Origin of the sequence: Pseudomonas sp. GZD-209, assembly GCF_049310485.1 — a bacterium.
Taxonomy (GTDB): Bacteria; Pseudomonadota; Gammaproteobacteria; order Pseudomonadales; family Pseudomonadaceae; genus Aquipseudomonas; species Aquipseudomonas sichuanensis.
Genome location: NZ_JBMOWQ010000125.1, coordinates 1 through 48,348 on the forward strand (window position 1 = coordinate 1; position 48,348 = coordinate 48,348).

Here is a 48,348-nt window from a genome sequence, read left to right on the forward strand (position 1 = left end):
GCTTGCCCCGCGATCTCGCAATCGCGGGGCAAGCCCGCTCCCACGTGCCCCCCGACCATGAGGATTCTCCCATGATCCTGCAACGCCTCTTCGCCCTGCTTTTGCTGGCGGTGTGCACCGCCCTGGCCGTGATGGCCTGGCCCTACCAGGCCGCGTTTTCCTATGAACCGGTGGGCCCGCGCGCCTACCCGCTGCTGATGCTCGGCCTGATGGGCCTGGGCCTGCTGTACCTGGCCATCCGCCCCACGCCCATCGTACGCAAGGACGACGAGCCTGAACTGGACCGCGAAACCCTGATCAAGATCGCCGCCTGTGTCGGCCTGCTGATCGTCTTCGCCAGCACCTTCGAGGCCCTGGGCTTCATCCTCAGCGCCGTGCTGGTGGGCATCCCCATGGCCCGCCTGTACGGCGGCCGCTGGCTGCACAGCGCCCTCGTGGTGGTGGGCATGAGCCTGCTGCTGTACTGGCTGTTCGACCGCGTGATGGACGTGCCCCTGCCCCTTGGCCTGCTGAGCGTACTGGAGAACTGACACATGGATACCTTGAGCTATCTCGGCCAGGGCTTCGGCGTCGCGCTGAGCCCGTACAACCTGGTCACCGCCCTCACCGGCACCCTGATCGGCACCGTGGTCGGCCTGCTGCCGGGCCTGGGCCCGATCAACGGCGTGGCCCTGCTGATCCCCATCGCCTTCGCCCTCGGCCTGCCGCCGGAGTCGGCGTTGATCCTGCTGGCCGCCGTTTATCTGGGCTGCGAATACGGCGGACGCATCAGCTCGATCCTGCTGAACATCCCCGGTGAAGCCTCCACCGTGATGACCACCCTCGACGGCTACCCCATGGCCCGCCAGGGCCTGGCCGGCGTGGCGCTGTCGCTGTCGGCCTGGAGTTCATTCATCGGCGCCTTCATCGCCACCTGCGGCATGGTGCTGTTCGCCCCGTTGCTGGCGAAATGGGCGATCGCCTTCGGCCCGGCGGAGTACTTCGTGCTGATGGTGTTCGCCATCGTCGCCCTCGGCGGCATGGCCGGCGACAAACCGTTGAAGACCTTCATCGCCGCGTTGATCGGCCTGTTCCTGTCGGCGGTAGGTATCGATGCCAACAGCGGCGTGTACCGCTTCACCGGCGACAGCGTGCACCTGGCCGACGGCATCCAGTTCGTGGTGCTGGTGCTGGGGCTGTTCTCGATCAGCGAGATCCTCCTGCTGCTGGAGAAGACCCACCATGGCCACGTGGCGGTCAAGGCCACCGGGCGCATGCTGTTCAACTTCAAGGAAGCGGCGTCGGTGTTCGCCGTGAACATCCGCTGCGGCCTGCTGGGCTTCTTCATGGGCGTACTGCCGGGTGCCGGCGCGACCCTGGCCAGTGCCGTGGCGTACATGACCGAAAAACGCATGGCGGGTGAAAAAGGCAAGTTCGGCAAGGGTGACGCCCGTGGCCTGGCCGCCCCGGAAACCGCCATCGGCGCCTCCTGCTGTGGCGCCCTGGTGCCGATGCTGACCCTGGGCGTACCGGGTTCGGGCACCACTGCCGTGATGATCGGCGCGCTGACCCTGTACAACATCACCCCGGGCCCGCTGCTGTTCGAACAGCAGCCGGACATCGTCTGGGGCCTGATCGCCTCGCTGTTCATCGCCAACATCATGCTGGTGATCCTGAACATCCCGATGATCCGCATCTTTACCCGCATCCTCGCCGTACCGAACTGGGCACTGGTACCGGTGATCGCGATCATCACCGCGATCGGCGTGTACGCCGTGCATGCCACCACCTTCGACCTGTTCCTGATGGTCGGCATCGGCATCATGGGCTACATCCTGCGCAAGCTGGACTTCCCGCTGTCGCCGATCCTGCTGGGCTTCATACTCGGTGGGCTGATGGAGCAGAACCTGCGCCGCGCGCTGTCGATCTCCAACGGCGAACTGGGCATCCTCTGGTCGAGCCCGATCAGCATGTCGGTCTGGGTGCTGACGGTGCTGATGCTGACCCTGCCGCTGCTGCGCATCTGGCGCAAACGCGCGCAACAGCGCCGGGCGATGGCGGATGCCTGACCGCGGTCTCCCTCTGTTCTGGGCCACCGGGCTGGTCGGTCTTGCTGGCGGTTTTGCCGCCAGCAAGGTCGGCTGGCCTTTGCCGTGGATGGTCGGCGCGTTGCTGGCGATCATCCTGGTGCGCTGCCTGACCCCCTGGCAACTGAGCGAAATCCCCAATGGCCGCAAGTGCGGGCAGTGGATCATCGGTATCGGCATCGGCCTGCACTTCACCCCGGCGGTGATCGAGCAGGTCGCCGAGCACTTCACGCTGATCTTCTTCGGCGCGCTGTTCACCACGCTGTCCAGCGTGATCAGCGTGTGGCTGCTGCGGCGTACCGGCGAAGACCGCGCCACGGCGTTTTTTGCCAGCATGCCTGGCGGCTCTGGAGAAATGGTCAACCTCGGCGCGCGCAATGGCGCGGTGCTCAGCCAGGTGGCAGCCGCTCAGAGTTTGCGGGTGCTGGCGGTGGTGCTGTGCGTGCCGGCGCTGTTCAAGCTGTTGCTCGGTGATGGGGTGCCGCTGAACCACGCCGGTAGCGTCAGCTGGGGCTGGCTGGCCCTGATCGCACCGCTGGCCGTGGTGGTCGCGCTGATCTGGCAACGGCTGCGCCAGCCCAACCCGTGGTTGTTCGGGCCGTTGCTGGTGGCGGCGAGCGTGAGCCTGGCCGGTAACCTGCAGATCGGTTTGCCCAATGGCGCCAGCCAGATCGGCCAGTGGCTGATCGGCAGCGGCCTGGCCTGCCACTTCAACCGCGCGTTTTTCCGCCGGGCGCCGTCGTTCCTCGGCCGGACCTTGCTGGCCACGGCACTGTGCATGCTGATTGCCGCAGGCGCGGCCTGGGGGTTGAGCCTGCTCACTCACCTGGACCTGCGCTCGCTGACCCTGGGGATGATGCCCGGGGGGATTGCCGAGATGAGCCTGACAGCCGAGACCCTGCAACTGTCGGTGCCGCTGGTGACGGCGTTGCAGGTAATGCGGTTGTTGTTCGTGCTGTTTCTGGCCGAGCCGTTGTTCAGGCGCTGGGTGAAGGCCTAGGCCCCATCGCGGGGCAAGCCCGCTCCCACGATCTGGACTGCCCCCCAAGGGTTGGATTGATGTCCAACTTCTTGGGGGCAGTCCAATCTGATTGCTTCGGCTTGCGTGGGAGCGGGCTTGCCCCGCGATGAGGTCCTGCTCAGAGCGGCGGCAACGCCCAGTTGATCGGCGCCATCCCGCGCTGCTCGAGGAAGCCATTGGCCCGGCTGAAATGCCCGCAGCCGAAGAATCCGCGATAGGCCGACAACGGCGACGGGTGCACCGACTTGAGCACCAGGTGCTTACTGGCGTCGATCAGCTTCTGCTTGCTCTGGGCATGCGCGCCCCACAGCAGGAACACCACGTTCGGGCACTGCTCGCTGACCACCTGGATGACCCGGTCGGTAAAGAACTCCCAGCCCTTCTTGGCATGCGAGGCGGCATTGGCGCGCTCAACGGTCATGGTGGTGTTGAGCAACAGCACCCCCTGCTCGGCCCAGCTCTGCAAGTAACCGTGGTTGGGGATCGGCAGGTTGAGGTCGCGTTGCAGCTCTTTGTAGATGTTGACCAGCGACGGCGGCGTAGGCACGCCCGGCTGCACCGAGAAGCACAGGCCGTGGGCCTGGCCGGGGCCGTGGTACGGGTCCTGGCCGAGGATCACCACTTTCACCTGCTCCAGCGGCGTGGAGTTCAACGCATTGAAGATCAGCGGCCCCGGCGGGTAGATCTCTTTGCCGGCGGCGTATTCACCCTGCAGGAACTCACGCAGCTGATGCATGTAGGGCTGGTCGAACTCGGCGCGCAACGCGGCCTTCCAGCTGGGTTCGAGTTTGATGCGGTCGTCGTCGGTCATGGGGCCATCCAGAAGCAAAGTGGCGCGACACTAGGAAAGCCGCGCCGGCTTGTCAATCGATCCGACCGACGACCGGCAGCTTCAGCAGCGCGGGCCATACTGGTGGGATGACTTGCGCGAGGTAGTCCATGTCCATTCAATGCGAGGTACTCACCGGCGCCGATGGCGCCCGCATCGGCATCGCCACCCTGGATGCACCCAAGGCGCTCAATGCGCTGACCCTGCCGATGATCGAGGTGCTCGACGAGCGCCTGCACGCCTGGGCTCACGACCCCGGCATCGTCTGCGTACTGCTGCGCGGCAACGGGCCTAAAGCCTTCTGCGCCGGGGGCGACGTACGTGCACTGGTACAAGCCTGCCGCGAGCATCCCGGCAGCATACCGCCGCTGGCCGCCACCTTCTTCGCCAGCGAATACCGCCTCGACCACCGCCTGCACACCTACCCCAAACCCCTGCTGTGCTGGGGCCATGGCCATGTGCTCGGGGGTGGCATGGGGCTGTTGCAGGGCGCGGCGGTGCGCATCGTCACCCCCAGCAGCCGCCTGGCCATGCCCGAGATCAGCATCGGCCTGTATCCGGACGTGGGCGCCAGCTGGTTCCTGTCCCGCCTGCCCGGCAAGCTCGGCCTGTTCCTCGGCCTCACCGGCGCGCCGATCAATGCCCGTGACGCCCTGGACCTGGGCCTGGCCGACCGTTTCTTCGGCGAGCATCAACAAGAAGCGCTGGTGGAGGAGCTGCTGCAACTGAACTGGCAGGAACAGACCGACCTGCAGCTCAACAGCCTGCTCAAGGCCGAACAGCACCGGGCGTGTGCCGAACTGCCCGAGGGCCAATGGCTGGCACGCCGGGCAGTGATCGACGAAGTACTCGATGTGGCCGACCCGGTAGCAGCCTGGCGTGCGCTGGCCGGCCTGGCCCGGCATGCCGACCCATTGCTGGCCGCGGCAGGTCAGCGCCTGCACGAGGGCTGCCCGCTGACCGCGCACCTGGTATGGGAGCAGATCCGCCGGGCCCGCTACCTGTCGCTGGCGCAGGTGTTCCAGATGGAATACACCCTGAGCCTCAACTGTTGCCGTCACCCCGAGTTCAGCGAAGGGGTGCGGGCCAGATTGCTGGACAAGGACAACACGCCGCACTGGCACTGGCCGGACGTGGCGCAGGTGCCCGCAGCGGTGGTGGCGGCGCATTTCAGCAAGGCCTGGGAGGGTCGGCATCCGCTGGCTGATCTGGCGTAGAAACAGCACAGGGCAAGTCGGTACGGCACGCCGACTTGCCCTGTAATGGCTCATTTGCCCTCAACGCTGCCAGTTGCGATCCCCTCCCCGCCCGCCGTCCTGGCCGCGGTCACCATGGCCCTGCCCATTGGAATGCCAGCGATCCCCGCGCCCGCCACGGTTGTCGTTGCGGTAGTCCTGCCGATCCCGGTCGCGCCCGTAGTCATAACGCTGGCGGTTGCCATAGTCGTTGCGCGGGTTGCCGTGCCAGCTGGGCTGCATGCCGGGTGCCGGATAAGGCCGGTACTGCGGCGCCGGTGCCGGCCGGTAGTAGCGCGGTGCAGGCTGGTAGTAACGCGGCGCGCTCTGGTAGTAGTAGCGCGGTTGCGGGGCTACATAGTAGCGGTCCTGGCGGTAATAGCCGGGGTACACGTAGCGGTCGCTGGTGTAGTAGTCACTGCGGTAATAGCCGTCGCTCTCGTAGTAGGGGGCGCAGGCAGAAGTCAGCAGTCCGAGCAGGACAATGATCAGGATTCGTGGGTACATGGCGGCCTCCTGGACCGCAGGGGTGCCCGACACAGCGGCGCTGGCGAGCGTCGACGACGATGCGTTGATCGACACTGCATAAGACAGTCCGGCCAGGGTTCAGTGCCATTTCTGCAACAAATTGAAACATCCCCTATAACCCTGAAAAACATGCAGTCATTTTTCGGTCATCTCACTAGAATGTCGCCACTGGCACACATCATGGGACGATCATGCCCTCGCCTTCCGCCCTGTTTTCGCAACGCTCGCTGATCTTCACCCTGCTGCTGTTGCTGGGCTGCGGCTTCCTCGCCACCTCGCTGCTGAGCTACTACGCCTCGCGCGGGGCAATCCGCGACGGCATCGTCAACACCGAGCTGCCGCTGACCTCCGACACCGTCTATTCGGAAATCCAGAAAGACCTGATCCGCCCGGTGCTGATCTCGTCGATGATGGCTCAGGACACTTTCCTGCGGGACTGGCTGCTGGGCGGCGAACAGGACCCCACGCGCATAACCCGCTACCTGGGCGAAGTGATGGGCGGCCAGGGCACCTTCACCAGTTTCCTGGTCTCCGAGCGCAGCCGCACCTATTACCAGGCCAAAGGTGTACTCAAGCAGGTCAAGGCCGATGCCTGGCGCGATGCCTGGTATTTCCGCCTGCGCGAGGCCAGCGTGCCCTACGAGATCAATGTCGACGTGGACATGGCCAACCAGGACAAGCTCACGGTTTTCATCAACTACCGCGTGCTCGACTACCAGCAGCGCTTCATCGGTGCCGTGGGGGTGGGCTTGAGCGTCGAGTCGGTGGTGCGCCTGATCGATGACTACCAGCGCCGCTACCATCGCTCGGTGCTGTTCACCGATGCCCAGGGCAAGGTGCTGCTGACCGGTTCTGACGGCGGCCCCCACGGCCTTCGCGCAGGGCAGCAGTTGAGTGACAGCAGCCAGTGGAAAGACCTGCTGGCGCGCATGCCGACCCCTGCCGCTGGCAGCCACGAGTATTACGACAACGACGGCCACAGCCACTTCCTCAACGTGCGCCCGCTGCCCGAACTGGACTGGTACCTGCTGGTGGACAAGCGCGAGACCAGTGCCCTGGACCGCATCCGCCAGTCGCTGTACCTGAACCTGGCGATCTGCGCCATGATCACCCTGGTGGTGCTGTCGCTGCTCAACGCCATGATCAAGCGCCATCAGGACAACGCCGAGGCCCTGGCCACCCTCGACAGCCTTACCGGCCTGCCCAACCGGCGCAGCTTCGACCTGCTGGCCGGCCAGGCGCTGGTCGAGGCGCAGCGCATCAGTGCACCGCTGGTCGCCCTGTTGATCGACCTCGACCACTTCAAGGCACTCAACGACACCCACGGCCACCTGGCCGGCGACGAAGTGCTGCGCCAGTTCGCCAACGTGCTGCACGGCAGCCTGCGACAGTCCGATATACTCTGCCGCTGGGGCGGCGAGGAGTTCATCGTGCTGCTGCGCGAAACCGAAGGGCGCCAGGCCGTCGAAGTGGCCGAAAAGATCCGCCGGCGCACCGAGCAACTGATCTTCAGTTATGCCGACCAGCCGCTGCGCCTGACCGTCAGCATCGGCCTCGCCGGCCTGCAGCGCGACGACACCCTGCACAGCCTGCTGAGCCGCGCCGACCTCGCGCTTTATCGTGCCAAACAAGGCGGACGCAACCGCGTCTGCAGCCAGATGCCCGGACCCGAACATGACCAGTAACCAGCACTGCCCTGCCTGCGGCGCCGCCAACCAGTGCGGCCTGGCCAACCCGGCCAGTGCCACCCAAGGGTGCTGGTGCTTCGCGGTGAGCATCGACCCGGCCATCATCGAAGCCCTGCCTGCCGAACTGCGCAACCAGGCCTGCCTGTGCCCGCAGTGCGCCAAAGTGGACGAGCAACTCAAGGCAGCGCAGTCCCCCGCGATCCGCTAGACTGCGCGCCGATCTGCCACGACCTGCCGCCATGCGCCTCGACCGTTTCCTCGCCAACCTGCCCTGTTTCAACCGCCAGCAAGTACGCCTGCTGCTGGTGCAGCGGCGTGTGCGCGTGGATGGCGTGATCACCGCCGACCCGCTGCACGAGGTACGCGAGTTCAGCCGTGTCGAAGTGGACGAGCAACTGCTGCAGGCCGGCCGCCCGGCGCGCTACCTGATGCTGCACAAGCCCATGGGCTGCGTCAGCGCCACCAGCGACCCGCAGCACCGCACCGTGCTCGACCTGTTGCCGCCCGCATGGCGCGACGACCTGCACATTGCCGGGCGCCTGGACTACAACACCACCGGCCTGCTGATCCTGACCAACGACGGCCAGTGGTCGCGCCGCCTGACCCAGCCACAGACCAAGCTGGCCAAGGTTTACCTCGTACAGACCGAGGACAAGATCGGCGCCCACTACGTCGAGAAGTTTCGCCAAGGCTTCTATTTCGCCTTCGAAGACCTCACCACCCAGCCTGCGCAGCTGGATATTCTCGGCCCCCGCGAAGCGCGGCTGGCGATCGTCGAAGGCCGCTATCACCAGGTCAAGCGCATGTTCGGCCACTTTCAGAACAAGGTGCTGCAACTGCACCGGGAAAGCATGGGGATGATCGAGCTGGATCCGGCCTTGTTGCCCGGTCAGTACAGGGACCTTTCGGCCGCAGAGATCGCCTGTTTCTGAGCGGCTGCGAAGGCTCTGCGCAGGCGTTTTTCGCGCAAACGATTGGGTAGCCCTGGCACTTTTCCACTACACCGACCGCCCAGCGGTTTCCTGCAAAATATCCCCAGAAACTCACTTGCGCGATCGGCCCTGCGCTGCTTGACTGCCAACTTGTCGGTCTGCCTGTGACTTGCCGGTCACAAACGCAGTCCAAGACACCTTTTTGCCGGCCACCCAGGGTCTCGACACCTTGGGGCACGGTAAATCGCCCGCTACAACAATACCGTCGACACGCGCGTCAGGGATCGACACAAGGGCCCACCGGTTTTCTTCCAGGCAAATGCCTACCTGTCATAAAGCACGTGCACCCTAACGGCCTGCGCGGTTGATTCGAACGCGAGTTCACGAACCAGCCACGCAGACCAACAGGTGACGCGAATACCCTTTTTTGCGCCAGGAGTCGATGACATGAGGCCAGAAATTGCTGTACTTGATATCCAAGGTCAGTACCGGGTTTACACGGAGTTCCATCGCGCGGAAGGCGCCGAAAAGACCATCATCCTGATCAATGGATCATTGGCCACGACGGCGTCCTTTGCACAGACAGTGCGCAGCCTGCACCCGCAATTCAACGTGGTGCTGTACGACCAGCCCTATGCCGGCAAGTCCAAGCCCCACAACCGCCAGGAACGGCTGATCACCAAGGAGACCGAGTCGCACATCCTCCTTGAGCTGATCGAGCACTTCCACGCCGACCACGTGATGTCGTTCTCCTGGGGCGGCGCCTGCGCCCTGCTGGCGCTGGCGCACCAGCCACGGTTGGTGAAGAAGGCCATCGTCAGTTCGTTCTCGCCGGTGATCAACGAACCGATGCGCGACTACCTGGAGCGTGGTTGCCAGTTCCTGGCCGCCTGCGATCGTTACCAGGTGGGCAACCTGGTCAACGACACCATCGGTAAATACCTGCCGTCGTTGTTCAAGCGCTTCAACTACCGGCATGTCAGCAGCCTGGACAGCCACGAGTACGCGCAGATGCATTTCCACATCAACCAGGTGCTCGATCACGACCTGGAGCGAGCGCTGAAGGCCGCGCGCAACATCGACATCCCGGTGCTGTTCATCAACGGCGACCGTGACGAATACACCACCGTCGAAGATGCGCGGCAGTTCAGCAAACATGTGGGGCAAAGCCACTTCAGCGTGATCCGCGGAGCCGGCCACTTCCTCGACATGGAGCACAAGAGCGCCAGTGAGGCTACCCGCTCGGTCATGCTCGGCTTCCTCAAGCCGACCGTGCGCGAGCCCCGTCAACGCTACACCCACACGCAGGGGCAGCATGCACTGGCCATCTAAGCGCAACGGCACCTGCATGCCTGGCTTATCCGCAGGCAGCAGAGTGCCGACAGCCTTTTATGACATTGGGCTATTAATTGGCAGGGGGTTATGGTAAAAAGTCGGGCGCCGACGCGGGTATAGTTTAGTGGCAAAACGAAAGCTTCCCAAGCTTTAGTTGAGGGTTCGATTCCCTCTACCCGCTCCAAATCGCATTCCCCGCATGGCGTTCCAGTGACGTCATCGCTGTAAAAAGGAGCCTTGGCTCCTTTTTTCGTTTCTGTCGCCTGCATTTGCGCACCCTTCATTGATCTGGCCCATGGCCATGCCGTGCCCGATTGGCTTAAATGCCCGGTGCTGCCCAGCACGCAAAAGCACCTAAGCTTTCTGAAACATTTCCAAAGGACTGCGCATGTTTCTCTCCCGCTGGCTTCCGGGCCTGGCCAACCTGCTGCACTACCGTCGCGAGTGGTTCCACGCCGACCTGCAGGCGGGCCTGTCGGTGGCCGCGATCCAGATCCCCATCGCCATCGCCTATGCCCAGATCGTCGGCTTGCCGCCGCAGTACGGCTTGTACGCCTGCGTGTTGCCGATGATGGTCTACGCCTTGATCGGTAGTTCGCGGCAACTGATGGTCGGTCCCGATGCCGCCACCTGCGCGATGATCGGCGGCGCTGTGGCCCCCTTGGCCATGGGCGACCCGCAGCGCATTGCCGAGCTGTCGGTGATCGTCACCGTGCTGGTGGGTGTGATGCTGATCGGCGCCGGGGTGGCGCGCGCCGGCTTCATCGCCAGCTTTTTCTCGCGGCCGATCCTGATCGGCTACCTCAACGGCATCGGCCTCAGCCTGCTCGCCGGGCAACTCTCAAAAGTCGTGGGTTTCAAGATCGAGGGCGACGGTTTCATCCTCAGCTTGATCAACTTCCTGCAGCGGCTGGGCGAGATCCATTGGCTGACGCTGTCGATCGGCCTGGCCGGGCTGGCATTGCTGATCTGGTTGCCGCGGCGCTACCCGCGCCTGCCGGCGGCGCTGGTGACTGTGGTGGTGTTCACCGCCCTGGCCGGGCTGCTCGGCCTGGACCGTTATGGTGTGGCGATCCTTGGCCCGGTACCGGCGGGCATTCCGGAGCTGGCCTGGCCACAAAGCAACCTGGCGGAAACCAAGAGCCTCCTGCGTGACGCCCTGGGTATCGCCACCATCAGCTTCTGCAGCGCCATGCTCACCGCCCGCAGCTTTGCCGCCCGGCATGGCTACGCGATCAACGCCAACCATGAATTCGTCGCCCTCGGGGTGAGCAACCTGGCCGCCGGTATTTCCCAGGGCTTCGCCATCAGCGGCGCCGACTCGCGCACCGCGGTCAACGACATGGTCGGCGGCAAGAGCCAGCTGGTGGGCATCATCGCCGCGCTGGTGATTGCCCTGATCCTGCTGTTCTTCACCGCCCCCATGGCCTGGATCCCGCAGGCGGCGCTGGGCGCGGTACTGCTGATGGCCGGCTGGGGGCTGATCGACATCAAGTCGCTGAAGACCATCCGCAAGCTCAGCCGCTTCGAATTCTGGCTGTGCCTGCTGACCACGGTCGGCGTGCTGGGGCTGGGCGTGCTGCCGGGCATCGTGTTTGCCGTGACCCTGGCCATCCTGCGCCTGCTCTACAGCATCTACCAGCCTACCGACGCGGTACTCGGCTGGCTGCCGGGTGTCGAGGGGCAGGTGGACGTGCGCCAGCACAAGGACGCCCGCACCGTGCCAGGCCTGGTGGTGTATCGCTTCGACGACGCGATCCTGTTCTTCAACGCCGACTACTTCAAGATGCGCCTGCTCGACGCCGTGCAGGGGGTGGACAAGCCCCAGGCGGTGCTGTTCGACGCCGAAGCCGTGACCAGTATCGACGTCAGCGGCATCGCCGCCCTGCGCGAGGTGCGCGACACGCTCACCGCCCAGGGCATCCACTTCGCCATCGCCCGCGCCCGCGGCACCTTCCTGCGCATGCTGGTGCGCTCGGGGATGGCGCGGGAGATGGAGGACAAATTGCTGTTTGGCTCGGTGCGAGCGGGGATCAGGGCGTATCGGGTATGGCGGAACAGGACGAGCAGGGAATCCGCCGACAAGTAGAGGAAGGCGCCTACATCGTTGTCAGAGGGGAGCGATGCAGTACCGTGTCGGCGAGAAGGTAGCCTTTCGGGCATTCCACTCTCCGCGCATCGCTGGTGAAAAGTGACTACGCCAATGGCGTATACCCTGCTATGCTTTTTACCGAAACCGCTGTCTTTACCAAGCGCGCAAAAGAGCTGCTCGACGACGAAACCTACAGGTTGTTGCAGGTTCGTCTTTTGATATCCCCCGATGCAGGGGATGTCATCGAAGGTACCGGCGGCCTGCGCAAAATCCGCGCCCCAGCGAACGGCCACGGCAAGCGAGGCGGCGCCAGAGTCATCTACTACCACTTCACGGCAAGGTCACATATCACCTTGCTCTACATCTTTGCGAAGAACGAACAATCGGAGCTATCCGCCGAACAGCGCAAGGCTTTGAAGTCCGTCATCGAAAACTGGAGATACCCATGAGCCGCCTCTTCGACGAACTGATGGAAAGCGTTGTAGAAATGGATGAAATCATCCAGGGCAAACGCCAACCCTCGCGCCAGTTCGAAATCGACGCCCTTCAAATCCGGGAAATCCGAAAGGCCACCGGTTTGTCACAGGTACGTTTCGCCGAGATGATCGATGTGCAAGTCGCTACGCTGCGTAACTGGGAACAGGGGCGCCGGGAGCCCACGGGGCCTGCCAAGGCGCTGCTGCGGGCCATCCACAACGACCCTGATCACGTGCTCAAGGCCTTGTCGCATTGAAAATTGCTGCAGAGCTGCTGCGCCGGTCTCTGCGCGCGACATGCCTCGCATACATTGCATGACATGCTAAAGTCGCCGCGTTTTGAGCCACGCCCAACGGAATGCCCATGCCCGCACTCGACGCCCACTTGCCCGCCTGGGCCGACCTCAACCAGCGCCACCCTTGCACCGCCCTGTTGCTGGGCAACGGTGCCAGCCGGGCGTTGTGGAAACCGTTCGGCTACTTCTCGCTGTACGAAGAAGCCCAGCGTGCTGGACGCAAGAAAGGCCTGGCGATCAGTGACCAGGCGCTGTTCAAGTCGCTCGGCACAGAGCTGTTCGAACCGCTGCTGAGCACCCTCAACCACACCGTCCGCGCCAACGCCGCGCTGGCCATCAACTCCACCGCGCCGCTGAACCGCTACTACTCGATCAAGGAAGCGCTGATTCACGCCGTGCGCACCGTGCACCTGCCATGGCCATTGATGCCGGCGGCTACCCTGGCCTCGATCAACCAGGCCTTGCGTGGCTTTCGCAGCGTCTACACCAGCAACTACGACCTGATCCTGCCGTGGGCCGTGCAGCATGCTCCACAGGGCTTTGCCGCGCTGTTCGACGAGCAGGGCTTCTTCGACGTGCGCCGCACCCGCAGCGAAGGCACCCGGGTGATGCACCTGCATGGCGGCCTGCACCTGCTCAAACTGCCGGACGGCTCCAGCCGCCAGCGCAGCGCCGAATGCGCCGAATTGCTGGACGGTTTTGCCGTGAACATCCCCGGCGAGGTGCCGTTGTTCGTCAACGAGTTCCGTAGCGAGGAGAAACTGCGCGCGATCCGCAACTCGGATTACCTGTCATGGTGCCTGGGCCAACTGGCCAATGAGCACGAAGGGCTGTGCCTGTTCGGCCAGCATCTGGACAGCAGCGACCAGCACCTGCTCGACGCCATTCACCAGGCGCGGCCAGGGCAACTTCTGATTGCCATCCGGCCATTGAGCGAGGCATCGGTGCTGAACCAGAAGCAGCATTTCGTCGAGCGGTTCGGTGATCTGCCGGGGACAGCGCTGCACTTCTTCGATGCCAGTACCCATCCCCTGGGGCTGGCGGAGTTGGCGATCGAAGTACCGACAGGGCGCCGTTGAAGCGGCCCCCAGCGGCACAGCTTCAATCGGCCAAAGCCATCGTCCCTTTGAAAACCCGTGCATGGGCGCTTGATACATTGACGGTCATCGCGACCCGAGCCAGATCCAGCATCTGCTGGCCGATGTCATAACTCCCCCTCGCCTGCAGCCAGGCCAATACATCGGCGAGATGCCAGAGCGAGGTACTGCCTTCATGCATGGGGGCCGGGAAGCTGTGCATGTGCGCCAGCATCAACCTGCGCATGTTCTGGCGCGACACACCCACGATCTGGGCCACATCGGTCAGCCCGACGAGGTCGGGCGTCGCCTCTATCAGTCGTGCGCCAGGCACTGCGCTGCGAACATCCCTGAGCGCACTCTCGATCGCCTCCTCGGCACTGGACGACTCCCGTACAAACTCCAGCGACAGGCGACCGGGCTGACCAATACCGACCAGGGCGTCGTCACAACCCGCTTCGGCCAGGCGCTCGAGGAGCGCATCCATTTCTTCGTCATCGACCAGTTGGTAGTTGAGGGTGAACTCGTATTCCATCGTCACTGCTCCTTACCCGCCTTCACATGGATGGCCAGCACACTACAGAGCTCTTGACACCAATATCGGCCGCCAAACGCGCTTGGGAGGGGTCCTACACACTTTCGGGAATGGCACCCAACAGTTTGTGCTTACCCGGCGATCAAACCATCCGCCTGCAACAACGTCTCCAGGCAATGCTCCTGCACCCCATAAAACGCCTTGAGCTGCGCAATCTTCTCCAACAGCGCCCCCGCCGCCACTGGCTGTTTGCGCTTCACCGCAAGAATCATCTTGTTCTTGTTGGTGTGCTCCAGCGAGATGAACTCGAAGACCTTGGTCTCGTAGCCGCAGGCCTCGAGGTACAGCGCGCGCAGGCTGTCGGTGAGCATCTCGGCCTGCTGCCCAAGGTGCAGGCCGTACTGCAGCATCGGCTGCAGCAGCCCTGGGCTGTGCAGTTGCGGGCGGATCTGCTTGTGGCAGCACGGCGAGCACATGATGATCGCCGCGTTGCAGCGGATGCCCGTGTGGATGGCGTAGTCGGTGGCGATGTCGCAGGCATGCAGGGCGATCATCACCTCGATGGCCTCCGGCACCACGCTGCGCACGTCACCGCACTCGAACACCAGCCCCGGGTGCTCCAGGCGCGCAGCCGCGGCATTGCACAGCTCGACCATGTCCGGGCGCAGCTCGACGCCGGTGACCTGTGCCTCACGCCCGAGGGTGTTGCGCAGGTAGTCGTGCATGGCGAACGTCAGGTAGCCCTTGCCCGAGCCGAAGTCGGCCACCCGCAAGGCCTGATCGGCCGCCACCGGCGCGCCGGCCAGGGCGTGGTCGAAGACCTCGATGAACTTGTTGATCTGCTTCCACTTGCGCGACATCGACGGGATCAACGCGCCTTGCGCGTCGGTCACCCCAAGATCGCGCAGGAAGGGCCGCGACAGTTCCAGGTAACGCTTCTTCTCGCGGTCATGCCCAGCTGCCGCCGCTTCCCGGGGTGCCTGCTGGGCCAGGTGACGGCGCAGCATCGGCTTGCCCTTCTTGCTGAACTCCAGTTGCACTTCACCAGCACCGGTGAACAGGTGAGCGTTGCGAAAGCTCTCCGGCAGCAGCTCGGCCACCAGTGCCTGCGCCTGGCCCAATGGCAGGTTGCGGGTGATGTCGCGGGTCTGGTGGCGGTAGACCAGTTGCAGGCAGGCCTCGCCCTTGAGCTGCACCGGCTTGGCGATGATCCGCTGCAGGGTCTGGTCGGCCCCCACGTGGCGGGCCAGCACCAGTTTGGCCAGGCTGCCATCGGCCAGGGCGTCGGCCAGCAGGCTCAGGAACTGGGCGCGCGCATCCGGCGCGGTGGGGGCGGAAGTAGTGGACGACATGGGGAGCGGGTGCCTCGGAATGCGGGGAGCGCGTTGCGCAATGCCGCGCATTCTACGTCGCTGGCCGCCCATCGCGAAGGTTTTCGCGATGGGCGCGGCTCAATCGAGGATCACCAGGCGGTTGGGCAACTCGTTGCGCGCGTGGGTCGGCGGCACATGCTCGCTGAGCAGTTCGCCGCACGCCTCGATGCAGTCGACGAAACCTTGCAGGGTATGGCCCTGGCAGACCTGCTCGGTGAACCGCGCAACGATCGCTTCGCGGGCCTGGGCCGGCAGGTGCCGGGCGATCCCCTCATCGACCAGGATCTCGACATGCCGCTCGGCCTCGCTGACAAAGATCAGCACCCCGGTAGCCCCGGCGGTGCGCTGCAGGTTGAGTTCGAGAAACTGCTGCCGGGCAAGCCCGGAAGCCCGTCGCCGGCGCAGGATCGCCGGTACCAGCCAGGCCGCCAGGCGTGGATGGCGCAGCAACAGGCACAAGGCGACAAAGGTGAGCATCTGCGCCAGCAACAGGCCGTTGAGGCCGATCCCGCCCTGCCAGCGGTGCAGCAGCAGCGGGATGACCAGCGCCAGCAGCGCCGCCCAGAGCAGGGGCAGATAGGGGTATTCGTCGGCGCGGCGCGCCAGCACGGTCACCAGCTCCGCGTCGGTGCGCCGCTCGACGCGTGCGATCGCCTCGGCGATCTGGCGCTGTTCGTATTCGGTCATGCCATCGTCTCTTGAGCGTTCTTATCATTGTTATCCCGGCATCGGGGTGGCGAGAGTGTATCTCAACAAGCGCTTCATATAAGGCATAATCCGCGGCTGCGTCGGATCATGGACGAATGATCCAAAAAATCGCCAGCGGACCTCATAACAACAGGCGTACGAAAGTTCTCGGCCAACCGCCCTACTCAACAACGGAATTGATGATGAAACTGTCTTTGCTGGGCCTGGCCATGGGCCTTGCCAGTCAGGCGGCCCTTGCCGCCCCCTCCGCCCCGCCCCTGCAAGACAAGCAGGCATTCATCGACCATCTGGTCAGCCAGATGACCGAGGCCGAAAAGATCGGCCAGCTGCGCCTGATCAGCATCGGCCCCGAAATGCCCCACGAGAAGATCCGCGAAGAGATTGCCGCCGGGCGCATCGGCGGCACCTTCAACTCGCGCACCGCCCCCGAGAACCGGCCGATGCAGGACGCCGCCATGCGCAGCCGCCTGAAGATCCCGATGTTCTTCGCCTACGACACCATCCATGGCGAGCGCACCATCTTCCCGATCGGCCTGGGCCTGGCCGCGTCCTGGGACATGGACGCCATCGCCAAGGTCGGCCGCACCTCGGCCATCGAGGCCGCCGCCGACTCGCTGGACATGACCTTCGCGCCGATGGTCGACATCGCCCGCGACCCGCGCTGGGGCCGCACCAGTGAAGGCTTCGGCGAAGACACCTACCTCACCTCGCGGATCGGCCAGGTGATGGTCAAGTCGTTCCAGGGCAAGAGCCCGGCCGAGCCCGACAGCATCATGGCCATCGTCAAGCACTTCGCCCTGTATGGCGCGGTGGAAGGCGGGCGCGATTACAACACGGTCGATATGAGCCTGCCGAAGATGTACAACGAATACCTGCCGCCCTACCGCGCCGCGCTGGACGCCGGTGCGGGGGGTGTGATGGTGGCGCTGAACTCGATCAACGGCGTGCCGGCCACCTCCAACACCTGGCTGATGAACGACCTGCTGCGCAAGGAGTGGGGCTTCAAGGGCGTGACCATCAGCGACCACGGCGCCATCCAGGAACTGATCCGCCATGGCGTGGCCCGCGACGGTCGCGAAGCGGCCAAGCTGGCGATCAAGGCCGGCATCGACATGAGCATGAACGACACCCTGTACGGCGAAGAGCTGCCAGGCCTGCTCAAGTCCGGCGAAGTGACCCAGGGCGAGCTGAACCAGGCGGTGCGCGAAGTGCTGGGCGCCAAGTACGACATGGGCCTGTTCAAGGACCCTTATGTGCGCATCGGCAAGCCTGAGACCGACCTTACCGACTACTACGCCGAGAGCCGCCTGCACCGCGACGCCGCCCGCGACGTGGCACGCCGCAGCCTGGTGCTGCTGGAGAACCGCGAGCAGACCCTGCCGCTGAAGAAGGCCGGCACCATCGCCCTGGTCGGCCCGCTGGCCGACGCCCCCATCGACATGATGGGCAGCTGGGCCGCCGACGGTAAGCCACAGCACTCGGTCACCGTACGCGAAGGCCTGCGCCGCGCCGTCGAGGGCAAGGCCAAGCTGGTCTACGCCAAAGGCTCGAACGTGACCGGCGACAAGGCCATGTTCGACTACCTCAACTTCCTCAACTTCGATGCCCCGGAAATCGTCAACGACCTGCGCCCGGCCGCCGTGCTGATCGACGAAGCGGTCAAGGCCGCCCAGCAGGCCGACGTGGTGGTGGCCGTGGTCGGTGAATCCCGTGGCATGTCCCACGAATCGTCGAGCCGTACCACCCTGGAAATCCCGGCGGTGCAGCGCGACCTGATCAAGGCGCTCAAGGCCACCGGCAAACCGCTGGTGCTGGTGCTGATGAACGGCCGCCCACTGTCGATCGCCTGGGAACGTGAACAGGCCGATGCGCTGCTCGAAACCTGGTTCAGCGGCACCGAAGGCGGCAACGCCATCGCCGACGTGCTGTTCGGCGATTACAACCCGTCGGGCCGCCTGGCCATCACCTTCCCGCGCTCGGTCGGGCAGATCCCGATGTACTACAACCACCTGCGCATCGGCCGCCCGTACACCCCCGGCAAGCCGGGCAACTACACCTCGCAATACTTCGAGGAGCCCAACGGCCCGCTGTACCCGTTCGGCTACGGCCTGAGCTACACCAGCTTCGACCTGACCGACCTGACCCTGTCGCGCACCGAACTCAAGCGCGGCGAAACCCTCAAGGCCAAGATCACGGTGAAGAACACCGGCAAACGTGACGGCGAGACCGTGGTGCAGCTGTACCTGCAGGACCAGAGCGCGTCGATGAGCCGCCCGGTGAAAGAACTGAAGAACTTCCAGAAGCTGATGCTCAAGGCCGGTGAAGCACGCACCGTGACCTTCGACATCAGTGAAGAAGACCTGAAGTTCTACAATGGCCAGCTGCAGCGCGTGGCCGAGCCGGGTCAGTTCAATGTGCAGATCGGCCTGGACTCGCAGGCGGTGCAGCAGCAGAGCTTCGAACTGCTGTAAGCCAGGTTCGCCCTGATCGCGGGGCAAGCCCGCTCCCACGGGATTGACACATCCCTTGTGGGAGCGGGCTTGCCCCGCGATCAGGGCGACACGAACAACCGAAATCCCGGATCCGCCCCATGCCCTCTTCCTTCCGCGCCCTGCGTCTGGGGCTGATCATCCTGCTGATCCTGGTCGGCACCGGCCTCAGCGCCGGCTGGGCCATGCACCAGGCCAAGCGCGAGGCCATGCAGGCCGACGCGCAGCGGGCCAGCCAACAGCTGGGCCTGTACGCCAACAACCTGCACACCCTGATCGAACGTTACCGCGCCCTGCCGGCGGTACTGGCGCTGGACCCGGAACTGATCGACGCCCTGCGCGGCCCGGTCACCGACCCGGTGCAAAATGCCCTGAACCACAAGCTCGAGCGCATCAACGGCGCCGCCAATTCCTCCACCCTGGAGCTGCTCGACCGCACCGGCCTGGCCATCGCGGCCAGCAACTGGCGCCTGCCGACCACCTATGTCGGCTCCAACTACGGCTTTCGCCCCTATTTCAAACAGACCCGCAGCCAAGGCAGCGGCCGCTTCTACGCGGTCGGCGTGACCAGCGGCGTGCCGGGCTACTTCCTGGCCAGCGCGGTCAACGACGAACATGGCCGCTTCCTCGGCGCCATGGTGGTCAAGCTGGAGTTCCCCGAACTTGAACGCGAGTGGCGCCAGGGCAGCGATATCCTGCTGGTCAGCGACGCCCGTGGCATCACCTTCATCGCCAACCAGGAAGGCTGGCGCTACCGCGAGCTGCAACCGCTGAGCGGCGCCGACCGCGCCGAACTGGCTGAAACCCGCCAGTACGACAAGCAGCCGCTGGTGCCTTTGCAACACCAAGCCTTGACCCGCTTTGCCGACAACAGCCACCTGACCCGCGTGCAGGGCCCCGACGGCGCCGCCGAATACCTCTGGGAAAGCCTGCCGCTGGAAGCCGAAGGCTGGACCCTGCACCTGCTGCGCAAGCCGCAGGTCGCCGAGGATGGCCGCAACGCCGCCCTGGCCGCCGCCGCGATCTGGCTAACCCTGGTGTTCGCCGCGCTGTTCGTCAGCCAGCGCCTGCGCCTGGCCCGCCTGCGCCAGCGCAGCCGCGAAGAGCTCAAGCGCCAGGTAGAGGAGCGCACCCGCGAACTGCGCACCGCCCAGGAAGGCCTGGTGCAATCGGCCAAGCTGGCGGCGCTGGGGCAGATGTCCGCCGCCCTGGCCCACGAAATCAACCAGCCGCTGACCACCCAGCGCATGCAGCTGGAAACCCTGCGCCTGCTGCTCGACCATGGCCGTTACGACCAGGCGCGCCAGGCCCTGGAGCCGCTGGAGCAGATGCTCACGCGCATGGCCGCGCTCACCGGCCACCTGAAGACCTTCGCCCGCAACAGCCCCGGCGGGCTGCGCGAGCGCCTGGACCTGGCCACGGTGGTCGACCAGGCGCTGCACCTGCTCGATGCACGCATCCACGCCGAAGCGGTCGACGTGGCGCTGTACCTGGCCCGCCCGGCCTGGGTCCGCGGCGATGCGATCCGCCTGGAGCAGGTGCTGATCAACCTGCTGCGCAACGCCCTCGACGCCATGGCCGACAAGCGCTACAAACGCCTGGAGATCCGCATCGAACTCGACGATGGCCAGTGGCGCCTGAGCGTGCTCGACTCCGGTGGCGGCATCGAGCCGGCCGACCTGGCCAAGGTGTTCGACCCGTTCTTCACCACCAAGCCTGTGGGTGAAGGGCTCGGCCTGGGCCTGGCGATTTCCTACGGCATCGTGGTCGATGCCGGCGGCTGCCTGCAGGTCGAGAACCTGCCGGGCGGCGCGCGTTTCAGCCTGACGCTACCCCGTGACATGGAGCCGGTATGTTGAATTCAGTGATCGTCGTCGATGACGAAGCCAGTATCCGCACCGCCGTGGAACAGTGGTTGAGCCTGTCGGGCTTCAGCGTGCAACTGTTCGCCCGTGGCGAGGACTGCCTGGCGCAACTGCCGCGCAACTTCCCCGGGGTGATCCTCAGCGACGTGCGCATGCCCGGGCTTTCCGGCATGCAACTGCTCGAACGGCTGCAACAGGATGACCCCGACCTGCCGGTGATCCTGCTCACTGGCCACGGCGATGTGCCGATGGCGGTGGAGGCGATGCGCAACGGCGCCTACGACTTCCTGGAAAAACCCTTCACCCCGCAGCACCTGCTGGGCAGCCTCGGCCGCGCCCTGGAAAAGCGCCGGCTGGTACTGGAGAACCGTCGCCTGCATGAGCAGGCCGACCTCAAGGCGCAGCTCGAAACCAGCCTGCTCGGCATGTCCCAGGGGCTGCAACAGTTGCGCCGGCAGGTGCTCGACCTGGCCAGCCTGCCGGTGAACGTGCTGATCCGTGGCGAGACCGGCAGCGGCAAGGAGCGGGTGGCGCGCTGCCTGCACGATTTCGGCCCGCGCGCAGACAAACCCTTCGTCGCGCTCAACTGCGCGGCGATCCCCGAAACCCTGTTCGAGGCCGAGCTGTTCGGCCATGAGAGCGGCGCGTTCACCGGCGCGCAGGGCAAACGCATCGGCAAGCTGGAATACGCCAACGGTGGCACCGTGTTCCTCGACGAAATCGAAAGCATGCCGTTGGCCCAGCAGGCCAAGCTGCTGCGGGTGATCCAGGAACAGAAGCTCGAGCGTCTGGGGGCCAACCAGAGCATCACCGTCGATCTGCGCATCATTGCCGCGACCAAGCCGGACCTGCTTGAAGAGGCCCGTGCCGGGCGCTTTCGCGAAGACCTGGCGTACCGCCTCAACGTTGCCGAGCTGCGCCTGGCACCGCTGCGCGAGCGCCGTGAAGACATACCGCTGCTGTTCGAACACTTCGCCCGCACGGCTGCCGAACGCCTGGGCCGCCATGCCCCAGCGGTCAGTGGAGGGCGATTGGCGCAGCTGCTGGCCCACGACTGGCCGGGCAATGTGCGTGAGCTGGCCAATGCTGCCGAGCGTCATGCCCTGGGGCTGGATTCGCCGAACCTTGAGAGCCTGCCAGGCGGACAGTCGCTGGGCGAACAGATGGAGGCCTTCGAAGCCCAATGCCTGCGTGCGGCGCTGCGCCAGCACAAGGGCGAGATCAAAGGGGTGATGGAGGCGTTGCAGCTGCCACGGCGTACGCTGAATGAGAAGATGCAGCGGCATGGGCTGGTGCGTGAGGACTTTCTCGGCAGCGAATGAGCGGATTTCCGCCTACCATTTCCCGCCGATGAGCGAAAAACCGCTCATTCCATAAGTTTGTTGCGGCCCTATCGCGGGGCAAGCCCGCTCCCACAGTGATCGCTATAACGCAGGTGATACATGGCCTGCGTGGGAGCGGGCTTGCCCCGTGATGCCCCCAAATGGATCACCCCGCCCCCATTTGGCACAGCTCCTGCAAAACCCTTCTCAAGCTGCGCCCCGAGCGCGCTCCACAAAAACAACGAGAAGGTATCCCTGATGGATAACGCCAGCACCCTGCCCAGCGGGGCGGCCGCCGCGCCCGCCGCGGAAAAAACCACCGCCAGCCGCCTCAAATCGATCTTCAGTGGCTCCATCGGCAACATGGTCGAATGGTACGACTGGTACGTCTACGCCGCGTTCTCGCTGTACTTCGCCAAAGCGTTCTTCCCCGCCGGCGACACCACCGCACAACTGCTCAATACCGCTGCGATCTTCGCCGTGGGCTTCCTGATGCGCCCGATCGGTGGCTGGCTGATGGGCATCTACGCCGACCGCAAGGGCCGCAAGGCCGCGCTGATGGCTTCGGTGCTGCTGATGTGCGCCGGCTCCCTGGTCATTGCCCTCACCCCCGGCTACGAGACCATCGGCGTTGCCGCACCGGTCCTGCTGGTGGTCGCGCGCCTGATGCAAGGCCTGTCGGTGGGCGGTGAATACGGCACCTCGGCCACCTACCTGAGCGAGATGGCCAGCAAGGAACGCCGTGGCTTCTTCTCCAGCTTCCAGTACGTGACCCTGATTTCCGGCCAGCTCATCGCCCTGGCGGTGCTGATCATCCTGCAGCAGACCCTCACCACCGAGCAGCTGTATGCCTGGGGCTGGCGCGTACCCTTCGTGATCGGCGCGCTGTGCGCGGTGGTTGCCCTGTACCTGCGCCGTGGCATGGAAGAGACCGCCTCCTTCACCAAGAAAGAGAAGTCCAAAGAGAGCCTGATGCGCACCCTGATGCGCCATCCCAAAGAGCTGATGACCGTGGTCGGCCTGACCATGGGCGGCACCCTGGCCTTCTACACCTACACCACCTACATGCAGAAGTACCTGGTCAACACCGTGGGCATGAGCATCAGCGACTCGACCACCATCTCGGCGGCCACGCTGTTCCTGTTCATGTGCCTGCAGCCGATCATCGGCGGGCTGTCCGACAAGATCGGCCGGCGCCCGATCCTGATCGCCTTCGGCGTGCTCGGCACCCTGTTCACCGTACCGATCCTCAGCACCCTGCACACCGTGCAGAGCTGGTGGGGCGCGTTCTTCCTGATCATGGCCGCGCTGATCATCGTCAGCGGCTACACCTCGATCAACGCCGTGGTCAAAGCCGAGCTGTTCCCCACCGAAATCCGCGCCTTGGGCGTCGGCCTGCCATACGCGCTGACCGTATCGATCTTCGGCGGCACTGCCGAGTACGTGGCCCTGTGGTTCAAGAGCAACGGCATGGAAACCGGCTTCTACTGGTACGTCACCGGCTGCATCGCCTGCTCGCTGCTGGTATACGCGACCATGAAAGACACCAAACAGCATTCGCGGATCACCACTGACTGATTGGCTGCACTGCAATGAACAAGGGGCGCTCCGGCTGACGGGGCGCCCCTTTTTATTGGCTGTGAGCCGAATAATAGCGTTATTCGGCTCACAAAATGAGCCGAATAACGCTATTATTCGGCTCATGGACACCACAACGCCTCTCTGGATCTGGCAGCAGCCGGACTGGCCAGCCTTTCGCTGGGACAATCAACAGCTCACGACACTGCTGCGCCACTGCGTCGAAACGCAGGGGCAACTGCTGGGCAGAGCCGGTGCCGTCACTGCGATGGAAGCCAGCAGCGACATCCTCGATACCTTGCTGCAGAACATCGTCACTTCATCGGCCATCGAAGGTGAACATCTCAATGTCGAGTCTGTACGTTCTTCCCTGGCGCGGCGCCTGGGCATTGATAAGCCCGGGCCGACCAGCGCCCGTAGCGAAGGCCTGGCCGAACTGATGCTCGACGCCACCGCAGGTTACGACCGCCCGCTCGACCCACAGCGGCTGTTCACCTGGCACCGGTGGTTGTTCCCCGATAACGCTGGCGGGCTCACCCCTGCCCTGCCCGTGGGCGAACTACGCGATGAGGCCCCCATGCAGGTGATATCCGGGCGCATCGACAAACCCAGGGTACATTTCCAAGCGCCGCCTCGCGCGGGCCTGGAAGCGCAGTTGCAGGCATTTCTCGACTGGTTCGAAACCAGCCGCAATGAACACCAGCTCGACCCGCTGCTGCGAGCAGGCATAGCCCACTTCTGGTTCGTTACCCTGCACCCGTTCGCCGACGGCAACGGCCGCCTTACCCGGGCACTGACCGACCTGGCCTTGGCGCAAGGCGAACAGCAAGCCATTCGTTTCTACGCCATGTCTGCCAGCATCCTGGACGATCGAGCTGGCTACTACGCCGTGCTGGAACGCTGCCAGAAAGGCAGCCTGAACATTACCGAATGGCTGCACTGGTTTCTCGTCACGCTACTGCGAAGCCTGGAACAGGCACTGCTGCGCATCGACCGGGTGCTGATCAAGGCCCGCTTCTGGCAGGTGCATCGGGGTGACGGCCTGTCGCCGGAGCAGATCAAAGTGCTCAACCGTCTGCTCGATGGCGGCCCCAGCGGTTTCGAAGAAGGCATCAGCGCCAGCCAGTACCAGGCAGTGGCCAAGGTTTCCAAGGCCACCGCCACACGCCATCTGGCCGATCTGCTGGACAATGGCTGCCTGACTCGCCTGCCGGGTGGTGGGCGCAGCACCCGCTATACCGTCAAAACGCAAGGCATCTGAGCCAGTCAGCCCAGGCTCAGGAGCGCTCCAGCACCGGCAACGGCTCACGACGCTGGTAGTAGGTGGCCGCCAGCACCAGTACCAGCAGCACCCCGCCCAGCACCATCGACGAACCCACGGTACCGAAGTCCAGGCCGCCCTTCTCGTGGGTCTTGGTCAGCACGTCGCCCAAGGTCGCACCGAATGGGCGAGTGAGCACGAAGGCGATCCAGAACAGCACCACGCCGGAGATTTTCGTCCAGTAGCGGGCAGCCGCCACCACGGCGATTGCCGAACCGATCAGCAGCGCACCGCCGGCGAAGCCCAACCCCGAATCGTCGGCCAGGTAGTCGCCCAGCGCCGTGCCGAGGGTGTTGGAGAACAGAATCGCCACCCAGTAGAACAGCTCGCCGCTACGGTTCTTGATACGGGTGACATCCAGCGGGTTGCCGCTCAGACGCCACACCGCGAAGGTCAGCAGCAGGATGCCGATCAGCAACGCCGAGCCTGTTGCATAACCCAGCCCCAGGGTGCGGTCCATGAAGTCGGACATGGTGGTGCCGGCAGTGCTGGTGGAGAGGATCACCAGCCAATAGAGCATCGGGTTGTAGCGGCGCGAGTAGAGCTGGGTAACCAGGGTCAGCAGAAACACGCTGATCAGCAGCAGCGAGCTCATCGCGTAACCGATGTTCAGGGTCATGGACAGCAGGTCGCCCGCCGTCTCGCCGAGTGTGGTAGCGCAGATCTTCATGACCCAGAAGGCCAGGGTGATTTGCGGGAGTTTGTTCATCGTTGTGCCGCTCCAGGTTTAAGTGCGGCGATGGTGAAGAGCGCTGTCTGAAAAAACGGTTGGAGTTGTATGAAAAAAGCGTTGGCCACGTGCGACGAATGCTCGTGAGCTGTTAATTCGGCATTAATTCCCATCCGCCATGCTGGGCCAACTGAAAAAGCCCCATCGATCGCATGGCCTGACAAGGCCAGGTACTGCTTTCGGCGAGGGACAGCCACGCCCAAAGCAATCGATTTAATCGATTATTAAGCGTTGTTTTTTGCGCTTTTTAATCAATTTAATCGGCGTAGCATTGAACCCATAGAAACAAACAACCCACTGATCCACCGGAGCAACGACCATGAAAAACAAACTGATCCTCGCCCTGACCCTCTCGGTTCTGACCACTGGCGCTTTCGCCGAAGACGGTTTCGACCGTACCAGTGCCCACACCTTCGCCGCCGTCCAGAGCCAGTCGAACAGCTACGCAGAAGATGGTTCTGATCGCACCGGTGGCCAACGCTTCGCTGAAGATGGCTTCGACCGCACCAACGGCCAACGCTTCGCCGAAGACGGTTTCGACCGCACCAACGGCCAACGCTTTGCCGAAGACGGCTTCGACCGCACCAACGGCCAACGCTTCGCCGAAGACGGTTTCGACCGCACCAATGGCCAACGCTTCGCCGAAAATGGCTTCGACCGCACCAACGCTCACCGCTTCAGCTGATCACTGACAGCGTGCAACCAGCCCGGCTTAGGCCGGGCTTGATCATTTCCAGCCAGGCAAAGCCTTGGCACACTAGGCGCCTCGTTCCCAACCAGGAAGGGCCTCGCGGCCTAGCGCAGATGTACTACTACGAACCCGCCAAAGGCCACGGCCTGCCCCACGACCCGTTCAACGCCATCGTCGGCCCCCGGCCCATCGGCTGGATCTCCAGCCACGACCGCGAAGGCCGCCTGAACCTGGCGCCCTACAGTTTCTTCAACGCCTTCAACTACATCCCGCCGATCATCGGTTTCTGCAGCGTCGGGCGCAAAGACAGCCTGAACAACATCGAGCAGACCGGCGAATTCGTCTGGAACCTGGCCACCCGGCCATTGGCCGAACAAATGAACCAGAGCTGCGCCGCCGTGGCGGCGGAGGTCGACGAGTTCGTCCTCAGCGGCCTTACGCCAACTGCCTCGAAGGTGGTCAAGGTGCCACGGGTGGGCGAGAGCCCGGTGAGTTTCGAATGCAAGGTGAGCCAGATCGTCCAGCTCAAGCGGGCCGACCAGGAAGTGGTGCCCAGCTGGCTGATCCTTGGCGAAGTGGTGGCCGTGCACATTGCCGAACACCTGCTCAAGGACGGCATCTACGACACCGCCGCCGCCGAACCGATCCTGCGTGGCGGCGGCCCGGCGGACTACTTCGCATTGGGCGAGCTGTTCAAGATGAGCCGCCCGCAGGTCTGATCAGAAGATCAGCTCGCCTTCCTCACCCACGCCCTGCAGGCGTTCGAGTTCGGCGCAGGCAGCCGCGTCGGCGGCGATGGCGGAGGTGAACACCTGGCCCTCGAGGACCTTGTGGAAGCGCGGCGCACCGCCCATGTTCAGGGCCTTCACGGCAATCGCCGCGTTGTAGCCGCCGCCTTCCACCGGGACCATCGCCGAAACTGCTTCGAAGTGAGGGAATTCTTTACGTGCCATGCTGCTCTGCGCCTGTGTGATCGTGGGGCGGCATTGTACACCTGACAGGGTTGCCTGTTCCGGCCCCATCGCCGGCAAGCCGGCTCCCACATGCGGCCTTGCCGGCGACAGGGCCGCAAGATCAGGCAAAGGTATGCAGGTCCAGGCTGCTGACCACTTGCGCCTGCACCAGCTCACCGAACACGTTCAGCGTCGGCGAAGCGAAATAACCACTCATCGCCTGCTGGTCGCACCAACTGCCGCTGAGCAGCCACAGGTCGGCATCGACTTGCGAGCGTTGCACACTGAACGCCAGGCAACCCGGCGCGCGCCGCGTAGGCTCGAGCAAGTCGCGCAGGCGTACGCCGAGTTCCGCGGAACGACCGTTGCTGGCGCGGATGAACGCCAAATGAGTGACCGGTTGCTGAGGGGTCATGAACGATCTCCTTGAAGCCAGGGGCGAGAAACAGGCTGCCAAGGTTAGGGGCCGCCCCTCGCGCGACGTTAGGCCATTACTGCCGGCCGATTGCCTGATCCTGCAGCGCTGCAGGATCAGGCAATCGATCTGCAGCATCCGACTAGCGCCCGGCATTGCCCAAACCTATGCTGCGTCGGTCAGCAGAGGAAACCCGCCATGACCACTCCCCCGCCCCTCGAACCCTCCCTGGAACAGCAGCGCCAGGAGCTGGCCGGGCTGATCCTGCGCCATGCCGGTGAACCCTATGGCCCGGCCTCGCCCATCGAAGACCTCTACCTCACCTGCTACCGCGAGGATATTCGCGGCATGCCCGCCCTGGCCCAGCCGGCCTTGTGCGTGTTGGCCCAGGGCAGCAAGACCCTGATCCTGGGCGATGAGCACTATGCCTACGACCCACTGAACTACATGGTGGTGTCGGTGACCCTGCCGATCAGCGGCGCGCTGCTCAAAGCCAGCCCGGAACACCCGGCCCTGGGCCTGCGGCTGGACATCGACCCGGCGCAGATCAGCCAGCTGATCGCCGAAAGCAGCCCGATGGTGGTGCCCAACCTGCCTTCCGGCCGCGGCCTGTTCGTTGAAAAAAGCGACCCGCAGCTGCTGGATGCCCTGCTGCGCCTGATCCGCCTGCTGGATACGCCGCGCGATATCCCGATCCTCGCACCGCTGATCCGCCGCGAGATTCTCTACCGCCTGCTGCGCGGTCCGCAGGGCCACCGCCTGTACGAGATCGCCCTGTCCAACAGCCAGACCCACCGGGTGTGCCAGGCAATCAGCTGGCTCAACCAGCATTACCAGCAACCGCTGCGCATCGAAGACCTGGCACGCGAAGTGAACCTCAGCACCTCGACCCTGCACCACCGCTTCAAGGCAGTGACTTCGATGAGCCCGTTGCAGTACCAGAAGCAGTTGCGCCTGCAAGAGGCGCGGCGGCTGATGCTCAATGACGGGCTGGAGGCGGCGGTGGCGGGGTATCGGGTGGGGTATGAGAGCCCGTCGCAGTTCAGCCGTGAATACAGCAGGCTGTATGGCGCGCCGCCGATCAGAGATGTGGCGCGGTTGCGTGCCAGCGCTGGCTAAGTGAATCCATCGCGGGGCAAGCCCGATCCCACAACACTGGGCGGGTGCCGTCTGGGGGGAGGGGGGTGGCACGGCCCCGCTCCCTCCCCTCTCTCGCTTCTATTACGCCCTATTCCCCCCCCCCCCCCCCGCGATGGATCACAACGGCTTATCCCACCACTGCAGCCTGCCACTGCCCCTGATCCACCTGGATCAGCGTCGGCCCCCGGCGCTCCACCGCCCGCCCCAGCGCCGCCTGCAGCTGCGCGACATCACCCACGTTCTCGGCCTCGGCCCCCAACGCCCGCGCCACACCGACGAAGTCAGGGGTGTGGATATCCACGCCCACGGGCTCGATATCCCGGTTGACCATGTACTTCTTGATTTCCTCATACCCCTGGTTGTTCCACAGCAGCACGATCAGCGGCACCTGCGCTTCCACCGCGCTGGCCAGTTCCGGCAGGGTGAACTGCAGGCCGCCGTCACCGATCAGGCACACCGCCGGTGCTCGCCGGGCGGGCACTTCGGCGCTGCCCAGCCAGGCGCCCATGGCGGCAGGCAAGGCATAGCCGAGCGTGCCGTAGCCAGTCGACGCATTGAACCAGCGGCGTGGCTGAGCCATGTCCAGGGTCAGGTTGCCGGTGTATACCGGCTGGGTCGAATCGCCGACCAGGATGGCATTGGGCAAGGTTTCCAGGATGCCGGTCAGCAGGCGCGTCTGGCTCAGGGTCACTGGGTCCCAGGTCGCCGCATTGTCCTGGCGCAGACGCGCGGCACGCGCGGCGCCCCACTCGCTGTCGCGAAGAGGCTGCGGTTGCGCTTGCAGGGCAGCAAGCAGCGCCTCGGCGGCCTGCTCGGCATCGGCCACCAGCGCCAGCTCGGGCAGGTAGTTACGCACCGTCTGGTCCGGGTCGATATCGATGCGCAGCAGGCTGCCGGGGATCTCGAAGCCGCCCTTGAACGTCACGTCGTAATCGGTCTCGGCCAGCTCGGTGCCGATGGCCAGCACCACATCGGCCTCGGCGACCAGTGCGCGGGTAGCCGGCAGCGTCTGGGTCGACCCGATCTGCAATGGGTGGCTCGCCGGCAGCAGCCCCTTGGCATTGATGGTCAGCGCCACTGGCGCCTGCAAGTGCTCGGCCAGACGGGCCAGCGCCGCGCCAGCGGCCAACGCACCGCCCCCGGCGAGAATCAGTGGCCGACGCGCCTTGGCCAGGCGCTCGGCCATCTGCCGCACCGCCTGGGGCGCAGCGCCCGCGCGGCTGGTGCGCACGGGGCGTGCCGCCAGCAGGTGATCGGCGGGCTCGACCAGCACGTCCAACGGAATCTCGATATGCACCGGGCGTGGCCGCGCGCCATCGAACACGGCAAAGGCCCGGGCCAACACCTGGGGCAGGTCATCGGCGCTCATCAGCGTTTGCGAGAAGGCTGCCACGCCCGCGACCAGGGCGGACTGGTTGGGCAGCTCATGCAACTTGCCGCGCCCGCCGCCGAGCTGGCTGCGCGACTGCACGCTGGAAATCACCAGCATCGGGATCGAGTCGGCATAGGCCTGGCCCATGGCGGTGGTGATATTGGTCATGCCTGGGCCGGTGATGATGAAGCACACCCCCGGTTTGCCGCGTGTACGCGAGTAGCCGTCGGCCATGAACCCGGCACCTTGCTCGTGGCGCGGGGTGATGTGGCGGATGGACGACGCCGCCAGGCCACGGTACAGCTCCACGGTATGCACGCCGGGAATACCGAAGACATGGTCAACGCCATAGTCTTCGAGGAGTTTGACCAACACTTCGCCGCAGGTTGCCATGATCGAATACCCGAATATTGTTGAAATCGGTGTTCATGGAACCAATCCGCGGCTACCGCCACAATGCAAAAAAACACATACTAGCCATGACTTCACATCATGGCTAACCACGATGAAACGCCTACCGCCCCTGCCCGCCCTGCATACCTTCCTGGTTACCGCCCAGCACTGCAATTTCACCCGCGCCGCGCAGCAGTTGCATATCACCCAAGGTGCGGTCAGCCGACAGATCGCCGGGCTCGAGGAGCACCTGGGCTACCCGTTGTTCCAGCGCCAGGCGCGTGGCCTGGCACTGACCCGCGAAGGGCAGGACTGGCTGCCGCGGGTGCAACAGATCTTCGCCCTGGTCGAGCAAGGCGTGCGCGAGGTCGGCGGGCGCAGCAGCACGTTGCAGCTCAAGGCGCCAACCTGCGTGATGCGCTGGCTGTTGCCACGCCTGATGGAGTGGCAGGCCTTGCGCCCGGACGTGCCGGTGGAGCTGACCACCACGGTGCAGCACGGGGTGGACTTCCGCCATGAAGGTTTCGATGCGGCCGTGGTGTATGGCGCCGTGCCGAACCATGGGCTGCAGGTGCGCAAACTGTTCGATGAACAACTCACGCCGGTCTGTGCGCCCTCGCTGCTGAACGGGCCATTGCCGCTGCAGCAGTTGCAGGACCTGACGCGGCACATGCTGCTGCACCCCTCGCGGGATGAACATGACTGGCGGCTGTGGTTGCAGGCGGCGGGAGCCGGGTTCGAGCCGCAAGGGCCGAAGCAGCATTTCGAGACGCTGGACATGGCGATGGCCATGGCTTCGCAGGGTACGGGGATCGCCATCGGCGATTGGGCGCTGATCGGCGATGACCTGCGCAGCGGGCGGTTGTGCATGCCGTTCGGGCTGAAGGTGACGACCGGGAAAGGGTATTACCTGGTGAGCCCGTCGAAGACCATGGCGGCGGGGTTGGTCGAATTGATGGAGTGGCTGCAGGAGCGTGCCAGGCACTAGAACACCAGGGGCGCGTTGCGCCCCGCTGAGCCTTGTGTTGCTTGCTCTGGCCTCATCGCTGGCAAGTCGCAGCGGCGAACCGCAGCTCCCACATGGATCGTGTGTCTCTCAAGGCCGGCACTGTACCTGTGGGAGCCGGCTTGCCGGCGATAGGGCCAATGCAGGCGACTCAGTAACCGACGGTGAACCGCGCCTTCGAGTGCGCCGGCTTCTCCAGCTCATCGATCATCGCGATCGCATAGTCGGCGAAGGTGATCCAGCTCTTGCCCTCGGCACCGATCAACAGGTGATCCTTGCCCAGTTTGTAGTGCCCGCTGCGCTCCCCCTCGACGAACTCCGCCGACGGCGACAGGAAGGTCCAGTCCAGCGCCGGCTCCTGGCGCAACGCATCGAGGAAACGCACGCCGCCATTGGCCTCAGCCTTGTAGGCCTCGGGGAAATCCGGGCTGTCGATCACCCGCTGCCCGGACGGCAACAGCAGGCTGCCGGCACCGCCCACCACCAGCAGGCGCTTCACGCCGGCGCGCTTGACCGGCTCGATGACGGCCTGGGGTTCAAGGGTGGAGAAATGCGCGGCGCTCAGCACGGCGTCGCAGCCGCTGACCGCCGCCTGCAGGGCGGCGCTGTCCTTGGCGTCCAGCGCCTTGACGGTCACGCCTTCCCGGCCTTGCAGCTTCGATGGATCACGGGCGATGGCGACCACGCTGTGGCCACGGCGCAGGGCCTCTTCCAGCAGTTGGCTGCCGGCACGCCCGGTGGCGCCGATGATTGCGATCTTGCTCATGGGAAACACTCCAACAGGTTGAATGGGATTACCACTTCATCTCGCCCTTGGCGACCTTGGCTCCCAGTTCCAGGGAGCTTTCGTCGGCCAGGTTCGGGTAGCGCTTTTTCATCGCCGCGATCAGTGCGTCGGCGTTGCCGGCCTTGGCGGTTTCGGTATCGAAGTCACGAATGTAGTTGGCGGTGAAGCGCACGGCCTCCAGCGAACGGCTGCTGTCGCCCAGGTAGTGCCCAGGGACCACGGTGCGCGGCGCCAACTGCTCGATCCTGGCCAGGGTACCCAGCCAGTCGGCGTGGGATTGCGCGGTCTGGGTGTCGGCCATCCACACATGGATGTGCTCGGACACCACCACACCACCCACCACGGCCTTGATCGACGGGATCCAGACAAAGCTGCGGTCCGGCTGCGGGCCGTCCAGGCCGACGACTTCCAGCGCCTGGCCTTCGAGCTTCAGCTGATTGCCGTCGAGCACTTGCGGCACGACCAGCTTGGCCGGTTTGTCGGCGCCCATTTGCGGGCCCCAGTAGGCGAGCTTGGCGTCCATGGTGTTGCGGATATGGGCAACGGTGGCGGCCGAGGCGACCACTCGGGCCTTGGGGAACGCCTGGGTGAGCGTGTCCAGGCCGAAGTAGTAGTCCGGGTCACCGTGGCTGATATAGATGGTGGTCAGCTGCTTGCCGCTCTTGCGCAGGCGCTCCACCACCTGCTCGGCCTGGCCCTTGCCGAATTGCGCATCGACCAGGATTGCGTCGTGTTCGCCACTGACGATCACCGAGCTGACCGGGAAGATGGCGTCGTGGCCAGGGTTGTAGACGTCGAGCTTGAGCGGTTCGCCAGCCATGGCCTGGCCAGCGAGGGTGACGCAGGCCAGCAGCAGGCCGCGCAGGGGCGTGAACAGTGACATGAGTGCTTCCTGATGAGTGAGTCGATGGAACACAGCTTAGTTGCCCGATTCAATACAAAAAATGCGATGCTGCGACATAGTTCATTTCTGAAATCGGGCAAATCATGGACCGTCTGAACGCCATGCGCGTCTTCGTCACCGTCGTCGACCTGGGCAGCCAGTCGGCAGCGGCGGATCATCTGGAGCTGTCCCGGCCAGTGGTGTCGCGCTACCTGGCGGAGCTGGAGGACTGGGTCGGCGCCCGGCTGATGCAGCGCACCACGCGCAAGCTCAGCCTGACCGCCGCCGGGCAGGAGACATTGCCGCGCTGCCGGCAACTGCTGGAGCTGGCCGGCGACCTGCAACACGCCGTGCGCCAGCCCGATGATGCCCCCCGTGGCGAACTGCGCATCAGCGTCAGCACCTCGTTCGGCCAGGCTCAGCTGGTGGATGCGCTGGCGGCCTACGTCAAGCGCTACCCCGGGGTGAAGGTGGAGCTGCAGATGCTCGATCGCACCGTCAACCTGGTGGACGAACGCATCGACCTGGCGATCCGCACCAGCAACGACGTCGACCCCAACCTGATTGCCCGGCGCCTGAGCGTGTGCCGCTCGGTGGTCTGCGCCAGCCCCGCGTACCTGCGCGAGCACGGAACACCCGCGCGGGTGGAGGAACTGAGCGAGCACAACTGCCTGACCCATGCCTATTTCGGCCATAGCCTGTGGCATTTCGAGGTGGGCGGGCAGAGTGTCGCCGTGCCGGTACAGGGCAATATCAGCGCCAACGAGGCCATGACCCTGCAGAAGGCCGCGCTGGCCAGCGCCGGTATCGCCATGCTGCCCACCTACCAGGCGGCCAGTGCGCTGCGCAGCGGCGAACTGGTGCGCCTGTTGCCCGAGGCACGGCCACGGGAGCTGAACCTGAACGCGGTGTACACGTCGCGCAAGCACATGCCGGCGACCTTGCGCAGCATGCTGGATTTTTTGGTGGAGCGGTTTGGGGATGAGCCGGAGTGGGATCGGGGGTTGGGGCTTTAGGGGTGGGTGGGTGCCAGGTGTAGGGCGATAGCCTTGCAGCGCCTATCAGATCGAGCGCCGCCCGCGCGGCGCTTCGCGGGTAAACCCGCTCCCACAGTTTGTTTTGGGCCAATGAGTCCTGTGAAAGTACCGCTGCCCGCTTTGGTGTATGTCTTGAGCCCTGTGAGGCAGCCTAGGCGCCCACGCTGAAATTGTGCCGAGCAAACAAGGCGGACCAGGCAATGGCACAGGAGAGACTGGCCCGAAACAAACTGTGGGAGCGGGTTTACCCGCGAAGCGCCGCGCGGGCGGCGCTCGATCTCATAGGCGCTGCAAATCGTGAACGGTTCACCCCGCCAGCACGCAGTCCCACCGGCAATGAGGCCAGTGCAGATATCCAAGCCGGGCCTATGCTTACCGTTATCACCTGTTACAACAACAGGAGGTAAGCACCATGAGTATCAAGTCCAGGCGTTGCGCGCTGGTCTTTGCCTTGGCCGCCGTCGTGGGGCTCTACGGTTCGGCCTGTTGGCGGGTCGAGCTGCTGCGCAGCCAACCCAACACCGCAGCCAGTTGCGCGCAGGAACACTGCGTGCCCCACACCGCAACCTTGAGTGCCGTCAGATAAAGCGACGGCGCCGCGCGCCGGTCACTCCTCGACGCTCATGTATTCCTTGGCCCAACGGATGTAATCCTCCGGCTGGGTGTAGGTGTGCGAGAGCTCGGTGGCGTTGAGGCTGTCCGACTTGTGCTGCTGGCCACGCTGCAGGCGCAGGCAGTCGTAGGTGGCCTTGATCGCGGCGAAGTAGGCCGCGTGGCCGTCGACCACGATGCGCACGCCCAGGCGCGCCAGGCGCTCGTCGTCACGCAGGTTCGGGTTGCCGTAGGTGACCAGCATCAGCGGCACGCTCAGGTGCTGGGCGATCTGCTCCAGTTGCTCGAAGTCCTTCACCCCCACCATGCAGATGCCATCGGCACCGGCCTTCTGGTAGCTCTGGGTGCGCACGATGATTTCTTCGGTGCTCAGCACCCCGGCGTTGGTCCGGGCGATGATCGCCATGGCCGAATCGACGCGGGCTTCCAGGGCAGCGCGGATCTTGCCGACGCCCTCTTCCACCGGGATCAGGTCAGTGGACTTGCGGCCGAACTGGGCTGGCAGCAAGGTATCCTCGATGGTCAGGGCAGCAACCCCGGCACGCTCCAGTTCGATCACCGTGCGCATGACGTTGAGGGCGTTGCCGTAGCCATGGTCGGCATCGGCGAGCACCGGCAGCTGGGCAACGCGGCCGATACGGGTGGCCTGCTCGACGAACTCGCTGAGGGTGATCAGGGCAAAGTCCGGCGCGGCCAGTACCTGCAACGAGGCAACCGAGCCGCCGAGAATGCCGACTTCAAAGCCAAGGTCGGCGGCGATGCGCGCAGACATGGGGTCGAAGACCGAAGCGGTGTGATAGCACGAACCTGAAGCGAGCAGTTCGCGGAAGGCAAAACGCAGATCGTGGTGGGAAGCCTTGGGCATGATCACTCCGCTTGTAATAAGAAATGTTGAACGGCTGACAACCGACCCCTGTATCGGGTCTACCTGACTGATCCAACCGTCGCCATCGGTGCGGTCATGCTCGTCATGCAGGCAGAGGAATAAAAGGTGTGGAAATACAGCAACGCGAAACCCTGCGGCAAAACGCTGCACCATGCTGGTGCAAGCCCCGGATTTCAGCCTCTGCGGCCTTTGCACGATATCACGCAGCCATGCAGCACTGGATGAATGCGCCAATGCCGATCTTGCATAGGGGATGCACAGAGTACATAGGAAGCTACTCAACTCAGGTTACAATCTTTCCTTCCTCAGCTCTCAGCTCCAGATGTTGGACGCGGGTTTTGTGGGAGCGGGCTTGCCCCGCGATGGCGATTGCCTTTGCGACGACATCGCGGGGCAAGTCGCATCGGCGCAGCGCCGCTCCCACGAACCAGCGCCCACGTCACCGGCAATGACAACAAGGTGCCCTTGTGACCGCCGCCCTGCCCCCTACCGTTCTGCGCAGCGTACTGACCGCCCTGATGCTGGCGATCTTCCTCGGTGCCCTCGACCAGACCATCGTCGCCGTGTCGCTGCCGGCGATTTCCGCCCAGTTCAACGATGTCGGCCTGCTGGCCTGGGTCATCTCCGGCTACATGGTGGCCATGACCATCGCCGTGCCGATCTACGGCAAGCTCGGCGACCTGTATGGCCGGCGGCGCATGATCCTCACCGGCACCGCGCTGTTCACCCTCGCCTCGATCGCCTGCGGCCTGGCCCAGGACATGCCGCAGCTGGTGCTGGCGCGGGTGCTGCAGGGCATCGGAGCAGGCGGCATGGTATCGGTAAGCCAGGCGATCATCGGCGACTTCGTGCCACCGCGCGAACGTGGCCGCTATCAAGGCTATTTCAGCAGCATGTACGCCCTGGCCAGTGTCGCCGGGCCGGTGCTGGGCGGCTGGCTGACCGAGTACCTGTCGTGGCGCTGGGTGTTCTGGATCAACCTGCCGCTGGGGCTGGTGGCGCTGTGGGCGATCCACCGTGCCCTCGACGGGTTGTCGGTGAAACGCCGCGAGGTGCAGGTGGACTACCTGGGCGCGGTGTTGATGATCATTGGCCTGGGCAGCTTGCTGCTGGGTATCACCCTGGTCGGCCAGGGGCATGCCTGGCAGTCGACGCCGGTACTGTTGCTGCTGGGCTGCGCGCTGCTCGGGCTGCTGGTGTTCGTCACCCACGAGCGACGTTGCCGGGAGCCACTGCTGCCGATGAGCCTGTTCGGCAACCGGGTCGCGGTGCTGTGCTGGTGCGTGATCTTCTTCGCCAGCTTCCAGTCGATATCGCTGACCATGCTCATGCCCCTGCGTTACCAGGGCATCACCGGGGCCGGCGCTGACAGCGCCGCACTGCACCTGCTGCCGCTGGCCATGGGGCTGCCTATCGGCGCGTTCACCGGTGGGCGCATGACCAGCCGCACCGGGCGTTTCAAGCCACAGATCCTGACCGGCGCGCTGCTGATGCCGGTTGCCATCGCCGCCATGGCCCTGACACCACCGCAATCGGGTTGGCTCAGCGCGCTGTTCATGCTGCTGACCGGGATCGCCTGCGGGTTGCAGTTCCCCACTTCGCTGGTGGGTACCCAGAGTGCAGTGGAGGCGAAGGACATCGGCGTGGCCACCAGCACCACCAACCTGTTCCGCTCGCTGGGTGGGGCCATGGGGGTGGCGTGCATGTCCAGCCTGCTGCTGGCGTTTTTGCAACAGGGCGGTTTCGAGCTGCTGGGCAATCCCCTGCTGGGCAGCCTCAAGGCAGGTGAGGCGGATCCGCAGACCCAGGCGCGGTTGCTGGAAACGTTCAGGAATCTGTTGCTGGCCAGCGCCGGGGCTTCGCTGCTTGGGTTGCTGGCGGCGCTGGCGTTGCCAGATCGGCAACTGCGCGGGCGCTGATCGTGGGAGCGGCGGTGCGCCGATGCGACTTGTCCCGCGATCGCGAACTTGAAGTTGCCATTGCAATCGCGGGGCAAGCCCGCTCCCACGATTCGCATGCACCGAGGCGATGAGTATTAATCCGCCCTTAACTCAATGAGAGAGACACTCCCTCACAATCCTTCACAAAGTGTCATTTGCGCAGGCTTGGGCTCAAGCGCAGCATATCCAGCCCGGTGTCCACCCACTTTTCGGCATCGCGCAGCAGGTCGAAACTGTCCGGCAGCAGCAACCAGCGCCCGATCAGGCCATCAACGTAGGCAAACATCGCCACCGCAGCACGGTCGCAATCGAGGTCGGCAGGCAATTGCCCACGCCGCACGGCATTGGTCAGGGTCAGGGCGATGCCTACATGGCAGTCGAGTACCGCGCTCTGGCGTTGCTGGCGAATCTCACACATGTCATCGGTGAACTCGCACTTGTGGTGCAGGATTTCATTGATACGCCGGGTTCGGGCATCCAGCACCAGCTGGTTGAACACTTGCAGTAACAATTTGCGCATGCAACCCAGCGGGTCGAGTTCATCCTCGCTCTCACTGGCCCGGGCCAGGTGGTCGTGGGTTTCGTGCAGGCAGTCGAGCAGCGCCTGGACCAGGTCGGCCTTGTTGCTGAAATGCCAGTAGATCGCGCCACGGGTCACCCCCGCGAGCTCAGCGATATCGGCCAGTGTGGTTCGCGCAACCCCGCGCTTGTAGAAGGCCTTTTCCGCCGCCTCGATGATCTGGGCGCGGGTTTCCTGGGCTTCTTCTTTGGTTCGACGGACCATGGCAACACAACCTCTTCAGGCCCCGCACGCACTTCTGGCGGGCGGGAATCAGGCCGGGGTCGCCTCTTCAGGGGCCGTTCCCGGGGTAATTGAGCGGTTCACGGTGGGGGGTATGCAATCCACCGGCGGTATTTACAAACAAGCATGAATGTAAGTATATTCGGTAGCAAGCTATTAATCCACCGGATAGCGTTTTTCTGACAAGACACTTCCACTATTCTTGAGCTCCCTTGCTCCAGCGACCCGAGGATCCTCATGCAATTCAAGCCAGCCGTAACCGCCCTGGTTTCCGCCGTGGCCCTGGCAACCCTGCTCAGTGGCTGTAAGAAAGAAGAAGCCGCGCCTGCGCCGCAGGCTCCTCTGGTCGGCGTCGTCACCGTTCAACCCCAATCCTTCACCCTGACCTCGGAACTGCCGGGGCGCACCACGGCCTATCGCATCGCCGAAGTCCGCCCGCAGGTCAATGGCATCATCCTCAAGCGCCTGTTCAAGGAAGGCAGCGACGTCAAGGAAGGGCAGCAGCTCTACCAGATCGACCCCGCCGTCTACGAGGCCAACCTGGCCAACGCCCAGGCCAACCTGCAGGCTACCCGCTCGCTGGCCGAACGCTACAAGCAGCTGATCGACGAGCAGGCCGTCTCCAAGCAGGAATACGACGACGCCAATGCCAAACGATTGCAGGCAGAAGCGGCGCTCAAGAGCGCCCAGATCGACCTGCGCTACACCAAGGTACTGGCACCGATCAGCGGTCGCGTCGGCCGTTCCTCGGTCACCGAAGGCGCGCTGGTGAGCAATGGCCAGACCAACGCCATGGCCACCATCCAGCAACTCGACCCGGTCTACGTCGACGTCACCCAGTCCACCGCCGAGCTGCTCAAGCTGCGCCGTGACCTGGAAAGCGGCCAGTTGCAGAAGGCCGGTGACAACGCAGCGCAAGTGCAGCTGGTGCTCGAAGACGGCAGCCTGTTCAAGCAACAAGGCCGTCTGGAGTTCTCGGAGGTCGCGGTCGACGAAACCACTGGTTCCGTGACCCTGCGCGCGATCTTCCCCAACCCCGACCACACCCTGCTGCCGGGCATGTTCGTGCACGCCCGCCTCAAGGCCGGGGTCAATGCCAACGCCATCCTGGTCCCGCAACAGGGCGTGACCCGCGACCTCAAGGGCGCGCCGACCGCACTGGTGGTCAACCAGGAAAACAAGGTCGAACTGCGCCAGCTCAAGGCCAGCCGTACCCTGGGCAGCGACTGGCTGATCGAGGAAGGCCTGAACCCGGGTGACCGCCTGATTACCGAAGGCCTGCAATACGTACGCCCAGGCGTCGAGGTCAAGGTCAGCGAAGCCACCAACGTCAAGAAGCCGGCCGGCCCCGATCAGGCCAACGCGGCGAAAGCAGACGCCAAAGCGGAGTAAACCATGTCGAAGTTCTTTATCGATCGCCCGATCTTCGCCTGGGTGATCGCCCTGGTGATCATGCTGGTCGGCGCCTTGTCGATCCTGAAGCTGCCGATCAACCAGTACCCGAGCATCGCGCCGCCGGCCATCGCCATCGCCGTGACCTACCCGGGCGCCTCGGCGCAGACGGTGCAGGACACCGTGGTGCAGGTGATCGAGCAGCAGCTCAACGGTATCGACAACCTGCGTTATGTGTCGTCGGAAAGTAACTCCGACGGCAGCATGACCATTACTGCCACCTTCGAGCAGGGCACCAACGCCGACACCGCGCAGGTGCAGGTGCAGAACAAGCTCAACCTGGCCACCCCGCTGCTGCCGCAGGAAGTGCAGCAGCAAGGTATCCGCGTCACCAAGGCTGTGAAGAACTTCCTGCTGGTGATCGGCCTGGTGTCCGAAGACGGCGGCATGACCAAGGACGACCTGGCCAACTACATCGTCTCCAACATGCAGGACCCGATCTCGCGGACCGCCGGCGTGGGTGACTTCCAGGTGTTCGGTGCACAGTACGCCATGCGTATCTGGCTCGATCCGGCCAAGCTCAACAAGTTCCAGCTGACCCCGGTCGACGTGCGCACCGCGGTTGCCGCGCAGAACGTGCAGGTGTCGTCCGGCCAGCTCGGCGGCCTGCCGGCCCTGCCAGGCACCCAGCTCAACGCCACCATCATCGGCAAGACCCGCCTGCAGACCGCCGAGCAGTTCGAAAAGATCCTGCTCAAGGTCAACAGCGACGGCTCCCAGGTACGCCTGAGAGACGTCGCACAAGTCGGTCTGGGCGGCGAGAACTACGCCGTCAGCGCCCAGTTCAACGGCAAGCCCGCCTCCGGCCTTGCCGTGAAACTGGCCACCGGCGCCAACGCCCTGGATACCGCCAAGGCACTGCGCAAGACCATCAGCGACCTGGAGCCCTTCTTCCCGCCTGGGGTGAAGGCCGTGTTCCCGTATGACACCACCCCGGTGGTCACCGAATCGATCAGCGGGGTTATCCACACCCTGATCGAAGCCGTGGTCCTGGTGTTCCTGGTGATGTACCTGTTCCTGCAGAACTTCCGCGCCACCATCATCACCACCATGACCGTACCCGTGGTGTTGCTGGGTACCTTCGGCATCCTCGCGGCGGCCGGCTTCAGCATCAACACCCTGACCATGTTCGCCATGGTGTTGGCCATCGGCTTGCTGGTGGACGATGCCATCGTCGTGGTGGAGAACGTCGAACGGGTCATGTCCGAGGAGGGCTTGCCGCCCAAGGAGGCGACCAAGCGCTCGATGGAGCAGATCCAGGGCGCGCTGGTGGGTATTGCCCTGGTGCTGTCGGCGGTATTGCTGCCCATGGCCTTCTTCGGCGGCTCCACCGGTGTGATCTACCGTCAGTTCTCGATCACCATCGTCTCGGCCATGGGCCTGTCGGTACTGGTTGCGCTGATCTTCACCCCGGCCCTGTGCGCCACCATGCTCAAGCCGCTGAAGAAGGGCGAGCACCATGTGGCCAAGCGCGGCTTCTTCGGCTGGTTCAACCGCAACTTCGACCGCAGCGTGGTCGGCTACGAGCGCAGCGTCGGCACCATCCTGCGCAACAAGGTGCCGTTCCTGCTGGCCTACGCGCTGATCGTGGTCGGCATGATCTGGCTGTTCGCCCGCATCCCCACCGCGTTCCTGCCCGAGGAAGACCAGGGCGTGCTGTTCGCCCAGGTGCAGACCCCGGCCGGCTCCAGTGCCGAGCGCACCCAGGTGGTGGTCGACCAGATGCGCGAATACCTGCTCAAGGAAGAAGCCGACACCGTGGCTTCGGTGTTCACCGTGAACGGCTTCAACTTCGCCGGCCGCGGCCAGAGCTCGGGCATGGCCTTCATCATGCTCAAGCCGTGGGGCGAACGTTCGGCCGAGAACAGCGTGTTCAAGCTGTCGCAACGCGCCCAGCAGCACTTCTTCAGCTTCCGTGACGCGATGGTGTTCGCCTTCGCCCCGCCTGCGGTGCTGGAGCTGGGTAACGCCACCGGCTTCGACGTGTTCCTGCAGGACCGCGCCGGTGTCGGCCACGCCAAGCTGATGGAAGCGCGCAACCAGTTCCTGGCCAAGGCCGCGCAGAGCAAGATCCTCAGCGCTGTGCGCCCGAACGGCCTGAACGACGAACCGCAGTACCAGCTGACCATTGATGACGAACGTGCCAGCGCCCTGGGCGTGACCATCGCCGACATCAACAGCACCCTGTCGATCGCCCTCGGCGGCAACTACGTCAACGACTTCATCGACCGTGGCCGGGTCAAGAAGGTCTACATCCAGGGCGCGCCCAACGCGCGGATGAGCCCGGAAGACCTGCAGAAATGGTACGTGCGCAATGGCGCCGGCGAGATGGTGCCGTTCTCCTCGTTCGCCAAGGGCGAATGGGCCTACGGCTCGCCGAAACTGTCGCGCTACAACGGCGTTGAAGCGGTCGAGATCCTCGGTGCCCCGGCCCCGGGCTACTCCACCGGTGAAGCCATGGCCGAAGTCGAGCGCATCGCCGGCGAACTGCCAGCCGGTATCGGCTACTCCTGGACCGGCATGTCCTACGAGGAAAAACTCTCCGGCTCGCAAATGCCGGCGCTGTTCGCCCTCTCGGTCCTGTTCGTGTTCCTCTGCCTGGCAGCGCTGTACGAAAGCTGGTCGATCCCGATCGCCGTGGTCCTGGTAGTACCCCTGGGCATCATCGGTGCGCTGATCGCCACCAGCATGCGCGGGCTGTCCAACGACGTGTACTTCCTGGTCGGCCTGTTGACCACCATCGGCCTGGCGGCCAAGAACGCGATCCTGATCGTCGAATTCGCCAAGGAACTGCACGAGCAGGGCCGCAGCCTGTACGACGCCGCCATCGAGGCGTGCCGCATGCGTCTGCGCCCTATCATCATGACCTCCCTGGCGTTCATCCTCGGCGTGGTACCGTTGACCATCGCCAGTGGCGCGGGCGCCGGCAGCCAGCATGCCATCGGCACCGGGGTGATCGGCGGCATGATCAGTGCGACCGTGCTGGCCATCTTCTGGGTACCGCTGTTCTTCGTAGCAGTGTCGTCGCTGTTCGGCAGTAAAGAGCCGAAAACCGACGCCACCCCTGAAACTCCACGTTATGAGGCTGGGCAATGACCAAGTCTTTGCTGTCCCTGGCGGTTACCGCCTTCATTCTCGGCGGCTGCTCGCTGATCCCTGATTACCAGACGCCGGAAGCGCCGGTCGCCGCGCAGTGGCCGCAAGGCCCTGCGTACTCGCCGACCGAAACCGCCAACGTCGCCGCGGCCGAACAGGGCTGGCGCCAGTTCTTCCACGACCCGGCGCTGCAGCAGCTGATCCAGAGCTCGCTGGAAAACAACCGCGATCTGCGCGTGGCAGCGTTGAACATCGATGCCTACCGCGCCCAGTACCGCATCGCCCGTGCCGACCTGTACCCGGCTGTTTCTGCCAATGGCAGCGGCAGCCGTCAGCGGGTACCGGGGAACGTGTCGCAAACCGGTGAGGCAGACATCACCAGCCAGTACTCGGCAACGATCGGCGTCAGTGCCTACGAGCTGGACCTGTTCGGCCGCGTGCGCAGCCTGAGCCAGCAGGCCCTGGAAACCTACCTGTCCAGCGAACAGGCGCGCCGCTCCACGCAGATCAGCCTGGTGGCCAGCGTGGCCAACGCCTATTACACCTGGCAGGCCGACCAGGCGCTGCTCAAGCTGACCCAGGAAACCCTGAAGACCTACGAAGAGAGCTACAACCTCACCCGCCGCAGCAACGAGGTGGGTGTGGCATCGGCGCTCGACGTCAGCCAGGCACGCACCGCCGTGGAAGGCGCCCGGGTCAAGTACGCGCAGTACCAGCGCCTGGTCGCCCAGGACCTCAACAGCCTGACCGTGCTGGTGGGTACCGGCGTGCCGGCCAGCCTGCCCAAGCCGCTGGAGCTCAACGCCGACCAGCTGGCCGAAGTGCCGGCGGGCCTGCCGTCCGACCTGCTGCAACGCCGCCCGGACATCCAGGAGGCCGAGCACCTGCTCAAGGCCGCCAACGCCAACATCGGCGCCGCCCGCGCTGCGTTCTTCCCGAGCATCAGCCTGACCGCCAACGCCGGGACCCTGAGCCCGGACATGGGCGGCCTGTTCAAGGGTGGCTCTGGCACCTGGCTGTTCCAGCCGCAGATCAACCTGCCGATCTTCAACGCCGGCAGCCTGAAGGCCAGCCTGGACTACTCGAAGATCCAGAAGGACATCAACGTCGCCAAGTACGAAAAGACCATCCAGACCGCCTTCCAGGAAGTCGCCGATGGCCTGGCCGCACGCAAGACGTTCGAAGAGCAGTTGCAGGCGCAACGTGACCTGGTGGCCGCCAACCAGGATTACTACCGCCTGGCCGAGCGCCGCTACCGCATCGGCATCGACAGCAACCTGACCTTCCTCGATGCCCAGCGCAACCTGTTCAGCGCCCAGCAGTCGCTGATCGGCGATCGCCTGTCGCAGCTGGTCAGCGAGGTCAACCTGTACAAGGCCCTCGGTGGCGGCTGGTACGAGCAGACCAACCAGCAAGCGTCGGTACAATCGCCCAAAGGCTGATCACACCGGCAACAGCATCAAGCCCACCCTCGCGGTGGGCTTTTTGTTGCCTGAACCGGCCAATCGCGGGGCAACCAACATTACGTTCGATAATCGCCCCATTCCGCTTGCGGCGAATTGCCTCGCCCCCACCCTCCCCCGCACCATCGCCCACGCAACGTTGCACAAGTTCTCACAAAGACGCCCGTCCCCTGCGGCCCGCACCCGCAGCGCCCCGGCTCGCCCAATAAAAACAAGAGATCCACGACAGATGAGCACTTTGCACCCCGCACGCCAGCTGCTGCCCGGCCTGTTGGCCATGTCCTGCGCCCTGCCCGCCCTGGCCGCCGAAAGCGGCTTTTTCGAGGACGCCAAGGCCAGCCTCAACCTGCGCAACTTCTACATCAACCGCAACTTCGTCGACCCGGCCAACCCCCAGGGCAAGGCCGAGGAATGGACCCAGAGCTTCATCCTCGACGCCCGCTCCGGCTTCACCCAGGGCACCGTCGGTTTCGGCCTGGATGTGCTGGGCCTGTATTCGCAGAAGCTCGACGGCGGCAAAGGCACCGCCGGCACCCAACTGCTGCCGGTGCACGACGATGGCCGCCCGGCCGATGACTTCGGCCGCCTGGGCGTAGCGTTCAAGGCGCGCCTGTCGCAGACCGAACTGAAGGTCGGCGAATGGATGCCGGTGCTGCCGATCCTGCGTTCCGACGACGGCCGCTCGCTGCCGCAGACCTTCCGTGGCGGCCAGCTCACCTCCAAAGAGATCGATGGCCTCACCTTGTATGGCGGCCAGTTCCGTGGCAACAGCCCGCGCAACGACGCGAGCATGGAAGACATGTTCATGCAGGGCCGCGCCGCCGCTACCTCCGACCGCTTCAACTTCGCTGGCGGCGAATACACCTTCAACGACAAGCGCACGATGATCGGGCTGTGGGATGCGCAACTCAAAGACATCTACCGCCAGCAGTACCTCAACCTGGTGCACAGCCAGCCATTGGGTGACTGGACCCTGGGCGCCAACCTCGGTTACTTCATCGGCAAGGAAGATGGCAGCGAACGCGCCGGCAAGCTGGACAACCGCACCGCTTCGGCCCTGCTCTCGGCACGCTACAAGGGGCATACCTTCTACGTTGGCCTGCAAAAGGTCAGTGGCGACGACGCCTGGATGCGGGTCAACGGCACCAGCGGCGGCACCCTGGCCAACGACAGCTACAACTCAAGCTTCGACAACGCTAAGGAACGCTCCTGGCAGGTGCGTCACGACTTCAATTTCGTCAGCGTCGGTGTCCCTGGGCTGACCTTGATGAACCGCTATATCAAGGGTGACAACGTGCACACCAGCGCGGTGAACGACGGCAAGGAATGGGCGCGGGAGACCGAGCTGGCTTATGTGGTGCAGTCGGGCACGTTCAAGGACCTGTCGCTGAAATGGCGCAACTCCACCATGCGCAGGGACTACAGCACCAATGCATTCGATGAGAACCGGTTGATCGTGAGCTACCCGCTGAATCTGCTCTAGCAGGTCCGGCCTCTTCGCGGGTAAACCCGCTCCCATAGGATTGGTGAGAAACCTGTGGGAGCGGGTTTACCCGCGAAGAGGCCGGCAATAACAACAAAGAACTAAATTGCATATATAAATCAAATAACATTCTTTGACGTTATATGTAACAAAAGCTAAAACCGAGCCCTGATCCCCGCACCAGAGCCCGAGCATGGACCTCCGCCAACTGCGCTATTTCATCGCCCTCACCGAGTACCGCAGTTTCGTCCGCGCCGCCGAAGCCATGGGCATCACCCAACCGGCATTCAGCCGGGCCATCCAGAACCTCGAGCAGACCCTCGGCTGCACCCTGGTCGACCGTGGCAACAAAGCCCTGCCCCCCACCCCCGAAGGCCAGGTGGTGCTGCAACACGCCCGCCGCCTGGTGCAAGGCGCCGCCCAGTTGAACAACGAGGTGTCGCAGATGACCAAGCTCGACGCCGGCGAACTGCACTTCGGCAGTGGCCCGGCCCTGGCAGTGCGCCTGGTGCCCGCGGCCTTGCAGCAGTTCATCGAACGCCACCCCGGCATCCGCACGCAACTGCTGGTGGACAACGCCGAGCGCCTGGGCCAGGCCCTGCGCCGCGAGCAGATCGAGTTCTTCGTCGATGACATCCGCCCGTTCGAGGCCGACCCGAACTTTCACACCGAACCGCTCAACCCACGCCCCGGCCTGTTCTTCTGCCGCCCCGGGCACCCGCTGCTGGCCAAGGACAGCCTGTCGACCAACGACCTGTTCGCCTACCCCTTGGCCTGCGCCCTGCTCGCCCCCGGGGTACGCAAGCGCCTGGCCAACCTCAGCGGGCGCGACGACTTCACCCCGCACCTGCAAACCGAGCACCTGGCGGTGCTGCGCAGCGTGGTGCTGGCCAGCGACGCGGTCGGCAGCGCCAGCGAAGAAGCGGTGGCCGAGGACCTGGCCGCCGGCACCCTGGTGCGCCTGCACTGGCGCAACCTGCCGCCGGGGCTGGAGGTGCTGAGCGTGCGTTGCGGGGTGGTCAGCCGCAGCGGCTATCGCCTGTCGCCGGCAGCGCGGGCGATGATCGAGACCCTGGTCAGCCTGGATGCTGAGCCATTGCCCGCAGCCGCGGCGCATCGACAATCTCCACCTCGCCATAGCCCAGGCGTACCACGCCGGACTGTTCGAGGTTCCTGAGGATCTGGTTGATGGTCTGGCGCGACAGCGACAGCATCAGCGCCAGCTGCTCCTGGGACAGTTGCAGGCGCCACTGGGCGATATCGCGCTCGCCATAGCCCTCGGCGATCTGCAGCAGGCGGTGGGCGACCCGGGGCGCGGCGGCCAGCAGGCTCTGCTGCTCCAGGGCGACGAATACCCAGCGCAGCTTGTGGCTCATCAGCAGCGCCAACTCGCGCCAGTGCTGCGGTTCACGCGCCAACCACTCGAGCAAGGGCGCCTGGGGCAGCCACAGCAATCGTGTAGCCCCTTCCGCGAAGGCGTCATGGGTGCGTGGCTGGCCATCGAACAGGCTGATCTCGCCGAACCAGTACGGCGCTTCGACCAAGGTCAACAGCGCCTCCTTGCCCTCGCTGCTCACCGCCCCCACCCGCATCGCCCCGTCGAGCACCGCATACAGCCCGCACGGCGCATCGCCCCGCTGGAACAGGCATTGCCCTGGCGCCAGCTCGCGGGTTCGGGCCAGGGCCAGCAGGCTATCCTGAACCTTGGTGGGCAACTGCCGGAACCATTGCCCGTGCAACAACTGGGTACGCAGATCGTGCATGGCACCTCGCAAAGCGGACTCTGTCGGCCAGGCGACAGACGACGACGAATGGACGGGGCAAGCTGGGCCTACCCCTGATGGAGGAACAACAATGAAAAACCTCGTCGAACACCTGAGTCAATACGCCGCCTATCATCGCGACCCGCGCAATATCACCACCCACTTCGTCGGGATTCCGTTGATCGTGCTGGCGGTGAGCATCCTGCTGTCGCGGCCCGGCTGGGACGTGGCAGGTCTGTGGCTGTCACCGGCATTGCTGCTGGCCACCTGGTCGGTGTGGTTCTATCTGCGCCTGGACCTGCGTTTCGGCCTGGTTATGGGGCTGTTGCTGGGGCTGTGCCTGTGGGCCGGCCAGGCACTGGCCGTACAGGCCACCGGGCTGTGGCTGAGCGCCGGGCTGGGGGCGTTTGTGGTGGGCTGGATCATCCAGTTTGTCGGGCATGCTTACGAAGGGCGCAAGCCGGCGTTTGTCGATGATGTCAGCGGGCTGATCATCGGCCCGTTGTTCGTGGTGGCGGAGCTGGCGTTCATGGCCGGATTGTGTGGCGATCTGAAGAAAGCCGTGGAAGCCAATGCCGGGCCGGTGGCGATCCGCCAGAAGAAAGCAGCCGTCTAGTAGATCGCGGGGGAAGAACACCCCCCCAATACCCCGCCGGGGAGAGGGAATTTCCCACGACGG

At 64.6% G+C, this 48,348-nt stretch carries 44 protein-coding genes and 1 tRNA gene; 31 read left to right on the forward strand and 14 right to left on the reverse strand.

The window, feature by feature from the left end:
* Positions 1-71 precede the first annotated feature (71 nt).
* Genes ACO6VM_RS15095 through ACO6VM_RS15105 form a run of 3 tightly spaced genes read left to right on the forward strand, consistent with a single transcriptional unit; the run spans position 72 to position 3,066 of the window.
* The gene (locus tag ACO6VM_RS15095) at positions 72-530 is read left to right on the forward strand and encodes a tripartite tricarboxylate transporter TctB family protein (RefSeq protein WP_422403494.1); all 459 of its coding nucleotides are present in this window, start codon (positions 72-74) and stop codon (positions 528-530) included.
* 3 nt (positions 531-533) lie between these two features.
* Positions 534-2,048: a tripartite tricarboxylate transporter permease gene (locus ACO6VM_RS15100; RefSeq protein ID WP_390967162.1), complete on the forward strand. Its 1,515-nt coding sequence runs from the start codon at positions 534-536 to the stop codon at positions 2,046-2,048.
* Positions 2,041-3,066, forward strand: a complete 1,026-nt coding sequence (locus ACO6VM_RS15105; RefSeq protein WP_422403495.1) for an AbrB family transcriptional regulator — start codon at positions 2,041-2,043, stop codon at positions 3,064-3,066. Before ACO6VM_RS15100 ends, ACO6VM_RS15105 begins: the two co-directional genes overlap by 8 nt.
* 139 nt (positions 3,067-3,205) lie before the next feature.
* Here the strand turns inward: ACO6VM_RS15105 and ung are convergent, their stop codons facing one another.
* Positions 3,206-3,898 carry a uracil-DNA glycosylase gene (gene ung, locus ACO6VM_RS15110; protein ID WP_110993777.1) on the reverse strand — a complete coding sequence of 231 codons (693 nt, stop codon included), beginning with the start codon at positions 3,896-3,898 and terminating at the stop codon, positions 3,206-3,208.
* A 128-nt stretch (positions 3,899-4,026) separates the two neighbouring features.
* On the opposite strand from ung, the gene ACO6VM_RS15115 reads away from it, so the two are divergent.
* Positions 4,027-5,133: an enoyl-CoA hydratase/isomerase family protein gene (locus ACO6VM_RS15115; RefSeq protein WP_401058870.1), complete on the forward strand. Its 1,107-nt coding sequence runs from the start codon at positions 4,027-4,029 to the stop codon at positions 5,131-5,133.
* A gap of 60 nt (positions 5,134-5,193) precedes the next feature.
* Here ACO6VM_RS15115 and ACO6VM_RS15120 read toward each other — a convergent pair whose 3' ends face one another.
* Complete coding sequence (locus ACO6VM_RS15120) at positions 5,194-5,658, reverse strand: hypothetical protein (protein WP_422403496.1); 465 nt, start codon at positions 5,656-5,658, stop codon at positions 5,194-5,196.
* A 212-nt stretch (positions 5,659-5,870) separates the two neighbouring features.
* Between ACO6VM_RS15120 and ACO6VM_RS15125 the strand changes: the two genes are divergently transcribed.
* The 9 genes from ACO6VM_RS15125 (at position 5,871) to ACO6VM_RS15165 (ending at position 13,577) form a co-directional block, all read left to right on the forward strand.
* Entirely contained in the window at positions 5,871-7,364 is a 1,494-nt protein-coding gene (locus tag ACO6VM_RS15125; protein ID WP_422403497.1) for a sensor domain-containing diguanylate cyclase, read from the forward strand.
* The gene (locus ACO6VM_RS15130) at positions 7,354-7,575 is read left to right on the forward strand and encodes a cysteine-rich CWC family protein (protein WP_125462797.1); all 222 of its coding nucleotides are present in this window, start codon (positions 7,354-7,356) and stop codon (positions 7,573-7,575) included. Before ACO6VM_RS15125 ends, ACO6VM_RS15130 begins: the two co-directional genes overlap by 11 nt.
* Before the next feature lie 31 nt (positions 7,576-7,606).
* The gene (locus ACO6VM_RS15135) at positions 7,607-8,299 is read left to right on the forward strand and encodes a pseudouridine synthase (protein WP_401058876.1); all 693 of its coding nucleotides are present in this window, start codon (positions 7,607-7,609) and stop codon (positions 8,297-8,299) included.
* Positions 8,300-8,746: 447 nt separating this feature from the next.
* On the forward strand, positions 8,747-9,631 hold the full coding sequence (locus ACO6VM_RS15140; protein ID WP_401058878.1) for an alpha/beta fold hydrolase: 885 nt from the start codon (positions 8,747-8,749) through the stop codon (positions 9,629-9,631).
* A 113-nt stretch (positions 9,632-9,744) separates the two neighbouring features.
* Positions 9,745-9,818 (forward strand) — tRNA-Gly (locus ACO6VM_RS15145).
* 204 nt (positions 9,819-10,022) lie between these two features.
* Positions 10,023-11,723, forward strand: coding sequence for a SulP family inorganic anion transporter (locus ACO6VM_RS15150; RefSeq protein WP_401058880.1), 1,701 nt, complete (start codon positions 10,023-10,025; stop codon positions 11,721-11,723).
* Between the two features lie 131 nt (positions 11,724-11,854).
* Entirely contained in the window at positions 11,855-12,175 is a 321-nt protein-coding gene (locus tag ACO6VM_RS15155) for a type II toxin-antitoxin system RelE/ParE family toxin (protein ID WP_258645120.1), read from the forward strand.
* Positions 12,172-12,459, forward strand: coding sequence for a NadS family protein (nadS, locus tag ACO6VM_RS15160; protein ID WP_401058881.1), 288 nt, complete (start codon positions 12,172-12,174; stop codon positions 12,457-12,459). Before ACO6VM_RS15155 ends, nadS begins: the two co-directional genes overlap by 4 nt.
* 107 nt (positions 12,460-12,566) lie before the next feature.
* Positions 12,567-13,577: a DUF4917 family protein gene (locus ACO6VM_RS15165; RefSeq protein WP_401058883.1), complete on the forward strand. Its 1,011-nt coding sequence runs from the start codon at positions 12,567-12,569 to the stop codon at positions 13,575-13,577.
* Between the two features lie 22 nt (positions 13,578-13,599).
* Here the strand turns inward: ACO6VM_RS15165 and ACO6VM_RS15170 are convergent, their stop codons facing one another.
* The 3 genes from ACO6VM_RS15170 to ACO6VM_RS15180 form a co-directional block, all read right to left on the reverse strand.
* Positions 13,600-14,109, reverse strand: coding sequence for a helix-turn-helix transcriptional regulator (locus tag ACO6VM_RS15170; protein WP_422403498.1), 510 nt, complete (start codon positions 14,107-14,109; stop codon positions 13,600-13,602).
* A 131-nt stretch (positions 14,110-14,240) separates the two neighbouring features.
* Positions 14,241-15,461 (reverse strand): class I SAM-dependent methyltransferase, encoded by a 1,221-nt coding sequence (locus tag ACO6VM_RS15175; RefSeq protein WP_422403499.1) that lies wholly within the window; start codon positions 15,459-15,461, stop codon positions 14,241-14,243.
* A 99-nt stretch (positions 15,462-15,560) separates the two neighbouring features.
* Complete coding sequence (locus ACO6VM_RS15180) at positions 15,561-16,169, reverse strand: TPM domain-containing protein (RefSeq protein ID WP_390967149.1); 609 nt, start codon at positions 16,167-16,169, stop codon at positions 15,561-15,563.
* Positions 16,170-16,369: 200 nt separating this feature from the next.
* Here ACO6VM_RS15180 and bglX point away from each other — a divergent pair, with 200 nt between their 5' ends.
* The 5 genes from bglX (at position 16,370) to ACO6VM_RS15205 (ending at position 24,705) form a co-directional block, all read left to right on the forward strand.
* Positions 16,370-18,661, forward strand: coding sequence for a beta-glucosidase BglX (gene bglX / locus ACO6VM_RS15185; RefSeq protein ID WP_401058888.1), 2,292 nt, complete (start codon positions 16,370-16,372; stop codon positions 18,659-18,661).
* Positions 18,662-18,780: 119 nt separating this feature from the next.
* Positions 18,781-20,538, forward strand: a complete 1,758-nt coding sequence (locus ACO6VM_RS15190; RefSeq protein WP_422403500.1) for a sensor histidine kinase — start codon at positions 18,781-18,783, stop codon at positions 20,536-20,538.
* On the forward strand, positions 20,532-21,866 hold the full coding sequence (locus tag ACO6VM_RS15195) for a sigma-54-dependent transcriptional regulator (protein WP_422403501.1): 1,335 nt from the start codon (positions 20,532-20,534) through the stop codon (positions 21,864-21,866). The genes ACO6VM_RS15190 and ACO6VM_RS15195 overlap by 7 nt, the downstream gene beginning before the upstream one ends.
* Positions 21,867-22,124: 258 nt before the next feature.
* Positions 22,125-23,444: an MFS transporter gene (locus tag ACO6VM_RS15200; protein ID WP_422403502.1), complete on the forward strand. Its 1,320-nt coding sequence runs from the start codon at positions 22,125-22,127 to the stop codon at positions 23,442-23,444.
* Positions 23,445-23,568: 124 nt separating this feature from the next.
* On the forward strand, positions 23,569-24,705 hold the full coding sequence (locus ACO6VM_RS15205; protein WP_422403503.1) for a Fic family protein: 1,137 nt from the start codon (positions 23,569-23,571) through the stop codon (positions 24,703-24,705).
* Positions 24,706-24,721: 16 nt separating this feature from the next.
* Here the strand turns inward: ACO6VM_RS15205 and ACO6VM_RS15210 are convergent, their stop codons facing one another.
* Positions 24,722-25,474: a hypothetical protein gene (locus tag ACO6VM_RS15210; protein WP_125857585.1), complete on the reverse strand. Its 753-nt coding sequence runs from the start codon at positions 25,472-25,474 to the stop codon at positions 24,722-24,724.
* A 340-nt stretch (positions 25,475-25,814) separates the two neighbouring features.
* On the opposite strand from ACO6VM_RS15210, the gene ACO6VM_RS15215 reads away from it, so the two are divergent.
* Together ACO6VM_RS15215 and ACO6VM_RS15220 are read left to right on the forward strand one after the other, a co-directional pair.
* Positions 25,815-26,180, forward strand: coding sequence for a heme utilization protein (locus tag ACO6VM_RS15215; RefSeq protein WP_401058896.1), 366 nt, complete (start codon positions 25,815-25,817; stop codon positions 26,178-26,180).
* Positions 26,181-26,299: 119 nt separating this feature from the next.
* Positions 26,300-26,905, forward strand: coding sequence for a flavin reductase family protein (locus tag ACO6VM_RS15220; RefSeq protein ID WP_401058898.1), 606 nt, complete (start codon positions 26,300-26,302; stop codon positions 26,903-26,905).
* On the opposite strand, the gene ACO6VM_RS15225 is transcribed toward ACO6VM_RS15220, so the two are convergent.
* Positions 26,906-27,139, reverse strand: a complete 234-nt coding sequence (locus tag ACO6VM_RS15225; RefSeq protein ID WP_110993798.1) for a hypothetical protein — start codon at positions 27,137-27,139, stop codon at positions 26,906-26,908.
* A 121-nt stretch (positions 27,140-27,260) separates the two neighbouring features.
* Positions 27,261-27,554: an antibiotic biosynthesis monooxygenase family protein gene (locus ACO6VM_RS15230; RefSeq protein ID WP_401058900.1), complete on the reverse strand. Its 294-nt coding sequence runs from the start codon at positions 27,552-27,554 to the stop codon at positions 27,261-27,263.
* Positions 27,555-27,752: 198 nt separating this feature from the next.
* Between ACO6VM_RS15230 and ACO6VM_RS15235 the strand changes: the two genes are divergently transcribed.
* The gene (locus ACO6VM_RS15235) at positions 27,753-28,673 is read left to right on the forward strand and encodes an AraC family transcriptional regulator (protein ID WP_258645101.1); all 921 of its coding nucleotides are present in this window, start codon (positions 27,753-27,755) and stop codon (positions 28,671-28,673) included.
* 148 nt (positions 28,674-28,821) lie between these two features.
* Here the strand turns inward: ACO6VM_RS15235 and ACO6VM_RS15240 are convergent, their stop codons facing one another.
* Complete coding sequence (locus ACO6VM_RS15240; RefSeq protein ID WP_422403504.1) at positions 28,822-30,459, reverse strand: 5-guanidino-2-oxopentanoate decarboxylase; 1,638 nt, start codon at positions 30,457-30,459, stop codon at positions 28,822-28,824.
* A 112-nt stretch (positions 30,460-30,571) separates the two neighbouring features.
* Between ACO6VM_RS15240 and ACO6VM_RS15245 the strand changes: the two genes are divergently transcribed.
* On the forward strand, positions 30,572-31,447 hold the full coding sequence (locus ACO6VM_RS15245; protein WP_422403505.1) for a LysR substrate-binding domain-containing protein: 876 nt from the start codon (positions 30,572-30,574) through the stop codon (positions 31,445-31,447).
* A gap of 169 nt (positions 31,448-31,616) precedes the next feature.
* Here ACO6VM_RS15245 and ACO6VM_RS15250 read toward each other — a convergent pair whose 3' ends face one another.
* Positions 31,617-32,231: an NAD(P)-dependent oxidoreductase gene (locus ACO6VM_RS15250; RefSeq protein WP_110993747.1), complete on the reverse strand. Its 615-nt coding sequence runs from the start codon at positions 32,229-32,231 to the stop codon at positions 31,617-31,619.
* Between the two features lie 28 nt (positions 32,232-32,259).
* Positions 32,260-33,135: an MBL fold metallo-hydrolase gene (locus tag ACO6VM_RS15255; RefSeq protein ID WP_390967140.1), complete on the reverse strand. Its 876-nt coding sequence runs from the start codon at positions 33,133-33,135 to the stop codon at positions 32,260-32,262.
* 104 nt (positions 33,136-33,239) lie between these two features.
* Here ACO6VM_RS15255 and ACO6VM_RS15260 point away from each other — a divergent pair, with 104 nt between their 5' ends.
* Both ACO6VM_RS15260 and ACO6VM_RS15265 read left to right on the forward strand, forming a co-directional pair.
* Positions 33,240-34,151: a LysR family transcriptional regulator gene (locus tag ACO6VM_RS15260; protein ID WP_390967139.1), complete on the forward strand. Its 912-nt coding sequence runs from the start codon at positions 33,240-33,242 to the stop codon at positions 34,149-34,151.
* Positions 34,152-34,584: 433 nt separating this feature from the next.
* Positions 34,585-34,758 carry a hypothetical protein gene (locus ACO6VM_RS15265; protein ID WP_189654521.1) on the forward strand — a complete coding sequence of 58 codons (174 nt, stop codon included), beginning with the start codon at positions 34,585-34,587 and terminating at the stop codon, positions 34,756-34,758.
* Positions 34,759-34,779: 21 nt separating this feature from the next.
* Here the strand turns inward: ACO6VM_RS15265 and ACO6VM_RS15270 are convergent, their stop codons facing one another.
* Positions 34,780-35,649, reverse strand: a complete 870-nt coding sequence (locus ACO6VM_RS15270) for an isocitrate lyase/PEP mutase family protein (protein WP_422403506.1) — start codon at positions 35,647-35,649, stop codon at positions 34,780-34,782.
* A 488-nt stretch (positions 35,650-36,137) separates the two neighbouring features.
* On the opposite strand from ACO6VM_RS15270, the gene ACO6VM_RS15275 reads away from it, so the two are divergent.
* Complete coding sequence (locus ACO6VM_RS15275) at positions 36,138-37,589, forward strand: MDR family MFS transporter (RefSeq protein ID WP_401060687.1); 1,452 nt, start codon at positions 36,138-36,140, stop codon at positions 37,587-37,589.
* Between the two features lie 172 nt (positions 37,590-37,761).
* On the opposite strand, the gene ACO6VM_RS15280 is transcribed toward ACO6VM_RS15275, so the two are convergent.
* Positions 37,762-38,394: a TetR family transcriptional regulator gene (locus ACO6VM_RS15280; RefSeq protein ID WP_258645094.1), complete on the reverse strand. Its 633-nt coding sequence runs from the start codon at positions 38,392-38,394 to the stop codon at positions 37,762-37,764.
* 255 nt (positions 38,395-38,649) lie between these two features.
* On the opposite strand from ACO6VM_RS15280, the gene ttgA reads away from it, so the two are divergent.
* The 5 genes from ttgA to ACO6VM_RS15305 all read left to right on the forward strand — a co-directional run bounded on the left by ttgA (position 38,650) and on the right by ACO6VM_RS15305 (position 47,083).
* A complete protein-coding gene (ttgA, locus tag ACO6VM_RS15285) occupies positions 38,650-39,804 on the forward strand; it encodes a toluene efflux RND transporter periplasmic adaptor subunit TtgA (RefSeq protein WP_125857575.1) in 1,155 nt (384 codons plus the stop codon).
* A 3-nt stretch (positions 39,805-39,807) separates the two neighbouring features.
* On the forward strand, positions 39,808-42,960 hold the full coding sequence (gene ttgB / locus ACO6VM_RS15290) for a multidrug efflux RND transporter permease subunit TtgB (protein WP_401060684.1): 3,153 nt from the start codon (positions 39,808-39,810) through the stop codon (positions 42,958-42,960).
* The gene (locus tag ACO6VM_RS15295) at positions 42,957-44,402 is read left to right on the forward strand and encodes an AdeC/AdeK/OprM family multidrug efflux complex outer membrane factor (protein WP_390967135.1); all 1,446 of its coding nucleotides are present in this window, start codon (positions 42,957-42,959) and stop codon (positions 44,400-44,402) included. The genes ttgB and ACO6VM_RS15295 overlap by 4 nt, the downstream gene beginning before the upstream one ends.
* Positions 44,403-44,652: 250 nt before the next feature.
* Positions 44,653-45,906, forward strand: a complete 1,254-nt coding sequence (locus tag ACO6VM_RS15300; RefSeq protein WP_401060683.1) for an OprD family porin — start codon at positions 44,653-44,655, stop codon at positions 45,904-45,906.
* A gap of 193 nt (positions 45,907-46,099) precedes the next feature.
* A complete protein-coding gene (locus ACO6VM_RS15305; protein ID WP_401060681.1) occupies positions 46,100-47,083 on the forward strand; it encodes a LysR family transcriptional regulator in 984 nt (327 codons plus the stop codon).
* Here ACO6VM_RS15305 and ACO6VM_RS15310 read toward each other — a convergent pair.
* The gene (locus ACO6VM_RS15310) at positions 46,983-47,669 is read right to left on the reverse strand and encodes a Crp/Fnr family transcriptional regulator (protein ID WP_401060679.1); all 687 of its coding nucleotides are present in this window, start codon (positions 47,667-47,669) and stop codon (positions 46,983-46,985) included. The genes ACO6VM_RS15305 and ACO6VM_RS15310 overlap by 101 nt on opposite strands.
* A 91-nt stretch (positions 47,670-47,760) precedes the next feature.
* Between ACO6VM_RS15310 and ACO6VM_RS15315 the strand changes: the two genes are divergently transcribed.
* On the forward strand, positions 47,761-48,285 hold the full coding sequence (locus ACO6VM_RS15315; protein WP_125857569.1) for a DUF962 domain-containing protein: 525 nt from the start codon (positions 47,761-47,763) through the stop codon (positions 48,283-48,285).
* Positions 48,286-48,348: the final 63 nt, after the last annotated feature.

Coding starts and splice junctions, on each gene's coding strand:
- ACO6VM_RS15315 (WP_125857569.1), top strand. CDS start 47,761: ATGAAAAACCTCGTCGAACACCTGAGTCAATACGCCGCCTATCATCGC.
- ACO6VM_RS15165 (WP_401058883.1), top strand. CDS start 12,567: ATGCCCGCACTCGACGCCCACTTGCCCGCCTGGGCCGACCTCAACCAG.
- ACO6VM_RS15225 (WP_110993798.1), bottom strand. CDS start 27,139: ATGGCACGTAAAGAATTCCCTCACTTCGAAGCAGTTTCGGCGATGGTC.
- ACO6VM_RS15130 (WP_125462797.1), top strand. CDS start 7,354: ATGACCAGTAACCAGCACTGCCCTGCCTGCGGCGCCGCCAACCAGTGC.
- ACO6VM_RS15210 (WP_125857585.1), bottom strand. CDS start 25,474: ATGAACAAACTCCCGCAAATCACCCTGGCCTTCTGGGTCATGAAGATC.
- ung (WP_110993777.1), bottom strand. CDS start 3,898: ATGACCGACGACGACCGCATCAAACTCGAACCCAGCTGGAAGGCCGCG.
- nadS (WP_401058881.1), top strand. CDS start 12,172: ATGAGCCGCCTCTTCGACGAACTGATGGAAAGCGTTGTAGAAATGGAT.
- ACO6VM_RS15255 (WP_390967140.1), bottom strand. CDS start 33,135: ATGTCACTGTTCACGCCCCTGCGCGGCCTGCTGCTGGCCTGCGTCACC.
- ACO6VM_RS15215 (WP_401058896.1), top strand. CDS start 25,815: ATGAAAAACAAACTGATCCTCGCCCTGACCCTCTCGGTTCTGACCACT.
- ACO6VM_RS15230 (WP_401058900.1), bottom strand. CDS start 27,554: ATGACCCCTCAGCAACCGGTCACTCATTTGGCGTTCATCCGCGCCAGC.
- ttgB (WP_401060684.1), top strand. CDS start 39,808: ATGTCGAAGTTCTTTATCGATCGCCCGATCTTCGCCTGGGTGATCGCC.
- ACO6VM_RS15135 (WP_401058876.1), top strand. CDS start 7,607: ATGCGCCTCGACCGTTTCCTCGCCAACCTGCCCTGTTTCAACCGCCAG.
- ACO6VM_RS15305 (WP_401060681.1), top strand. CDS start 46,100: ATGGACCTCCGCCAACTGCGCTATTTCATCGCCCTCACCGAGTACCGC.
- ACO6VM_RS15200 (WP_422403502.1), top strand. CDS start 22,125: ATGGATAACGCCAGCACCCTGCCCAGCGGGGCGGCCGCCGCGCCCGCC.
- ACO6VM_RS15190 (WP_422403500.1), top strand. CDS start 18,781: ATGCCCTCTTCCTTCCGCGCCCTGCGTCTGGGGCTGATCATCCTGCTG.
- ACO6VM_RS15195 (WP_422403501.1), top strand. CDS start 20,532: ATGTTGAATTCAGTGATCGTCGTCGATGACGAAGCCAGTATCCGCACC.
- ACO6VM_RS15270 (WP_422403506.1), bottom strand. CDS start 35,649: ATGCCCAAGGCTTCCCACCACGATCTGCGTTTTGCCTTCCGCGAACTG.
- ACO6VM_RS15120 (WP_422403496.1), bottom strand. CDS start 5,658: ATGTACCCACGAATCCTGATCATTGTCCTGCTCGGACTGCTGACTTCT.
- ACO6VM_RS15300 (WP_401060683.1), top strand. CDS start 44,653: ATGAGCACTTTGCACCCCGCACGCCAGCTGCTGCCCGGCCTGTTGGCC.
- ACO6VM_RS15125 (WP_422403497.1), top strand. CDS start 5,871: ATGCCCTCGCCTTCCGCCCTGTTTTCGCAACGCTCGCTGATCTTCACC.
- ACO6VM_RS15250 (WP_110993747.1), bottom strand. CDS start 32,231: ATGAGCAAGATCGCAATCATCGGCGCCACCGGGCGTGCCGGCAGCCAA.
- ACO6VM_RS15295 (WP_390967135.1), top strand. CDS start 42,957: ATGACCAAGTCTTTGCTGTCCCTGGCGGTTACCGCCTTCATTCTCGGC.
- ACO6VM_RS15310 (WP_401060679.1), bottom strand. CDS start 47,669: ATGCACGATCTGCGTACCCAGTTGTTGCACGGGCAATGGTTCCGGCAG.
- ACO6VM_RS15260 (WP_390967139.1), top strand. CDS start 33,240: ATGGACCGTCTGAACGCCATGCGCGTCTTCGTCACCGTCGTCGACCTG.
- ACO6VM_RS15115 (WP_401058870.1), top strand. CDS start 4,027: ATGTCCATTCAATGCGAGGTACTCACCGGCGCCGATGGCGCCCGCATC.
- ACO6VM_RS15140 (WP_401058878.1), top strand. CDS start 8,747: ATGAGGCCAGAAATTGCTGTACTTGATATCCAAGGTCAGTACCGGGTT.
- ACO6VM_RS15175 (WP_422403499.1), bottom strand. CDS start 15,461: ATGTCGTCCACTACTTCCGCCCCCACCGCGCCGGATGCGCGCGCCCAG.
- ACO6VM_RS15220 (WP_401058898.1), top strand. CDS start 26,300: ATGTACTACTACGAACCCGCCAAAGGCCACGGCCTGCCCCACGACCCG.
- ACO6VM_RS15105 (WP_422403495.1), top strand. CDS start 2,041: ATGCCTGACCGCGGTCTCCCTCTGTTCTGGGCCACCGGGCTGGTCGGT.
- ACO6VM_RS15095 (WP_422403494.1), top strand. CDS start 72: ATGATCCTGCAACGCCTCTTCGCCCTGCTTTTGCTGGCGGTGTGCACC.
- ttgA (WP_125857575.1), top strand. CDS start 38,650: ATGCAATTCAAGCCAGCCGTAACCGCCCTGGTTTCCGCCGTGGCCCTG.
- ACO6VM_RS15240 (WP_422403504.1), bottom strand. CDS start 30,459: ATGGCAACCTGCGGCGAAGTGTTGGTCAAACTCCTCGAAGACTATGGC.
- ACO6VM_RS15155 (WP_258645120.1), top strand. CDS start 11,855: ATGCTTTTTACCGAAACCGCTGTCTTTACCAAGCGCGCAAAAGAGCTG.
- ACO6VM_RS15150 (WP_401058880.1), top strand. CDS start 10,023: ATGTTTCTCTCCCGCTGGCTTCCGGGCCTGGCCAACCTGCTGCACTAC.
- ACO6VM_RS15180 (WP_390967149.1), bottom strand. CDS start 16,169: ATGACCGAATACGAACAGCGCCAGATCGCCGAGGCGATCGCACGCGTC.
- ACO6VM_RS15265 (WP_189654521.1), top strand. CDS start 34,585: ATGAGTATCAAGTCCAGGCGTTGCGCGCTGGTCTTTGCCTTGGCCGCC.
- ACO6VM_RS15170 (WP_422403498.1), bottom strand. CDS start 14,109: ATGGAATACGAGTTCACCCTCAACTACCAACTGGTCGATGACGAAGAA.
- ACO6VM_RS15205 (WP_422403503.1), top strand. CDS start 23,569: ATGGACACCACAACGCCTCTCTGGATCTGGCAGCAGCCGGACTGGCCA.
- ACO6VM_RS15235 (WP_258645101.1), top strand. CDS start 27,753: ATGACCACTCCCCCGCCCCTCGAACCCTCCCTGGAACAGCAGCGCCAG.
- ACO6VM_RS15245 (WP_422403505.1), top strand. CDS start 30,572: ATGAAACGCCTACCGCCCCTGCCCGCCCTGCATACCTTCCTGGTTACC.
- ACO6VM_RS15100 (WP_390967162.1), top strand. CDS start 534: ATGGATACCTTGAGCTATCTCGGCCAGGGCTTCGGCGTCGCGCTGAGC.
- bglX (WP_401058888.1), top strand. CDS start 16,370: ATGATGAAACTGTCTTTGCTGGGCCTGGCCATGGGCCTTGCCAGTCAG.
- ACO6VM_RS15280 (WP_258645094.1), bottom strand. CDS start 38,394: ATGGTCCGTCGAACCAAAGAAGAAGCCCAGGAAACCCGCGCCCAGATC.